General features: G+C 52.7%; 50 protein-coding genes, 3 tRNA genes, 1 other RNA gene and 2 pseudogenes (1 of these 56 running past the window's edge). 27 read left to right on the top strand and 29 right to left on the bottom strand.

Going from position 1 to position 57,671, the window contains the following annotated elements:
* From EB241_RS20805 to nth, 5 genes and pseudogenes are all read left to right on the top strand, one after another.
* A pseudogene (locus EB241_RS20805) lies at positions 1-405 on the top strand (electron transport complex subunit RsxC); the annotation flags it as partial.
* Complete coding sequence (gene rsxD, locus EB241_RS04555) at positions 406-1,467, top strand: electron transport complex subunit RsxD (protein WP_124232045.1); 1,062 nt, start codon at positions 406-408, stop codon at positions 1,465-1,467.
* The gene (gene rsxG / locus EB241_RS04560) at positions 1,467-2,099 is read left to right on the top strand and encodes an electron transport complex subunit RsxG (RefSeq protein ID WP_124232046.1); all 633 of its coding nucleotides are present in this window, start codon (positions 1,467-1,469) and stop codon (positions 2,097-2,099) included. The genes rsxD and rsxG overlap by 1 nt, the downstream gene beginning before the upstream one ends.
* Positions 2,092-2,793: an electron transport complex subunit E gene (locus EB241_RS04565; RefSeq protein ID WP_124232047.1), complete on the top strand. Its 702-nt coding sequence runs from the start codon at positions 2,092-2,094 to the stop codon at positions 2,791-2,793. Before rsxG ends, EB241_RS04565 begins: the two co-directional genes overlap by 8 nt.
* Positions 2,790-3,422, top strand: a complete 633-nt coding sequence (gene nth, locus EB241_RS04570; protein WP_124232048.1) for an endonuclease III — start codon at positions 2,790-2,792, stop codon at positions 3,420-3,422. Before EB241_RS04565 ends, nth begins: the two co-directional genes overlap by 4 nt.
* 208 nt (positions 3,423-3,630) lie before the next feature.
* On the opposite strand, the gene xopQ is transcribed toward nth, so the two are convergent.
* Positions 3,631-5,055: a type III secretion system effector XopQ gene (gene xopQ / locus EB241_RS04575; protein WP_233592537.1), complete on the bottom strand. Its 1,425-nt coding sequence runs from the start codon at positions 5,053-5,055 to the stop codon at positions 3,631-3,633.
* 483 nt (positions 5,056-5,538) lie between these two features.
* On the opposite strand from xopQ, the gene EB241_RS21050 reads away from it, so the two are divergent.
* Positions 5,539-6,345 (top strand): hypothetical protein, encoded by an 807-nt coding sequence (locus tag EB241_RS21050; protein ID WP_199737304.1) that lies wholly within the window; start codon positions 5,539-5,541, stop codon positions 6,343-6,345.
* 83 nt (positions 6,346-6,428) lie between these two features.
* On the opposite strand, the gene betA is transcribed toward EB241_RS21050, so the two are convergent.
* The 3 genes from betA to betI form a co-directional block, all read right to left on the bottom strand.
* Positions 6,429-8,096 carry a choline dehydrogenase gene (betA, locus tag EB241_RS04590; protein ID WP_124232049.1) on the bottom strand — a complete coding sequence of 556 codons (1,668 nt, stop codon included), beginning with the start codon at positions 8,094-8,096 and terminating at the stop codon, positions 6,429-6,431.
* 72 nt (positions 8,097-8,168) lie between these two features.
* Positions 8,169-9,635: a betaine-aldehyde dehydrogenase gene (gene betB / locus EB241_RS04595; RefSeq protein WP_124232050.1), complete on the bottom strand. Its 1,467-nt coding sequence runs from the start codon at positions 9,633-9,635 to the stop codon at positions 8,169-8,171.
* 9 nt (positions 9,636-9,644) lie between these two features.
* Positions 9,645-10,247, bottom strand: coding sequence for a transcriptional regulator BetI (gene betI / locus EB241_RS04600; RefSeq protein WP_124232051.1), 603 nt, complete (start codon positions 10,245-10,247; stop codon positions 9,645-9,647).
* A 545-nt stretch (positions 10,248-10,792) separates the two neighbouring features.
* Between betI and dtpA the strand changes: the two genes are divergently transcribed.
* A complete protein-coding gene (dtpA, locus tag EB241_RS04605) occupies positions 10,793-12,271 on the top strand; it encodes a dipeptide/tripeptide permease DtpA (protein WP_124232052.1) in 1,479 nt (492 codons plus the stop codon).
* A gap of 156 nt (positions 12,272-12,427) precedes the next feature.
* A complete protein-coding gene (gstA, locus tag EB241_RS04610) occupies positions 12,428-13,030 on the top strand; it encodes a glutathione transferase GstA (protein WP_199737305.1) in 603 nt (200 codons plus the stop codon).
* 129 nt (positions 13,031-13,159) lie between these two features.
* Here the strand turns inward: gstA and EB241_RS04620 are convergent, their stop codons facing one another.
* The 5 genes from EB241_RS04620 to anmK form a co-directional block, all read right to left on the bottom strand.
* Positions 13,160-13,903 (bottom strand): hypothetical protein, encoded by a 744-nt coding sequence (locus tag EB241_RS04620; RefSeq protein WP_199737306.1) that lies wholly within the window; start codon positions 13,901-13,903, stop codon positions 13,160-13,162.
* Positions 13,904-14,063: 160 nt separating this feature from the next.
* On the bottom strand, positions 14,064-14,933 hold the full coding sequence (gene pdxY, locus EB241_RS04625; protein ID WP_124232054.1) for a pyridoxal kinase PdxY: 870 nt from the start codon (positions 14,931-14,933) through the stop codon (positions 14,064-14,066).
* A gap of 48 nt (positions 14,934-14,981) precedes the next feature.
* Positions 14,982-16,256, bottom strand: coding sequence for a tyrosine--tRNA ligase (gene tyrS / locus EB241_RS04630; RefSeq protein ID WP_124232055.1), 1,275 nt, complete (start codon positions 16,254-16,256; stop codon positions 14,982-14,984).
* Positions 16,257-16,391: 135 nt separating this feature from the next.
* Entirely contained in the window at positions 16,392-17,048 is a 657-nt protein-coding gene (gene pdxH / locus EB241_RS04635) for a pyridoxamine 5'-phosphate oxidase (RefSeq protein ID WP_124232056.1), read from the bottom strand.
* Positions 17,049-17,312: 264 nt separating this feature from the next.
* A complete protein-coding gene (gene anmK / locus EB241_RS04640) occupies positions 17,313-18,467 on the bottom strand; it encodes an anhydro-N-acetylmuramic acid kinase (RefSeq protein WP_124232057.1) in 1,155 nt (384 codons plus the stop codon).
* Positions 18,468-18,751: 284 nt separating this feature from the next.
* On the opposite strand from anmK, the gene slyB reads away from it, so the two are divergent.
* Entirely contained in the window at positions 18,752-19,219 is a 468-nt protein-coding gene (slyB, locus tag EB241_RS04645) for an outer membrane lipoprotein SlyB (protein WP_124232058.1), read from the top strand.
* Positions 19,220-19,340: 121 nt separating this feature from the next.
* On the opposite strand, the gene slyA is transcribed toward slyB, so the two are convergent.
* Positions 19,341-19,784: a transcriptional regulator SlyA gene (gene slyA / locus EB241_RS04650; protein ID WP_158612371.1), complete on the bottom strand. Its 444-nt coding sequence runs from the start codon at positions 19,782-19,784 to the stop codon at positions 19,341-19,343.
* 597 nt (positions 19,785-20,381) lie between these two features.
* The gene (locus EB241_RS04655; protein ID WP_199737307.1) at positions 20,382-20,624 is read right to left on the bottom strand and encodes a DUF1289 domain-containing protein; all 243 of its coding nucleotides are present in this window, start codon (positions 20,622-20,624) and stop codon (positions 20,382-20,384) included.
* 312 nt (positions 20,625-20,936) lie between these two features.
* On the opposite strand from EB241_RS04655, the gene gloA reads away from it, so the two are divergent.
* Complete coding sequence (gene gloA / locus EB241_RS04660) at positions 20,937-21,344, top strand: lactoylglutathione lyase (protein ID WP_124232061.1); 408 nt, start codon at positions 20,937-20,939, stop codon at positions 21,342-21,344.
* 102 nt (positions 21,345-21,446) lie between these two features.
* Positions 21,447-22,103 (top strand): ribonuclease T, encoded by a 657-nt coding sequence (rnt, locus tag EB241_RS04665; RefSeq protein WP_124232062.1) that lies wholly within the window; start codon positions 21,447-21,449, stop codon positions 22,101-22,103.
* Between the two features lie 175 nt (positions 22,104-22,278).
* Here rnt and EB241_RS04670 read toward each other — a convergent pair whose 3' ends face one another.
* Positions 22,279-22,617 (bottom strand): Grx4 family monothiol glutaredoxin, encoded by a 339-nt coding sequence (locus tag EB241_RS04670; RefSeq protein WP_124232063.1) that lies wholly within the window; start codon positions 22,615-22,617, stop codon positions 22,279-22,281.
* A 362-nt stretch (positions 22,618-22,979) separates the two neighbouring features.
* On the opposite strand from EB241_RS04670, the gene EB241_RS04675 reads away from it, so the two are divergent.
* Positions 22,980-23,777, top strand: a complete 798-nt coding sequence (locus tag EB241_RS04675) for a C40 family peptidase (protein ID WP_124232064.1) — start codon at positions 22,980-22,982, stop codon at positions 23,775-23,777.
* 47 nt (positions 23,778-23,824) lie between these two features.
* On the opposite strand, the gene cydH is transcribed toward EB241_RS04675, so the two are convergent.
* Positions 23,825-23,914 carry a cytochrome bd-I oxidase subunit CydH gene (gene cydH / locus EB241_RS21930; RefSeq protein WP_124232065.1) on the bottom strand — a complete coding sequence of 30 codons (90 nt, stop codon included), beginning with the start codon at positions 23,912-23,914 and terminating at the stop codon, positions 23,825-23,827.
* Positions 23,915-24,206: 292 nt separating this feature from the next.
* Between cydH and purR the strand changes: the two genes are divergently transcribed.
* Positions 24,207-25,232, top strand: a complete 1,026-nt coding sequence (purR, locus tag EB241_RS04685) for an HTH-type transcriptional repressor PurR (protein WP_124232066.1) — start codon at positions 24,207-24,209, stop codon at positions 25,230-25,232.
* Between the two features lie 82 nt (positions 25,233-25,314).
* Here the strand turns inward: purR and punR are convergent, their stop codons facing one another.
* Positions 25,315-26,226: a DNA-binding transcriptional activator PunR gene (gene punR / locus EB241_RS04690; protein ID WP_124232067.1), complete on the bottom strand. Its 912-nt coding sequence runs from the start codon at positions 26,224-26,226 to the stop codon at positions 25,315-25,317.
* Positions 26,227-26,338: 112 nt separating this feature from the next.
* Here punR and punC point away from each other — a divergent pair, with 112 nt between their 5' ends.
* A complete protein-coding gene (gene punC, locus EB241_RS04695) occupies positions 26,339-27,526 on the top strand; it encodes a purine nucleoside transporter PunC (RefSeq protein ID WP_124232068.1) in 1,188 nt (395 codons plus the stop codon).
* A 114-nt stretch (positions 27,527-27,640) separates the two neighbouring features.
* Here the strand turns inward: punC and EB241_RS04700 are convergent, their stop codons facing one another.
* The gene (locus EB241_RS04700; RefSeq protein ID WP_124232069.1) at positions 27,641-28,291 is read right to left on the bottom strand and encodes a riboflavin synthase subunit alpha; all 651 of its coding nucleotides are present in this window, start codon (positions 28,289-28,291) and stop codon (positions 27,641-27,643) included.
* A 292-nt stretch (positions 28,292-28,583) separates the two neighbouring features.
* Between EB241_RS04700 and EB241_RS04705 the strand changes: the two genes are divergently transcribed.
* The 6 genes from EB241_RS04705 (at position 28,584) to EB241_RS04730 (ending at position 32,674) form a co-directional block, all read left to right on the top strand.
* Positions 28,584-29,957 carry an MATE family efflux transporter gene (locus tag EB241_RS04705; protein WP_124232070.1) on the top strand — a complete coding sequence of 458 codons (1,374 nt, stop codon included), beginning with the start codon at positions 28,584-28,586 and terminating at the stop codon, positions 29,955-29,957.
* 148 nt (positions 29,958-30,105) lie between these two features.
* Positions 30,106-30,182: transfer RNA gene (locus EB241_RS04710), tRNA-Val, on the top strand.
* 4 nt (positions 30,183-30,186) lie between these two features.
* Positions 30,187-30,263: transfer RNA gene (locus tag EB241_RS04715), tRNA-Val, on the top strand.
* Positions 30,264-30,273: 10 nt separating this feature from the next.
* Positions 30,274-30,350 (top strand) — tRNA-Val (locus EB241_RS04720).
* 375 nt (positions 30,351-30,725) lie between these two features.
* Positions 30,726-32,138, top strand: coding sequence for a pyruvate kinase PykF (gene pykF, locus EB241_RS04725; protein WP_124232071.1), 1,413 nt, complete (start codon positions 30,726-30,728; stop codon positions 32,136-32,138).
* Between the two features lie 299 nt (positions 32,139-32,437).
* Positions 32,438-32,674, top strand: a complete 237-nt coding sequence (locus tag EB241_RS04730) for a major outer membrane lipoprotein (protein WP_013201929.1) — start codon at positions 32,438-32,440, stop codon at positions 32,672-32,674.
* 55 nt (positions 32,675-32,729) lie between these two features.
* On the opposite strand, the gene EB241_RS04735 is transcribed toward EB241_RS04730, so the two are convergent.
* Entirely contained in the window at positions 32,730-32,972 is a 243-nt protein-coding gene (locus tag EB241_RS04735) for a hypothetical protein (RefSeq protein ID WP_124232072.1), read from the bottom strand.
* 173 nt (positions 32,973-33,145) lie between these two features.
* On the opposite strand from EB241_RS04735, the gene EB241_RS20810 reads away from it, so the two are divergent.
* Positions 33,146-33,310 carry a hypothetical protein gene (locus tag EB241_RS20810; RefSeq protein ID WP_158612372.1) on the top strand — a complete coding sequence of 55 codons (165 nt, stop codon included), beginning with the start codon at positions 33,146-33,148 and terminating at the stop codon, positions 33,308-33,310.
* A 313-nt stretch (positions 33,311-33,623) separates the two neighbouring features.
* Here EB241_RS20810 and sufE read toward each other — a convergent pair whose 3' ends face one another.
* From sufE to sufA, 6 genes are read right to left on the bottom strand one after another with little or no spacing between them, the layout of a single operon-like run.
* A complete protein-coding gene (gene sufE, locus EB241_RS04740) occupies positions 33,624-34,046 on the bottom strand; it encodes a cysteine desulfuration protein SufE (RefSeq protein ID WP_124232073.1) in 423 nt (140 codons plus the stop codon).
* 22 nt (positions 34,047-34,068) lie between these two features.
* A complete protein-coding gene (gene sufS, locus EB241_RS04745) occupies positions 34,069-35,289 on the bottom strand; it encodes a cysteine desulfurase SufS (RefSeq protein WP_124232074.1) in 1,221 nt (406 codons plus the stop codon).
* Entirely contained in the window at positions 35,286-36,569 is a 1,284-nt protein-coding gene (gene sufD, locus EB241_RS04750; RefSeq protein WP_124232075.1) for a Fe-S cluster assembly protein SufD, read from the bottom strand. The genes sufS and sufD overlap by 4 nt, the downstream gene beginning before the upstream one ends.
* A complete protein-coding gene (sufC, locus tag EB241_RS04755) occupies positions 36,544-37,290 on the bottom strand; it encodes a Fe-S cluster assembly ATPase SufC (protein WP_124232076.1) in 747 nt (248 codons plus the stop codon). The genes sufD and sufC overlap by 26 nt, the downstream gene beginning before the upstream one ends.
* A 56-nt stretch (positions 37,291-37,346) precedes the next feature.
* Positions 37,347-38,840 carry a Fe-S cluster assembly protein SufB gene (sufB, locus tag EB241_RS04760; protein WP_124232077.1) on the bottom strand — a complete coding sequence of 498 codons (1,494 nt, stop codon included), beginning with the start codon at positions 38,838-38,840 and terminating at the stop codon, positions 37,347-37,349.
* A gap of 5 nt (positions 38,841-38,845) precedes the next feature.
* Positions 38,846-39,220 (bottom strand): Fe-S cluster assembly scaffold SufA, encoded by a 375-nt coding sequence (gene sufA / locus EB241_RS04765; RefSeq protein ID WP_124232078.1) that lies wholly within the window; start codon positions 39,218-39,220, stop codon positions 38,846-38,848.
* 392 nt (positions 39,221-39,612) lie between these two features.
* On the opposite strand from sufA, the gene EB241_RS04770 reads away from it, so the two are divergent.
* Complete coding sequence (locus EB241_RS04770) at positions 39,613-40,017, top strand: hypothetical protein (protein WP_124232079.1); 405 nt, start codon at positions 39,613-39,615, stop codon at positions 40,015-40,017.
* A 20-nt stretch (positions 40,018-40,037) separates the two neighbouring features.
* Here the strand turns inward: EB241_RS04770 and EB241_RS04775 are convergent, their stop codons facing one another.
* Complete coding sequence (locus tag EB241_RS04775; RefSeq protein WP_124232080.1) at positions 40,038-40,460, bottom strand: hotdog fold thioesterase; 423 nt, start codon at positions 40,458-40,460, stop codon at positions 40,038-40,040.
* Entirely contained in the window at positions 40,460-43,519 is a 3,060-nt protein-coding gene (gene ydiJ / locus EB241_RS04780) for a D-2-hydroxyglutarate dehydrogenase YdiJ (RefSeq protein ID WP_124232324.1), read from the bottom strand. The genes EB241_RS04775 and ydiJ overlap by 1 nt, the downstream gene beginning before the upstream one ends.
* Positions 43,520-43,743: 224 nt before the next feature.
* Between ydiJ and ydiK the strand changes: the two genes are divergently transcribed.
* Positions 43,744-44,859: an AI-2E family transporter YdiK gene (gene ydiK / locus EB241_RS04785; RefSeq protein WP_124232081.1), complete on the top strand. Its 1,116-nt coding sequence runs from the start codon at positions 43,744-43,746 to the stop codon at positions 44,857-44,859.
* 233 nt (positions 44,860-45,092) lie between these two features.
* Positions 45,093-45,203, top strand: an RNA gene (gene rprA / locus EB241_RS04790) — antisense sRNA RprA.
* Positions 45,204-45,271: 68 nt separating this feature from the next.
* On the opposite strand, the gene ppsA is transcribed toward rprA, so the two are convergent.
* Positions 45,272-47,656 (bottom strand): phosphoenolpyruvate synthase, encoded by a 2,385-nt coding sequence (gene ppsA / locus EB241_RS04795; protein ID WP_124232082.1) that lies wholly within the window; start codon positions 47,654-47,656, stop codon positions 45,272-45,274.
* A 453-nt stretch (positions 47,657-48,109) separates the two neighbouring features.
* On the opposite strand from ppsA, the gene ppsR reads away from it, so the two are divergent.
* Positions 48,110-48,937 (top strand): posphoenolpyruvate synthetase regulatory kinase/phosphorylase PpsR, encoded by an 828-nt coding sequence (gene ppsR, locus EB241_RS04800; RefSeq protein ID WP_124232083.1) that lies wholly within the window; start codon positions 48,110-48,112, stop codon positions 48,935-48,937.
* Positions 48,938-49,246: 309 nt separating this feature from the next.
* Here the strand turns inward: ppsR and EB241_RS04805 are convergent, their stop codons facing one another.
* From EB241_RS04805 to EB241_RS04815, 3 genes and pseudogenes are all read right to left on the bottom strand, one after another.
* Positions 49,247-50,791, bottom strand: coding sequence for a methyl-accepting chemotaxis protein (locus EB241_RS04805; RefSeq protein WP_124232084.1), 1,545 nt, complete (start codon positions 50,789-50,791; stop codon positions 49,247-49,249).
* Between the two features lie 255 nt (positions 50,792-51,046).
* Positions 51,047-52,257 (bottom strand): annotated as a pseudogene (locus EB241_RS04810) (MFS transporter).
* Between the two features lie 44 nt (positions 52,258-52,301).
* Positions 52,302-54,410, bottom strand: a complete 2,109-nt coding sequence (locus EB241_RS04815; protein ID WP_124232085.1) for a sensor domain-containing phosphodiesterase — start codon at positions 54,408-54,410, stop codon at positions 52,302-52,304.
* 573 nt (positions 54,411-54,983) lie between these two features.
* On the opposite strand from EB241_RS04815, the gene EB241_RS04820 reads away from it, so the two are divergent.
* Positions 54,984-55,196: a hypothetical protein gene (locus tag EB241_RS04820; protein ID WP_124232086.1), complete on the top strand. Its 213-nt coding sequence runs from the start codon at positions 54,984-54,986 to the stop codon at positions 55,194-55,196.
* Between the two features lie 202 nt (positions 55,197-55,398).
* Here the strand turns inward: EB241_RS04820 and EB241_RS04825 are convergent, their stop codons facing one another.
* Positions 55,399-56,796, bottom strand: a complete 1,398-nt coding sequence (locus tag EB241_RS04825) for a methyl-accepting chemotaxis protein (protein ID WP_124232087.1) — start codon at positions 56,794-56,796, stop codon at positions 55,399-55,401.
* A gap of 339 nt (positions 56,797-57,135) precedes the next feature.
* On the opposite strand from EB241_RS04825, the gene EB241_RS04830 reads away from it, so the two are divergent.
* Positions 57,136-57,671 carry the 5' portion of a putative bifunctional diguanylate cyclase/phosphodiesterase gene (locus EB241_RS04830; RefSeq protein ID WP_124232088.1) on the top strand. The gene runs 1,246 nt beyond the window's last position, so the window shows 536 of its 1,782 coding nt (coding positions 1-536); the start codon lies at positions 57,136-57,138; its stop codon lies beyond the right edge, outside the window.

Genomic DNA, 57,671 nt, shown 5'->3' on the forward strand with positions numbered 1-57,671 from the left:
CGCGCACGGGCAAAAAAAGCCGCTCAGGCCACCCCTGACGCACCGGCGAAAACGGATACCAACGCGACCACACCGGCCACCGACGACCCGCGCAAGGCCGCGGTGGCAGCCGCCATCGAACGCGCACGGGCAAAAAAAGCCGCTCAGGCCACCCCTGACGCACCGGCGAAAACGGATACCAACGCGACCACACCGGCCACCGACGATCCGCGCAAGGCCGCGGTGGCAGCCGCCATCGAACGCGCACGGGCAAAAAAAACCGCTCAGGCCACCCCTGACGCACCGGCGAAAACGGATACCGACGCGACCAAACCGGCCACCGACGACCCGCGCAAGGCCGCGGTGGCAGCCGCCATCGCCCGTGTTAAAGCGCGTAACGCGCAGCACCCCACACAAGAGGATTAAATGGCTTTTCGTATCGCGAGTTCGCCCTATACCCACAATCATCGCAGCACCAGTACCATCATGTTGCTGGTGCTGCTCGCGGCCATCCCCGGTATGGCCGCCCAGTGGTATTTTTTCGGCTGGGGCAACCTGATTCAGGTGATGATCGCCGCCGCCGTCGGCATCGGCGCTGAAGCGTTGATCCTGAAATTGCGCAAGCTGCCGCTGGCAAAAACGCTGGGGGATAATTCAGCCCTGCTTACCGCTCTGCTGCTCGGCGTCAGCATTCCGCCACTGGCACCCTGGTGGCTGATTGTTATCGGTACGCTTTTTGCGGTGGTGATCGCCAAGCATCTTTATGGTGGACTGGGCCAGAACCCATTTAACCCGGCGATGGTAGGTTACGTGGTGTTGCTGATCTCTTTCCCGGTGCAAATGACCAGCTGGCTGCCACCGGAGGCACTGCAAACCATCACACCCGGTTTTACTGATTCACTCAGCGTGATTTTTCACGGCCGCACTTTTGCAGGGCAGACCATGCAACAGCTGCAAATGGGCGTTGACGGCATCAGCCAGGCCACGCCGCTGGATACCTTTAAAACCGGTTTACGTGCCGGTCACAGTGCCGGACAGCTTCTTGCCCAGCCCATCTATTCCGGGGCGATAGCCGGTGCCGGCTGGCAGTGGATCAATCTTGGCTATCTGGCAGGCGGGCTGTTTCTGCTGTTTACCCGCACCATTCGCTGGCACATTCCGGTCAGCTTCCTGTTGTCGCTGGCGCTTTTCTCTGCGCTTGGCTGGTTGATTTCGCCCGGTTCGCTGCTGTCACCGCTGCTGCATCTGTTCTCCGGTGCCACCATGCTCGGCGCATTTTTTATCGCCACCGACCCGGTCACGGCTTCAACCACCAATAAGGGCCGACTGGTTTATGGCGTACTGATTGGGCTGCTGGTTTGGTTGATCCGCAGCTACGGCGGCTATCCTGATGGTGTCGCCTTCGCCGTACTGCTGGCCAACATTACCGTGCCGCTCATTGATTACTACACGCAGCCGCGCGTTTACGGCCACCATAAGGAGAAGTGATGCTGGATGCGATTCGTAAAAACGGCGTAACGCTGGCAATTTTTGCCGCCGTCACCACCGGTCTGACCGCCGTAATCAATGCGGTGACTAAACCCACCATTGCGCACCAGACCGCGCTACAGCAAAAAGTGCTGCTGGATCAGGTGGTGCCACCGGAACGCTACAATAACGCCATTCAGAAGGAATGTTACAGCGTCACCGATCCGGCACTCGGCAATGCCAGTCCGCATCGCCTCTATCTGGCACGCAAAAATGACCAGCCGGTAGCGGTAGCCATTGAGACTACTGCACCGGACGGTTATTCTGGCGCAATACAGATGATCGTCGGCGCAGATTTTAGCGGTAAGGTGCTGGGTGTTCGCGTGGTTGAACACCACGAGACGCCGGGCCTGGGAGATAAAATTGAACTGCGTATTTCAGAGTGGATCAATTCGTTTAATGGTGTTCAGATTAAAGGTAAAAACGACACGCAATTCGCGGTGAAGAAAGACGGTGGCAGTTTTGATCAGTTTACCGGTGCCACCATCACCCCAAGGGCGGTGGTAAATGCGGCAAAGCGCACCACCCTGTTCGTCGAAACCCTGCCGCAGCGACTTGACTCGCTGCCTGCCTGTGGAGAAAAAAATGAGTGAAGCCAAAACGCTACTGATCGGCGGATTGTGGAAAAATAACTCAGCACTGGTACAGCTGCTGGGCCTTTGTCCGCTGCTTGCGGTCACCTCGACCGCCACCAACGCGCTGGGACTGGGCCTTGCCACCACCATGGTGTTGACCTGCACCAACAGCGCGATTTCCGCTTCACGTCGCTGGGTGCCCGCCGATATTCGTATTCCGATTTACGTGATGATTATCGCCGCGGTGGTCAGCTGCGTGGAGATGCTGATCAACGCTTACGCACATGGCCTGTATCAGTCGCTGGGCATTTTTATCCCACTGATCGTCACCAACTGTATCGTGGTAGGCCGCGCCGAAGCGGTCGCTTCACGCAGCAGCATACCGCTGTCTGCGCTGGACGGTATGGCGATTGGACTGGGAGCCACCAGCGTGATGGTAGTACTGGGGTCGCTTCGTGAAATCATCGGTAACGGCACGGTATTTAATGGAGCCGATCAGCTGCTGGGACCGTGGGCAAAAATACTACGCATCCAGGTGGTGCATTTCGACTCGCCGATGCTGCTGGCCATGTTGCCGCCGGGGGCGTTTATTGGTCTTGGGATGCTACTCGCAGCAAAATATCTGATTGATAACAAAATGAAAGCCCGTGCCGCCCGCAAGGCTGATCAGGCGGCGCAACAGCAACTGGACGGGAAAGCAGGTGCGCTGTGAATAAGGACAAACGCGAGCAAATTCTGATCCGCCTGAGGAATAACAATCCTCATCCCACCACGGAACTGCATTTCACCACGCCATTTGAACTGCTAATTGCCGTGCTGCTCTCCGCCCAGGCAACCGACGTCAGCGTCAACAAAGCCACGGCAAAGCTCTATCCGGTGGCCAATACGCCAGCGGCAATGTTGGCGCTGGGTGTGGACGGAGTGAAGGAGTACATCAAGACCATTGGGCTGTTTAACAGTAAGGCAGAGAACGTCATCAAGACCTGCCGTATCCTGCTGGAGCAACATCAGGGCGAGGTCCCGGAAAGCCGTGAAGCGCTGGAGGCCCTTCCCGGCGTTGGACGCAAAACGGCAAATGTGGTGCTGAATACCGCCTTTGGCTGGCCAACCATCGCCGTCGATACGCATATTTTTCGTGTCAGCAACCGTACCGGATTTGCCCCCGGTAAAAACGTTGAACAGGTAGAAGAAAAACTGCTTAAGGTGGTGCCAAAGGCGTTTAAAGTTGACTGCCACCACTGGTTAATCCTGCATGGACGCTACACCTGCATCGCCCGTAAGCCGCGCTGCGGCTCCTGCCTGATTGAAGACTTATGTGAATACCGCGACAAGGCAGAGTGAACCCTCATCGCAATGTTTATGCGAGCCCCCACCGTTGATAGCTGAATGCACAGCCGGAATACCGCATTTTGCGGCAATATCCGTGGGCTTTGCCCTTGAGTATTATCATCAACCCCAAAAATGTTATTACTTTTTAATATCATAAAGCAGCCTGCCGCTACAGTTGCGGCAATCCCGCCCAAATGGGCTTTCCCTGGTGAAACACAGTTTATTTTACAGAAGTTGCGAGAGCAGATTTCGCCAGTGCAGACATCAACAATCTGGCCTTTTCAGGATTTTTCACATCGTCCTGGCCAATCAGTTCAACCACGCCTGCCCCTTCGGTATGTATTGCCGTTGGTTCAAACAAAATTCGCGCCGCCGCAGGTAACGAAGCGAGTAAAGCCAGCGGATCATAAAGGTTAAGTCTGGTGACCTCTGGCCAGATTTTATCAAAAGAGAGCGCTTTATTTTCTTCGCTTTCTGGAGCGGTCTTTGCACCAGGCATGAACGTCCTGGCAAACCACGCACCATTCAGTTCAGGAAGTAGTCCCGCCTGTATTCCCTCCCACAGCGCTTTTAATGCACTTTTGCGTAACCCGTGCTGGCAATAATTCGTAGGGTTGTCACTTTTGGCAACACCTTCATAAAATGCCGATGATACCGCCGTGCGCCAGGCCGCTGCCCTGGTGACAATACGCAGGGGGATCCCCTGCTTCTGCACACGCCGGTAAAAACTTCTTGCCGTATCCAGATCGTCCTTGTTGTCATAAGATCGTGCATCAGGCTGTACCACTCCCTCCTTATCTTTGACCGGTTCGCCCTCACAAACAACGGTGATGCTTTCCACCCGTTGACGCATCAGATCCGGGTTGGCAGTAATCAGCTCATTGACACCGCTCATCCCTGCAATGACGACCATATTAAGGCCATTAGGGGCATGCTCCAGCCTTCTCTGCATCTCCTGCAAACCGTCACGCTGAATGCCGTCAGATCCGGGACGTAAAGCATGTTGTTCAGCGATGAATTCAGTATGATCTTTTGCCTGCTCCCGGTTCATACTGAACTCATGTCCTGCCAGCATCTGCATATCCGGTACTTCAGGGGAGTCAAATCCCCCCTTTGCTATCTCCACACATTGAGCATAGACAGGGGTTGTAACAACATCCTTAATGTACAGAAAACCCTCATACTGAAGCTGTTTGCCCAATGCATACACCGCAATATTATCAGGTTCATTTTTCGGATCGGTGAAAAGCCACGTATCCGCTGGTACCGCTGATTTATGAAATTTGAGTTCCCTTAAAACCGCCTCTTCCTCAGCCGTGAGATCTTCACTCAATTCTGCACCTAGTTGTGCAAACAGCGTACGCTGAGCGGGGGTGAGCGAAGGTAATGTACTATGTGAACGCTCAAACACGGCACCATCTGTATGCGCATGACCATGTATCGCGTATGGCACATGCTCCGCAACGGGCAGTTGGGTATGTGAGATGACACGCGTTGTATGGCTCCCGGTTAATTCCCCTTCCTGCGGGGCGCCGGTACGGGTATGCGCTACACCTGACGTTTCAGTTTGTGCCACGGCGGAAATACTGCTCCACCGATGGGAGACTACCGGAAGTGCCGATTTTGGATAAATTTTTTTCATCATTTGCTTCCATACTATTCGGGATTTTTATGTGAACATGTTAAACAAACCGGCGTGCTAATCCGTAACAATATCATTGTAAGAGGCCTTCCATGCTCCAGAAGCAACCTGTTTACAGAAACCGGAAATTATCACAAAAAGAAACCATCACGCTGATTAAGTTTAACACTGCTTAAGTGTCATGGAAGTCATTCTGGTTCCGCAGGTGACTATATCCAGCGTGAGAACACATTAACGATGACCGAACAATAAAAAGTATTTATACCGTTTCCCAGCCTGTCAGACCGACTCGCTTTTTACCGCTGAAAGCACATGTGCCAAGGGATTCGCAAATGCAGAAGAACGCTTTTCCATGCGCCTGACCCGGTGAATTACTGTCATGTTATTCATTGCGTTTTTAGGAAGAACCTGAATGATTGCCCCTGTCACTTAAACGCGGACAACATTAAAATAGCGTTTCCTGACTGTTAAGGAGAATGAGGCACAATGATTTTTCGTTTTACACTTGCTGCCATAACGGCGGCGCTGACACTGACGGGCTGTACCAAACACACCACCTCGCAAGTGCAGGATTACGCCACCGGGCCTTCGCTGGTGACCGTCTCTCATGTGGCCAGCCTCACCGATGATGGTTCGTTGATTATGGTGACTGTCGATGGTAAAGATGCGGAGCCGTTGGTACGGGGAGAAACTGCGGAGTTACATATGGCGCCCGGAAAACACAAGGTGGGTGGCTATGTTTCCACATTGTTGGGCTATGGTCGCGTGACCATCCAACCCATTGACGTTGCCGCCGTACCGGGTCAGATCAAACACGTTAACTATGCGGTATTAAAGAATAAGCCGACTTTTACTGAAATCGCGCCAACACAGGTTCCACAACCCGCCAAAAAACCGGCAGAGCCGGCGCCAGCCGAGAGCAGCCAGGCACAGGCCACGACGCCTGCGGTTAACCCAACGGCGGTTTCCACTGCAACGACCTCCGGCACCTCAACCGCTGCCAGCAACGCCACCGCCGCAACCGGCACCTCAGCCACTGCCAGCAACGCCACCGCCGCAACCGGCACCTCAGCCACTGCCAGCAACGCCACCGCCGCAACCGGCACCTCAACCACTGCCAGCAACGCCGCCGCCGCAACCGGCACCTCAACCACTGCCAGCAACGCCGCCGCCGCAACCGGTACCTCAACCACTGCCAGCAACGCCGCCGCCGCAACCGGTACCTCAACCACTGCCAGCAACGCCGCTGCGTCGGTCGTGACACCAGCCACCAGCGCTGCCACAGGCAGTTAACCTCAAATTCTGACATGCGACAGGATGCGCCACAGCGCAGGAGATAATTGCTGTCCGGCAAACCTTTGCCGGACAAAAAAGACTCAGAGGGTGTCGGCCGCGTTCTCCCGTTCAAGCCGGTAGTAGTCCGCCGTTGAAGCGGCCAGCGGGGTAAGGCCACGGATCAAATCCGCCATTTTCTCTGCAATCATTACCGTAGGTGCATTCAGGTTACCCGTGACAATCTGCGGCATAATTGAAGCATCCACCACTCGCAGCCGCTCCATACCGTGGACACGTCCTTCTGCATCCACAACCGCCATATCATCATACCCCATCGCACAGCTGCCACAGGGGTGATAGGCCGTCTCCGCATGTTCGCGAATAAAGGCATCGATCTGTTCATCGCTCTGCACCGACGCACCTGGCTGGATCTCTTCTCCGCAATATTCTGCCAGCGCGGGCTGCTTCATGATGTCCCGCGTCAGCCGTACTGCACTGCGGAACTCCTCCCAGTCTCGCTCCTTTGACATATAGTTGAAGAAGATTGACGGTGCGGCATAGGGGTGCTTCGAGGTGAGCTTTACCCGTCCGCGGCTGCGTGAACGCATCGGCCCGACGTGTGCCTGGAAGCCATGCTCTTTTACCGGACTGCTGCCATTATAGTTAATGGCAACCGGCAGAAAATGATATTGCAGATCCGGCCAGTCCGGCTGGTCATCGCTGCGGATAAATCCCCCCGCTTCAAACTGGTTGCTTGCCCCGATGCCCGTACCTTTAAACAGCCATTCCGCCCCGATGGCCGGCTGATTCCACCAGTGCAGCGAAGGATAGAGGCTAACCGGCTTTTTGCAGCGGAACTGCATGTAGACTTCGAGATGATCCTGAAGATTACGTCCCACGCCCGGCAGGGGATGTACCACGTTGATGTCCAACTCCCGCAGCCACTCTTCCGGCCCCACACCTGAACGCTGCAGGATTTGCGGCGAGGCGATCGCACCGGCACAGAGCAGCACTTCCCGGGAGGCTTCCGCCTGCTGTTCTTTGCCATTACGTAACCAGCATACGCCGGTGGCGGTTTTGCCACTGAACAGAATCCGGTCGGTTTGCGCGTGGGTGATAATCGTCAGATTTGGACGCTGCTTCGCCACGTCCAGGTAGCCTCTTGCGGTGCTCGACCGGCGTCCCTGAGCGGTAACCGTACGGTCCATCGGGCCAAAACCATCCTGACGGTAACCATTCAAATCGTCTGTTTCATGGTGCCCGGCCTGTTTGGCCGCGTCGATAAAGGCACGAAACAGCGGATTGTTACCTGCTTTGGGCGTGGTAACGCTCAGGTAGCCTTGATCACCATGCCAGTCGTTGCCGCCAGTGTCGCGCTTTTCTGCCTTACAGAAATAAGGCAGGCAGTTAAGATAAGACCAGTTCTCCAGGCCCTCTTTTTTTGCCCAGCTGTCGTAATCCATCGCATTGCCACGGATGTAGCACATGCCGTTAATCAGTGAAGAACCGCCCAGGCCTTTGCCACGCCCGCACTCCATGCGGCGATTGTTCATTTTTGGCTCGGGATCGGTTTCAAAAGCCCAGTTGTAACGTTTGCCCTGTAAGGGATAAGCCAAAGCGGCTGGCATCTGGGTACGGAAGTCCAGACGGTGATCTTTGCCGCCCGCTTCCAGTAACAGTACCGATACGTCAGCATCCTCAGTCAGTCGCGTAGCCAGCACATTGCCTGCAGAACCGGCTCCGATAATGATGTAGTCAAATTTTTGCATTACGCCTCCGTCATGCCGCGAGAGACCTCGCGGCAACAGATTGAATAAATGTGGGGTATCCGCAACCAGAAATCAGAATACTGATGGATAGTCGCCCATTTCGATCAAAATCGATTTGGTACGGGTGTAGTGATGCAGGGTCTCAGTACCATTTTCCCGACCGAGACCAGACTGTTTGTAGCCACCAACCGGCATTGCGGCGGGCGATTCTCCCCAGCTGTTTACCCAGCAGATACCGGCTTCAAGCTGATGGATAACCCGGTGTGCCCGATTCAGCGAGGTAGTGAACACCCCGGCAGCCAGGCCATATTCAGTGTTGTTGGCACGTTCAATCACCTCCTGCTCATCGTCGAAGACCAGCACGCTCATTACCGGGCCGAAAATTTCTTCTTTGACGATGCGCATATCATCCGTGCAGTCCATAAACACTGTCGGAGCGACGTAGCAACCTTTTGCCAGCGGGCCATCGCTGATGCGTGCACCGCCAGTCAGCAGACGTGCGCCTTCCTCTTTACCGATGTTCAGGTATGAAACCACTTTCTGACACTGTTCCTCACTGACCAGCGGTCCGAAATTGACCGCGGGATCGCGCGGATCGCCGCAGTTAATCCCGGCCATTTTTTCCTGCAAACGCTGTTCAAACGCCCCCAACAGCGAGCGATGGACAAAGACACGGGTACCATTGGTACAGACCTGACCACTGCTGTAGAAGTTTGCCATCATGGCACCATCCACCGCGCGCTCAAGATCGGCATCCTCAAAGACGATCAGGGGTGATTTACCACCCAGTTCCATGGTGACGGATTTAAGATTAGCCAGCGCGGCATCGGCCATCACACGCTTGCCAGTGTTCACTTCACCGGTAAAAGAAACTTTGGCGATGGCCGGATGTTGACTCAATCCCTGGCCTACGCTCCCAGCACCCTGCACCACATTGAACACGCCATCCGGCAGGCCCGCTTCGGTAAAGATTTTTGCCAGTTCCAGCGCGCTGAGCGGCGTCACTTCACTGGGCTTGAAAATCATCGCATTGCCCGTCGCCAGCGCCGGTGCGCTTTTCCATAAGGCGATCTGGATGGGATAGTTCCATGCGCCAATACCGGCGCACACGCCCAACGGCTCACGACGGGTATAGACCAGCGCACTGTCGCGCAGTGGCACCGTATCGCCCTGCACCGCAACCGCCAGTCCGGCATAATATTCCAGCACGTCAGCGCCGGTCACAATGTCCACCGTCGAGGTTTCACTGACAGGTTTTCCGGTGTCGGCGGTTTCAAGTTCCGCCAGCGCCTGATTACGTTCACGCAGGATGGCCACCGCTTTCATCAGCACGCGGCTACGCTCAACCGGCGTATAACGTTGCCAGATGCGTTGTCCGTCCAGCGCGGAGGCGACTGCACGGTCGATATCCTGCTGGCTGGCGGCGGTAATTTCGGCCAGCACCTTGCCATTGGCAGGGTTAATGGAAGTGAATGTTTCACCATGACCGGCTTCTTCCCGACCATTGATATAAAGTCCACGGCGTTGTATAGCTGCCATGTTTTCTCCTCAGGTTTCAGGCGTTGCGGCGGAAAGCCACAGCGCGAGATGTTGATAACAAAGCCTGCGGGCTGCCTCCAGCCCTTGTTCCATCGCCTGGGGTGCCAGCGTCATACGCAACCACAAGCCATCGATCAAAGCGGCCATTGCTGCACCAGCCTCCCGAGCCTGCTGACGGGGTAATTCCCGGGCAAACTGCACCACCAGATTGGAGAACAGACGCCTGTCGTTAATGCGCTGCAATCGTTGTAGCGCCGGTTGATGCAAGCTGCTGTTCCAGAACGCCAGCCAGGTTCTGAGTACCGGCCTGGCAATCTGCGAAGCGTCAAAGTTGCCATCTATAATCGCCCGAAGGCGAGCCGCAGGCTGGTCTGATGTCTCCTGACGGCAGCGCAATACCGCATGGTACAAATCGGACAGGATCTGTCTCATGCAGGCATCCAGCAGGCCGTTTTTGTCACCGAAATAATGGCTGACGATCCCGGTGGACACGCCAGCTTCTTTAGCGATAAGCACCAGGCTGGCATCTGCCAGTCCTACCCGGTCAATCACGGACAGAGTGGCGTTGATCAACTGCGTCTGGCGGATAGCTTTCATTCCAACTTTAGGCATCACACTATCGTTTTTAACTATTGGGTAACAAAAGCATAGTCTTTTTATATTGAACGTTCAATCAATAATAAACAAAAACAGCGGTAAAGGTTAATTTTTGTAGCGTAATATGTTGGTTTTATTAGTGATAATGTTCGGCTGGTAATTTTACATCCGTTGCCATGCCACTATCTCATGCGATGATCTTAGACTTAATTACCAAATTGTCAGTTTTTATACCCTTTTTATCCTGCTGTTTTTTTTAAATCAGCATTATTTGCCATCAAAGTAACGAATTTTGCTTTACCTTGATTTTTTTGTCTTCTGGCACTTTTTGTCTGCAATTAAGCGATTCTATAAGATTTAATTCTTGTTAATTATTGGAAAGGCAAATAATTAATGCTTTTTTTTCTGCCGATCACAAATAAAAAAAACACTTGCCTCAACGGGTTTGATCGGAGAAATTAGACGCCTTTTTTATATCAGGAAAACATGGCAAAGCCCCTTCCTGTAGGGCGCAATCTTAATTTCCCTGTAAAAAAAACAGGTCAACCGCAGAGGTATCAGTGTCTACTGCAAACAAACAAACCGAGGCCGTTAGCCTCAATGCTTTCAAACAACCGAAGTCGTTCTATCTTATTTTTTCAATCGAACTGTGGGAAAGGTTCGGCTACTACGGTCTTCAGGGCATTATGGCGGTCTACCTCGTCAAGATGCTGGGCATGTCAGAGGCTGAATCCATTACGCTGTTTTCCTCTTTCAGTGCACTGGTTTATGGTCTGGTGGCCGTAGGTGGCTGGCTGGGTGATAAAGTGCTGGGCACCCGACGGGTGATCGTGCTGGGTACGCTGGTGCTGGCCCTCGGCTACGCACTGGTGGCATTCTCAGGTCATGACGTTGCCGTGGTTTATATCGGTATGGCGACGATTGCAGTGGGCAATGGTCTGTTTAAAGCAAATCCCTCGGCACTGCTCTCCACCTGCTATGAAAAAGACGATCCGCGTCTCGATGGTGCATTTACCATGTACTATATGGCGATTAATATCGGTTCGTTCTTTTCGATGCTGGCAACGCCCTGGCTGGCGGCACATTATGGCTGGAGCGTGGCGTTCTCACTGTCCGTGCTCGGCATGGTGATTACGTTAATCAACTTTATGCTGTGCCGAAAATGGGTGAAAAATTACGGTTCCGGTCCTGATTTTGCACCGTTACATAGGGGTAAACTGCTGGCAACCCTGGCCGGCGTGGTGATGATGATTATTCTCGCCACCTGGTTGCTGCATAATCAACATATTGCCAGGCTGGTGCTGGCAATGATTGTGGCCGGCATCGTGGTGATTTTTTTCAAAGAAACCTTCAGATTACACGGCGCTGCCCGCCGTAAGATGATTGTTGCCCTTCTGCTGATGCTGGAAGCCGTGGTGTTTTTTGTGCTTTATATGCAGATGCCCACCTCACTCAACTTTTTCGCCATCCGCAATGTTGCGCATTCTCTTTTCGGTATTGTTTTTGAACCTGAACAGTTTCAGGCGTTTAATCCGTTCTGGATTATGGTTTTCAGTCCACTCCTTGCCGCGCTCTATAACAAAATGGGCGACCGACTGCCGATGCCACATAAGTTTTCCCTTGGGATGGTGCTCTGCTCTGCCGCCTTTCTGGTGCTGCCACTGGGGGCCAGATTTGCCAGCCAGTCAGGGATTGTTTCCATTGACTGGTTAATCCTCAGCTATGCGCTGCAAAGCGTCGGTGAGTTGATGATCTCCGGGCTTGGGCTGGCAATGGTGGCACAGCTGGTGCCTCAGCGTCTGATGGGTTTCATTATGGGCGCGTGGTTCCTGACCACCGCCGGTGCCGCGGTGATTGCCGGACAGATCGCCAATCTGATGGCCGTCCCGGAAAATATTACCGATCCGTTACAGTCGTTACATATTTACAGTGAGGTTTTCCTGCACATTGGTGTGGTCACTGCGGTCATTGCGCTGATTATGCTGCTAACGGCAGCGAAACTGAATCGCATGACCCTGGATGAACCGGCCCGGAGCTGAAAGTCTGAATGCCATGCTTACAGGGTGGCAAAGGTGCTGCCCTGCCCACCAAAACGTGATTGCGTGAAAGATCAATCGCACAACCGGTAGCTGACTTTTTCACCTGGCGGCACTAAGCTTCACCGGACATATGCCACTCTGTTGAAGGAGAACCTGATGAAACTTTACTTTAAACCGGGAGCCTGTTCGCTTTCCCCGCATATTGTTCTGCGGGAAACAGGCGTTGATTTCACGCTGATTAAAGTGGATTTGCAAAGCAAAATGACCGAGCAGAATGAGAATTTTCTGCTGATAAACCCGAAAGGTCAGGTGCCAACATTGCAGTTTGATGACGGGCGTATTCTGACGGAAGGTGTGGCAATAGTGCAGTATCTGGCAGATTGTAAGCCAGACCGTCAGTTGCTGGCACCCGTGGGCAGTCCCACACGCTACCAGACGCTGGAATGGCTAAGTTTTATTGCCACTGAGTTACACAAAACCTTCACGCCCCTGTTTCGCCCCGGCACCCCCGATGAATTCAGGGCGATGCTACGCGGCCAGCTGGAGCAGAAATTTGGCTGGGTGGAACAACAGATGCAGGATAAACAATGGCTGACGGGCATGCATTTCACCGTGGCAGACGCTTATCTTTTCACTGTAATGCGCTGGGCAAAAGCGCTGGAACTGGATTTGTCAGCCATGAAAAAACTTGAGGTGTGGTTTAATCATGTTGCCGCACGGCCTGCGGTGGCAGAGGCGTTGAAGGCGGAAGGGGTGTAACGAGGAAAAAGCAGCCACGGGGCGGATTTCAACGCTTTGTGGCTGGCAACAGGTGGTGGACTCTGTTGCAGATCCTGCCTGAATCGCACGCCGCCGACGAAGTTTGCTGCATCGTGGATTTCCCGCCGCTCAGTCGATAACATAATTCTTACCATGTCTGTCGATCCATTCATGCATGTTGTGATTAACTGACAGATTCTTTTCTTTATGCAAAAAAATCAGCTTATTTTTCAGTGTTAATTCGAACACACCATGTCCGCTCCATGAATCCACTATCGCGCCCCGATGGTAGAGTTCCCCCGGTTTTATCACCACATAGTTGTGACTCAGCGCCTTATTGCTGTAAATCGTGAAGTCGTTAATGCCAAGACAGTGTTTTATATGCAACCCCATCTCAAGGGCCTGCATGTCACAATTCGCAAATCCCGTCTGACGACATTTTTCAAGCGACTCACTGAGTTCCTGCACATTCATTTCGATGCAGCCTTTAAGCTTACCATCCGATGTCCGGTAAATGCTGTCATGCTGAAGGAACGCCAGGCTTGCTAATGTGTTTTGCGGAAAGTGTTTTTTTGCACTCTGCGTATATTGCAGGGCACGGCGCATTGTTATACCCGCGTCAGCGTCAAGTCTTTGCGGATTATTTATTCTTGTCATAGCAAACTGATAACCCGTTGTGGTTAACGTTGTCCGGCGCTCAATCCTTCTGGATAAATCATTTAGCCTTTCATGCATTCCCCAGCCGTTGCTGTTTCTGGCGACCTCAGAAACTGAGGCCAACTCAGAAGACGTGCCTGATGATTCCCCCTCCACAGGCTCATGCCCGCAGTGGTAACAGGCAGAAACTGAAGGGTAATGGCTGTTTACGTTCACGCAGAATCCTTAACAATGATTAATGTATAAATGCTGCTGAGTGGCACTTTTAAAGACGCAGTTCCTGTGTGGGATTAAATATATCAATAACCGGAAAGCCGCCTGCACTTCAGGGAAAGTCAGGCGGCGGGAAAAAATGCTATCTGGGGAGGCGTTGGGATCAGGCGGAGGACAGCTTTACCGCGGCAAATGTGTGAAAAGGTTCCGCAATCTGCTGCTGGGCGGCAACCAGTTGCAGTTCATATTCACCCATTGCGTGAGTTTTCAGCATGACTTCATACACCGCTGCCGTAACGTGCTCCAGCGCGCGAGCTGCTGACAAACCGTGCAACAAATCGACCAGCAATAATCCACTGGTAAGATCGCCAACGCCGACCGGCTGGCGCACACCAAAATCCACCAGCGGACGGCTGATGTGCCAGGCCTCATCCACGGTCACCAACAGCATTTCAAAGCGATCGCTGCGCTGACCTGCCCGTGACAGATGCTTCACCAATACGATTCCTGGTCCACGGGCAATCAGCTCCCGGGCCGTGGTAACTGCCTGATCCAGGCTGTTGACGCTGTGACCACTGAGGATCTCCAGTTCCAGCAGATTTGGTGCAATGATGTCGCTGGCGGGCAGTGCAGATTGGCTGTGAAATTCCGCCACGCCCGGTGCAACGATGCAGCCTTTTTCAGGATGCCCCATCACTGGATCGCAAAAATACCAGGCAGCAGGATTCGCCCGCTTGACCTGGCGGACAATATCCAGGATCTGTTCACCCTGCTCCGCTGAGCCGAGATAACCACTCAACACCGCGTCGCAACTTTTCAGGCGGTCAATATTCGCAATCCCTTGCGCAATGTCACTCCGATGGCTGGCGGGCATTACCATCCCGGTCCAGTGACCGTACTGCGTGTGGTTGGAAAACTGCACCGTATTCAGCGGCCAGACGTCAGCCCCCATCCGCTGCATAGGGAACACCGATGCGCTGTTTCCCGCATGGCCATATACGGTATGCGACTGCACGGAAAGAATATTTTTCATGATGTTCTGCCAGAAAAGAGGCCGGTCAGACCGGCCGGTAGCTGTGGGTTATTTCCAGACGATAAGGCAGTAATTTTTCTTGCCACGGCGTAGCAGGGTGTAGCGGTCATAGAGGCGATCCGCCGCTTCAAAGCCGTATTCGGTGTTTAACTGCACCACGCCGTTGATACTGACCGCTTTGGAGTCAATCAACTTGCGCGCCTGTCCACGGGAGGGCGCCAAATCGCCATCCACCATTGCCTGTTGCAAATCCTGCCCCCGCGCCACTTCAATAAACGGCATGCCGTCCTGCGCGAGCTGCTGGAAATCAGCCTCGGTCATCTCGTTCAGGCTGCCGGAGAAAAGGCTGGCGGTGATGCGCTCTGCGGCCGCCAGACCTTCATTACCATGCACCAGCCGGGTCACCTTTTGCGCCAGCACATACTGCGCACGTGGCGCTTTACCGCTATTTTTATCTTCTTCTTCCAGCGCATCGATCTCATCAATGCTCATAAAGGTGAAGAATTTGAGGAAACGATAAACGTCCGCGTCCGCCGTGTTAATCCAGAACTGATAAAATTTGTACGGGCTGGTTTTCTTCGCGTCGAGCCACACGGCACCCCCTTCCGTTTTACCAAATTTGGTACCGTCAGATTTGGTAATCAGCGGAACGGTCAGGCCAAACACCTGGTTCTGATGCAGGCGGCGGGTCAGATCGATACCGGAGGTGATGTTACCCCACTGATCGGAACCCCCAATCTGCAATGCCACGCCGTAGCGCTCATTCAGACAGGCAAAATCATAGCCCTGCAACAGGTTGTAGGAGAATTCGGTATAGGAGATCCCCTGGTCTTCACGGTTCAGACGCTGTTTGACAGCCTCTTTGTTGATCATCTGATTAACGGAAAAATGTTTGCCGATATCACGCAAAAAGGTCAGCACATTCATCGAACCAAACCAGTCGTAGTTATTCGCGGCTATCGCGCTGTTTTCACCACAGTCAAAGTCAAGAAAAGGCGCAACCTGGTGACGAATTTTCCCCACCCACTCGCTGACGGTTTCAGCGGTGTTGAGCTTGCGTTCGGCCGCTTTAAAACTGGGGTCGCCAATCAGTCCTGTCGCTCCACCCACCAACGCCACCGGGCGGTGTCCCGCATCCTGAAAGCGTTTGAGGCACAGCAATGGCACCAGATGTCCCAAATGCAGGCTGTCGGCCGTCGGATCGAAACCGCAATAGAGTGCGATTGGCCCCTGCGCCAGTCGTTCTGCTAACGCGTTTTCATCCGTAACCTGGGCTACAAGGCCCCGCTCCTGCAATTGTTTGATCAGATTACTGCTGGCCATCTGTGACTCCATAAGAAAAAAGTCTGCACCTCAGCGGGTGCATCGCTTTCCGCTGACACGCGGACAAAAATGAGGCGTACAGGATAAAGCGCCGGAGCACGTGGCACCAGCGCTTAAGCGGATTATTTCGCGGGATCAGGGAGCAAGGCGATCAATTTTCCAGCTATCGCCTTCGCGTTGGTAGAAAAAACGGTCATGCAGACGATGCTCCCCCCCCTGCCAGAATTCCATGGATTCCGGTTTGATACGAAATCCTCCCCAGAAGCTGGGCAACGGTATCTCGCCTTTCTGGAACTTTTGCTTCAGTTCAAGAAATTTACCTTCCAGTACGCCCCTGGCGGAGATACGGCTGGACTGTTGAGACACCCATGCGCCAATCTGGCTGTCACGCGGACGACTGTGAAAATACTTCATTACGTCAACAACAGACAGCTTTTCAACCGTCCCCAGCACCATCACCTGTCGCTCAAGCATGTGCCACGGAAACAACAGGCTGACACGGGGATTACCTTCAAGATGTTGCGCCTTACGGCTGCCAAGATTGGTGTAAAACACCAGGCCACGTTGGTCATAATGTTTGAGTAAAACGATGCGCTGATATGGTTGGCCATGCTGATCTACCGTCGCCACACTCATCGCCGTCGGGTCCGGCAGTTGCGCGGCAACCGACTGATTCAGCCAGTGCTCAAACAGAATGAGGGGATCGGCGGGAAGATCCTTACGACGCAGGCCGCCCCGTGTGTATTCACGCCGCAGATGGGCAATCTGATGCAGGCTATCGGTTTGGTTCATTTTTCCGGCTTCTGCTGAGAGAGAAAAGAACATTGTGCGCTCTGCCCCAATGAATTTCAACGGGTTACCCGCATTCAGACGCCAGTCATGTTGTTATTGCGCTCAATGATTGCATCATCTCCTTTGCCCGGAGAACGTAATTAGTCTCGCGGTGTCGCACACCGGGTGCGCGACCTGCTGCTGCTTCAGGCTCAGTGGATCATCTTCCGCTATCAGGCCCGAAGCGATAAACCTGTTCCACGCCGTCTGCTCACTCGCCCAAAATCAGCACGTCCCCTGCGGACTGAATATGATTGTTTCGCGGTTACAGTGGTGATTGGCGGGATAAATCGCGCCAAGTACCGATGCCTCACGGGCACCGGTTACCAAAGGCAGGTTTCCTGTTTCGCCGGATAATGTACGGTAAGCCAGCCACGCAAAAGCCAGCCCTTCCATATCGTCACCGCTAATCCCTACGCTGTCGGTAGTGCTGACTTCAATACCGGTTAACAGGCTGCCGATCCTGGCCATCAGCAACAGGTTTCGGCTACCGCCACCGCATACCAGCAGGCGTTCACAGCCACCATTGCGCATGATTTGATGCACAATGGTGGTCGCGGTTAGCTCAGCCAGCGTGGCCTGAACATCCTGTGCCGACAGGCCCGGAAAGGGTGCCAGCTGCCGATCGATCCAGCCAGAGTTGAAATATTCCCTGCCAGTAGATTTAGGCGCGGGAAGCGCAAACCAGGGGTCAACCAGCATATGTTGTAACAACGGATAAATCACCGTTCCGCCGCTACCCCAACGGCCATCCTGGTCATAGCGTGTGCCCTGATGACGCCAAATCCATGCGTCCAGTAACATATTGCCGGGCCCTGTGTCATAACCGCCAACGGGTTGACCGGGAAGTAACAATGACAGATTAGCGATACCGCCAATGTTTAACACCATCCGTCGCTCCAGCGGATGCATCAGAATGGCATGATGGAAGGCCGGAACCAGCGGGGCACCCTGTCCACCAAGTGCCATATCGCGACGACGGAAATCGCCCACGACAGTAATTCCTGTTGCTGCAACAATCTGATTATTATCGCCTATCTGGAGAGTGTTGGGCGCTTCGCCCTGTGGCTCATGCCAGACCGTCTGTCCGTGGCAGCCTATCGCGGTAATCTCCTCTTTTACCAGCCGCTGCTGCAAAAGCAAGGTATTCACAGCATCGGCAAACAGTCGCCCCAGTCGGGTATCCAGCTGGCCAAGTTGCGACAGCGTTAGTGGCTGTCCCTGACTGACAGCAAGAATATCCTGCCGCAACGCCGCCGGAATGGGATGACAGTAGCTTGCCTGTTGCACCACCCTTTCCCGGTCTATTGCTGCCAGTACCACATCAACACCGTCAAGACTGGTGCCTGACATCACCCCGATATAGCGTCCTGATTTCATCTTTTTCTGCCCCTGTCACCAGAATTAATCACCATTTTTCTGAAGCGTCGAAAAATTGGTAACGCAATTCTATGATTAATCATGTTTTTTCAAACACCATTACGTTTTTGCTCTTTTCCGGTTATCTTATTACTGATCGATGGCAGGATTACCCCTGCCAGTTTATCCTGAACTTCACATTTTTTTACCTTAAGCGAAAGACAGACATTGCCTGTGCCATATAATTACGTTATTGATCGCTGCGCAACTGAATGCAGCATGTGAATAATAAAGGAGTTCTGAACATGTTTAAGCGTATAGCCATCGTGGCCCTGACCGGTGTGACCTTAGCAGGCTGTGCCAATAACAACACGCTTTCTGGGGATGTTTACAGCGCTTCCGAAGCCCGCCAGGTGCAGAGTGTTACCTACGGTACGCTGGTATCTGTTCGCCCGGTGCAAATCCAGGGTGGTGATAACAATAATGTTATTGGTGCAATTGGTGGTGCGGTGCTGGGCGGTTTACTGGGCAACACCGTTGGTGGTGGTTCCGGTCGTACTCTGGCAACCGCCGCTGGCGCGGTCGCCGGGGGGGTCGCCGGACAGGGCGTACAGGGTGCAATGAACAAATCTGAGGGTGTTGAACTGGAAATCCGCAAGGACGATGGCAACACCATTATGGTGGTACAGAAACAGGCCGCCAGCCGCTTCTCCGCTGGAATGCGAGTGGCAATTGCCTCCAATGGCAGCCAGGTAACAGTGTCACCACGTTAACTCCTCTTCGACCGGCAAATGCCGGTCGAATCTTTTGATCGGGTTTGGACGCTCAGGATAAACATTCTGTTTATGCCAGTCACAAAGTGAGATGTAATCAGTCGTGACCCAACACTGACATTTACGCTTCCCGGGCATGTAAATGCAGAATGTTTTTTTCCAGCTGCGAAATCAGCCTCACCATTTCATCAATCTCCTCCCGTGAGATCCCGGCAAGAATGTCATATCGGGTAGCACTAATGACGTGCTCGACCTGAGAGATTATCGGAGCGGCTTCCTCAGTCAGACTGATGCGTTTGGCACGACGGTCACTGGCACAGGTGGTACGGGTAATCAGGCCCTTCTCTTCCAGCTGATCGAGCGTACGCACTAATGAAGGCTGTTCGATACCAATGGCCTTTGCCAGCTGGATCTGTGACTGCTCAGGCGGCAACTGATGAATGTTATGTAGGGTCACCCAGTGTGTCTGGGTCAATTCCAGCGGCTTCAGACGATGGTCGATTAAAGAGCGCCAGATACGCACTAATCTTGCGAGATCCGTTCCTAATGATGTGTCCAATTTCATCTCCTTATAATTAGCTTGCTATCTGTCATATCTCAACACGAAATATTCTGCGAGTTTACAGGATAAAATACAAATCCGGTGCAGCTTTGTCGCCAGGCTACCGGAGGTCAGGCGGGAAGGCAGCCGGATGAATTATATCCACACTACCGCTAACCGCCCCTTATTTCGCCCGTCTCTCTGGCTTTCATTGCGATACTTTCGGGATTTCCTGTCTGTTTTGTGACTGATTATGTATCAGTAAGACGGATATATTTCGGACACTTCTGAAACTTATGCAGGCTGCCAGTTCTTTCTGATTTTGTTCTCAGCCTCAGTCTCCTGGCGTAATCCGCCTTGAGAGGGTGGTATGAAAAAATTCAGCATGCCCGATACGCTTCTGTTGTGATATTTTTTGCGGTTAGATTTTGTACCGGTCGATGATTGCGTTATCACCATATGTTGTCGTGATGACGTCACGGTGGCAACGCTACGAAACCCCGCTCAGCATTACCACAGGAGTCCCTGACCGGAAGGCCCAGGCCAGCAAAGCTACCACGCTGATATTACAGGATAATGACTCTCTGCATGCGCGGTGTGCGGTATAGCCAGCACCGGGGGTCAGAACAGTGACGGTTGATCCGGTGCGTCGGAAGGCTCGCTTTTTGCGCTCTGCTGCCGACGCAGAAAACGCTGGCGACAAAGTCTCAATACATCACGTTTCTCTGCCTCGCTGTATTTCATCCAGTTAAAACGCTCATCACGGCTACGCAGACAGCCGCGGCAATAGCCACGTGGATCGGTCTGGCAGATCCCACGGCACGGACTTGGAACCGGAAAAAATTCAAGTTGCTCAGCCACCATCACTCCCGGTGCATTAATGACACGTCAACTGACCAAACGTTGCCAGAAATGTTTACCTGGCTGTTACCTGACTTTAAATAAAGCACAAAGTTTATAATACAGCACATGGTCGGAGAATGTTAAGGCTGATAATCCAGAGCCTGTTGCAAGCCCCGCCCGTCCTGCGTTGTTCTGCGTCGGGACGTGAAAGGCCAGACTGACAACTAAAGATCAGATCGGAAATAAACTGTCCTGTATCGGTTAGCTGACCAGTTCACCGCTATACTGTTTTTCCCCGTCATCGCATAATGACGCTTTTATCAGGAGGATGTTATGCGCCTACTTCATACCATGTTGCGCGTTGGTGACTTACAGCGTTCCATTGATTTCTATACTAAAGTTCTGGGTATGCGCCTGTTGCGCACCAGCGAAAACAAGGAATATAAATACAATCTTGCTTTTGTTGGCTACACCGAAGAAAGCGAAGGCGCAGTGATTGAGTTGACCTATAACTGGGGCGTTGACAGCTACGATCCAGGCACCGCATTCGGTCATATTGCGCTGGGGGTTGATGATGTGGCCACAACCTGCGATCGCATCCGTAAGGAGGGGGGCAATGTCACCCGCGAGGCAGGTCCGGTTAAAGGGGGCACCACCATTATCGCCTTTGTTGAGGACCCTGATGGTTATAAAATTGAACTGATTGAGAATAAACACGCAGGCCACGGCCTCAGCGCATAACCTTTTGGGGTACCTGTGGTACCCCTTGTCCTCTTCCTCTGCTGCATCCGGTAATAAAATTTGCCATAATACGCGCTGCCTTTTTTCGCCTGTGAGATCCTGATGTCTGAATCGAACGAACTGAATGCCCTCAGCAACCGCTTCCGCGGTTTTTATCCGGTAGTGATTGATGTGGAAACCGCCGGGTTCGATGCCAGAACCAATGCATTACTTGAAGTGGCTGCCGTCACATTGAAAATGGATCAACATGGCTGGCTGGAGAAAGACCAGACGCTGCACTTTCACGTTGAGCCATTCGAAGGATCGATTCTCCAGCCGGAAGCGCTGGCATTTAACGGTATCGATCCAGGCAACCCCTTACGCGGTGCGGTAAGCGAATACCAGGCGCTGCACGCTATCTTCAAACTGGTACGTAAAGGCATAAAAGATGCTGGTTGCAGCCGCGCCATTATGGTTGCCCATAATGCCACTTTTGATCTGACTTTTATCAATGCCGCCGCAGAAAGGGTCAGCCTCAAACGTAATCCGTTCCATCCTTTTGTCACGTTCGACACCGCTGCACTAAGCGGTCTGGTGTTGGGGCAAACGGTTCTGGCTAAAGCCTGTACGGCTGCCGGAATGCCCTTTGACAGCAGCCAGGCACATTCTGCGCTGTATGATACCGTGCAAACGGCAGATCTGTTCTGCGAACTGGTTAACCGATGGAAGCGACTGGGTGGGTGGCCGCTACCGGAGATGTCAACCGGTGATGAGATGTGACAATGTCACTTTAATCTTCGGCAAGGTGCTGTTGAGTCTGCCAGTGCCCCTCCAGGCGGCTTATCCGCACGGGCTGACGGTATTTGCCATTCTTCACCAGACAGTCAGTCTGGCATATTAAAGCAAAAAGGGCAGGAAACCATGGTTACCTGCCCTTGCAACCTGACGTTATGACTTATTCAGCGCTTTCCGACGGATATTTCTGTGCGGTCTCTTTAATCAGCTGTTGCAGCTCACCACGCTGATACATTTCGATAATGATATCGCAGCCACCAACCAGTTCACCGTCCACCCATAGCTGGGGGAACGTTGGCCAGTTCGCATATTTTGGCAGCTCGGCGCGAATGTCCGGGTTCTGCAAAATATCAACATAAGCAAAACGCTCACCGCAGGCGGAAAGTGCCTGCACGGCCTGTGCAGAGAAACCACAGCTTGGCAATTTCGGGGAGCCTTTCATGTACAGCAGAATGGGATTTTCTGCTATCTGGCGCTCAATCTTCTCAACAGTACTCATTAATAGTTTCCTTAAGCGGATACGTCGTGTCTCATTATTGTAACGATTATGAACCTCTGGTAAAACGACATTTTCAGCAGAGTCATCTGATGATGAAGTAAGCTGCCAGAGTTCACTATTAAGCAAATAACCGTTCGGCGGTTTTTTTAGCGCCGGTTTGTGCAAAATCAATACTGTAGCCGATCGGTAATCCCTCTGATTAGGCTCATTTTTTACAGCTTTTACCGGTTATGTATCATTGAAACAAAAAAGGCCTTAACTTTGGTTGAAGAGTTCGATTAGAATCGGACATCAAGTTTCACAGACATTTTAATTCAACCATGCTCTGGCCCTGGCGGGAGCACAAACATTTAACGGTAACGATGCGTTTACTTATTACGCTTATCATCCTGGCTATGACACAGCTGTTGCTGAATATGGCGCACGCATCGCCACATACGCCTGTTAATGCTAATCATCACAAAGTGGACAGCAATACCACTGCCCGTGAAGATGAACGTCGTAAGCGTCGGCCAGTGAAAACCAGCTCAGGTAAAGCCAAAGAAGCCAGCAATAAAAAATCACGTCAGACCACCGTTAATAAATTCAAAATTAAAAAGCGCCAGCCGGTTAACGAGACGGCAAAAAAGGCGTCGCCCAAACGTTCACTGACGGTCTATAAAAGACGCTATCATGGCAATCACATGGATCAGGCTGATGAGCAAATACCCAGCGGTGCGCCGCTAAAGCTAAGCAGGGCACACCGCGCACGCTATCAAAAAGCACGTGAGACAGCGATGACCAAGCTGATTGGACAATTGGGCAAACCGTATCAGTGGGGCGGTACCTCCCCGAAAACCGGTTTTGATTGTAGTGGTCTGGTCTGGTACGCCTATAAAGATCTGGTTAAATTCAAAATCCCGCGCACGGCGAATGAAATGTATCACCTGCGCGATGCAGCCTCGATTAAACGCGATGATCTTGAAAAAGGCGATTTGGTGTTCTTTCGAATTAACGGTCGGGGTACTGCCGATCACGTTGGCGTATATCTTGGTAATGGTAAATTTATTCAGTCGCCGCGCACCGGCAAAGATATTCAGGTCAGCGCGCTGAGTGAGGATTACTGGCAGCGCCATTACATTGGTGCCCGTCGCATGATGACGCCGAAAACCATTCGCTAACGGGGAATATAAAAGGGACGCTCTGTTGAGCGTCCCTTGTACTCAGCTCAGTGCATTACCGCGGTGATACTGAACGCGACTATCATCAGTAAAGCACATGCGGTTGTCAGTAGTGAAAACTTCAAATCCGTATCCATCAGTATTCTTTAATATCCTCACTTTTTACCATTTCATTGATTTTCCCACAGCCTCCCGTAAAAATCTCGTCTTCTCTTCCAAGCCTTGTTAGTATTTGTTTTTTTGACAGCCCGACACGACACGCTGGCAACCTTTTATCCATGTGTAACATCCGGCATAAAATCCTTTTTCTTATTTGATGTCTGCGCACTGCACCACAAATTACGCGCAAACGTCTGATTTTTGCATTTCCAGGCAATCGTTTAACCAAAATATTATCAGTAAGTTACGACAGATTCAGGAGTAGCCAGTATGGCAACAATAAAAGATGTGGCCAGACATGCCGGGGTTTCCACCACCACCGTTTCCCACGTCATCAATAAAACTCGCTTTGTCGCAGAAGAAACGAGCAAGGCCGTTTGGGCGGCGATCAAGGCACTGCATTATTCCCCCAGCGCGGTGGCCAGAAGCCTGAAGGTAAATAACACCAAAACTATTGGCCTGCTGGCCACATCCAGCGAAGCACCCTACTTTGCCGAAATTATTGAGGCGGTAGAAAATTGCTGCTTTGAGCAAGGCTATACCCTGATTCTGGGCAATGCGCACAACGATCTGAAAAAACAGCACGCCTATCTGTCAATGATGGCGCAAAAACGCGTCGATGGGCTGCTGGTAATGTGTTCCGAATACCCTGATCAACTTATCACCATGTTAGAGGATAATCGTAATATCCCGATGGTGGTGATGGACTGGGGTGAATCGCGAGGTGATTTCACCGATACCGTACTGGATAACGCCTTTGAGGGGGGCTACCTTGCCGGCCGCTATCTGATCGATCGCGGCCACCGGGATATTGGCGTGATCCCCGGTCAGATGGAGCGCAATACCGGTGGTGGACGCCATGCCGGATTTCTGAAAGCCCTTTGCGAAGCAGACATTTCCCTGCGCGAGGAGTGGCTGGTTCAGGGAGATTTCGAGCCGGAATCAGGCTACCGCGCCATGCGGCAAATTCTCGCACAGGAGCAGCGCCCCAGTGCCGTATTCTGTGGCGGCGACGTAATGGCAATGGGGGCCATCTGCGCGGCAGATGAAATGGGATTGCGTGTACCGCAGGATATTTCGGTGATCGGCTACGATAACGTGCGCAATGCCCGCTACTTTACGCCTTCACTGACCACCATCCATCAACCGAAACAGCAGCTTGGGCAAACCGCCTTCACCATGCTGCTGGATCGTATTACCAGTAAACGTGAAGAACCACAGACCATCGAGGTTTACCCCAGACTGATTGAGCGCCGCTCGGTAGCCGATGGCCCTTTTATTGATAGTCGTCGCTGATTTCATCCGGCAGCAACAAGACCGCAGGAACAGGTGAATACCGGGAGATGACCGTCATCGTAAGCGGCATTTCAGCACGCCATCACACCTCTTCCCGTAGCCACTCACTGTTCAGAGTGGCTGTGTCTCCCAGATATTCAAGCAACCACGCCAGCGCCGGTGAAGCCGGTTGTTCTGCCCAGCTGACGCAGCACGGGCTTTCCGGGAAAGCGGCCGCAAGCCGCAGCGCCTTTAACGCTCCATCCTGTAAAAACGGTTTTGCCCGGTGTACCGGCACCATTGCCACGCAGAGTCCGGCTAACAGGCAATTCATGCCGCTTTCCCAGTCGGGCACCACCATTCGCCGCTGGTTGTCCAGTGTCCAGGTGGTTCTTTTGGGCAGAGCACGGGAGGTGTCTTCAAGCACGAGCGACGGCCATGCCCTGATGGCGTCGTCGTCAACCTCCCCCTCAAGCGCCACCAACGGATGTCCGGCACTCACCACACAACACCAGCTGAGCATCCCCATATCACGAAAGGCAAAACGACCGCCCACCGGGATCGCCTGCGTCGCGCCAATGGCAACATCTACCCGGCCATCAGCCAGCGCGTCCCAGACCCCGTTAAACACCTCCGCAGACAGATGCAGTTCCATATCGGGAAAATGCCGGTAGAAATCGACCACCAGCTGGCGCGTTCTGGCAGGTTTTACAATACAGTCGACGGCGACATTCATTTGCCCACGCCAACCATTGGCCAGCTGCTGGCACTGTCGCCTGGTGACCAGCATTTTTTTGATAACAATACGGCCTTCCTGAACAAAATGCCGCCCGGCATCCGTTAACTCCACATCGCGGTGGCGTCTGATAAACAGCGGCACTGCCAGCCACTCCTCCAGCTGGCGCACGGTATAACTGATGGCTGAAGGCACCCGGTGAAGTTCTGCCGCCGCAGCGGTGAAACTGCCGGTTCGGGCTACCGCATCAATCACTTCAAGAGAATGCTCCGACCACATAATCAGCCTGCAATTTTTTTGAATGCAATTCACAAATATTACCGTTTCACAGGTATTTTGCCAGTCCGGTAGACTCTGCAGCGTTTTATTTCAATGATGAAAGAGCCTTAGCATGCCATCGAAAAGATTTACTGTTTATCTTGCCCTACTCAGCGTTGCCGGCTTTCTTGCCACCGATATGTACCTGCCCGCCTTTGGTGCCATGCAACAGGATTTACAAACCGAAGCCGGAATAATCGGTGCCAGCCTGAGCATTTTCCTCGCGGGATTTGCTGTTGCACAGCTGTTCTGGGGGCCACTCTCTGACCAAATTGGTCGCAAGCCGGTGCTGCTGATGGGGCTGGGATTATTTGCTGTCAGCTGTGCTGCCATGTGGTGGGTGGACTCAGCGCCGGCACTGCTGGTGTGGCGTTTTTTGCAGGCGGTCGGGATCTGTGCGGCAGCGGTCACCTGGCAGACTCTGGTGATTGACCGCTATCCTGCAGATCGCGCCAATCGTATTTTTGCCACTGTCATGCCACTGGTTGCATTGTCTCCGGCCCTTGCACCACTGCTTGGAGCATGGCTGCTCAACCACTTCAGCTGGAGAGCGATCTTTATCGCGCTGCTGCTGATTGCACTGTGCCTGCTGGTATGTTCGCTTTGCCTGAGCAACACACCCCGCAACACTGGCGCCGTGGGTAAGCAAATCCGCTTCAGCACCTTACTGAAATCACCGCATTACAGTGGCAACGTGTTGATTTACGCGGCCTGCTCCGCCAGCTTTTTTACCTGGCTTACGGCATCGCCCTTTATCCTGACTGAACTGGGCATGACGCCCGGTGACATTGGCCTGAGTTATATTCCTCAAACGCTGGCGTTTCTGCTGGGGGGATATGGCTGTCGCACGTTGCTGAAATATGCCCGGAGTACCACTCTTCTGCCCTGGCTGCTGGCGCTGTATGTGCTCAGTATTGTCTCTTTCTTCATAGCTGCCCGAATGGAGACACCATCAGTGACGGGATTGCTGTCACCCTTTTGTCTGATGGCTTTGGCAAACGGGGCTATCTATCCACTGGTGGTGGCAAATGCTCTGTTGCCTTTTCCTCAGGCCAGTGGCAAAGCCGCAGCGTTGCAAAATACGCTGCAACTGGGGTTGTGTTGCGCGACCAGTCTGATTGCCTCAACCTTTATCAGTACCCCGCTTCTGACTACCGCCCTGGTGATGTTAGCCACGGCCTTTATGGTTATTCCTGGTTATATTTTACAACAGGCAGGTTCGCAGGAGATTCGCTTGTCACCGGCGGAAAACCGTCATTAACCCGCGGCAAGTCAATTGATTGCTTTGCGAACCACAAGCCACTAAATCCGACACAAACTGTGCCCGATGTAGATTATTGCAACGGGGTCGACCATATAGTCGGCCCCGTTATTATTATTGTTGCGGCGTCCATTCCGCTGCGGCAATCGCGGCTGCCTCACGCTGTGCAAGTACCCGCTCAACGGTTTCCACAATCGCCTGAGTATGTGGATCGATTTCAATATTAACCCTGTCACCCAGTCGCTTTCCGCCCAGCGTGGTTCTGGCCAGCGTCTCTGGAATAAGATGAACGCAGAATTTAGTACTGGTCACTTCACCAACGGTCAGGCTGATGCCATCAATACCAATAAATCCTTTGTGCAGAATATATTTCATCTGCTGCGCGTCCTGCGGTTTGAACCAGATTTCACGGTTATTTTCCGAGGTCAGAATTTTACTGATGACGGCAGTGGTCATAATATGGCCAGACATCAGATGTCCACCAATTTCATCACTGAATTTTGCCGCACGTTCAACATTAATTTTATCGCCGGGTTTCAGATCGCCAAGGTTGGTAATACGTAACGTCTCTTTGACCAAATCAAAACTCACCTGGTCGCCATTCACTTCGGTTACCGTCAGACAACAGCCATTGTGAGAAACAGAGGCACCCAGTTCCAGCCCCGGCAGCATTTCTGCGGGAAAGCGAACAAGGTGGGTACGGAAATTGGCTTTCTCTTCAATTGCCAGCACTTCTGCGGTGCCCTGCACAATACCGGTAAACATAGTTATGGCCTCAGTGATATTATCCTGTCGGTAAGTGTGCCCTGGCCGTTGAATAAAACCAAATGCTGCGGTGTGAGTTCTGCACCGGTTGGCTATTTATACTTCTGACATTACACTGTGTCGCCCGCCGGGCGGTTTATTTCATCAATGCGGTTTATATCCCAAACAATTCGGGGCATAAGGCAGGCAGTAAATTCCTGTGCACTGACTCAGACAGGGAATCTGATTAAGTGAGCGAGAGCTATCGCATCAACCTTCTGCCTCCTCTTTCCGGTAAAAATAAGGTGTATTCGTGCAGAAGTATGTGACAGAAGCGCGTCAACTGTTAATGCTGGCAACCCCAGTGATCCTGGCGCAAATTGCCCAGACGGCAATGGGATTTGTCGATACCATTATGGCCGGTGCTGTCAGCGCCACTGACATGGCCGCCGTCGCTGTTGGCACCTCCATCTGGCTGCCATCCATTTTATTTGGTCATGGTCTGCTGATTGCCCTCACCCCGGTCATTGCACAGTATAACGGCTCTGGCCGCCGGGATCGCGTGGCTTATCAGGTCCGCCAGGCATACTGGCTGGCTCTGTTCAGTGCGCTGCTGATTATGGCCGTGCTCTACAATGCCGGGTTTTTGATCCGTGCTATGCATAACATTGATCCGCTGCTTGCGGATAAAGCCACCGGCTATTTGCATGCAATGCTATGGGGTGCACCGGGTTACCTTTTTTTTCAGGTGAGCAGAGGCCAGTGCGAGGGATTGTCAAAAACCAGGCCGGGCATGGTGATGGGCTTTATTGGTCTGCTGGTCAATATTCCGCTCAACTACATTTTTATCTATGGTCATTTTGGTATGCCCGCGCTTGGCGGTGTCGGCTGTGGTGTCGCCACGGCATCTGTCTATTGGATAATGTTTATCGCCATGAAATATTGGGTCAGTGGTACACCCTCTATGCAGGATATTCGCCTGCCTGACCGCTTCAGCCCGCCAGACAGAAAAGTATTGTGGCGGCTTTTCCAGCTTGGTCTCCCGGTTGCGCTGGCGCTGTTTTTTGAGGTCACGCTGTTCGCGGTGGTTGCTTTACTGGTTTCCCCGCTGGGAATTGTTAATATTGCCGGTCACCAGATAGCCCTGAACTTCAGCTCACTGGTGTTTGTTCTGCCGCTGTCGTTGGGGGTTGCCACCACAATACGGGTAGGCTTCAGGCTCGGAGAGGGGTCAGTTGAGGGTGCGCGGATAGCAGCATGGGCTGCTCAGGGCGTTGGCGTCACCTTTGCGTTGATGACTGCTATGCTGACGGTGATTTTTCGTGAGCACATTGCACAACTCTACAGCGACGACCCTGAGGTGGTGACGCTGGCAGCACATCTGATGCTGCTGGCAGCTCTTTATCAGTTCTCGGATGCGGTACAGGTAATTGGCAGCGGCATCATGCGGGGATATAAAGAAACCCGCTCGATTTTCTTTATCACCTTTGTCGCCTACTGGCTGCTTGGCTTGCCCAGCGGGTATATCCTCGCACTCACCAACTGGATTGTTCCTGCAATGGGGCCGGCCGGCTTCTGGGTAGGCTTTATCTTCGGACTGACTTCGTCCGCCGTGATGATGGTATGGCGAATAAAGCATATACAACGATCGCCCGCTGAACACATTCTGGCCCGCGCAGCGCACTAATTTTAGTGTGGTTTACCACGATGATGTTTAAAATTGCCGCGCTTCGCACAGTTGAGCAGCAGTCACCGCCAAAAAAGCGTATTTCTGCTTGCCAGTCGACGAGGCTGTCGTTAATATTCGTCCCCGCTGTCATCAGGACAGTCGGGATGCGTTCTTAGCTCAGTTGGTTAGAGCACCACCTTGACATGGTGGGGGTCGGAGGTTCGAGTCCTCTAGAACGCACCACAGTGCGTCCGTAGCTCAGTTGGTTAGAGCACCACCTTGACATGGTGGGGGTCGGTGGTTCGAGTCCACTCGGACGCACCATATTTACTTTGCGTCCGTAGCTCAGTTGGTTAGAGCACCACCTTGACATGGTGGGGGTCGGTGGTTCGAGTCCACTCGGACGCACCACGAAGGCTTCTCCCCTGTACCTTCCATACTGGTGTTAATTTTTCTGCAATAGTCTGATTTAAAACAACCGTTATACTTTCGCCAGCTAACCTTTTTAATTGGTTTTACCATGCCGAACGACTATAATGCGGAACGTTGTTTCACATGAATGGTTTCAGCGGATGATTTATCCTTTCAGAAAATTGATAGCGGGTTGTGCGAGACCATATTGCGTTCACGTTGAAAGCACGTTAAAACTTCTTCTACCACACTTATCGACTGTCACCTGTTCCTGTTTTGTATCGCAGTTCGCCGCTCAGGCAAAAAATCTCTCCCGGTGCACCAGGCCCGGAATCCCATTTTTCCAATTCATCACAACTTAACAGATAACTCGTCATGAAAAAGACCAAGATCGTTTGTACTATCGGACCAAAAACCGAATCTGAAGAGATGCTAACCAACCTGCTTGATGCAGGCATGAATGTTATGCGTCTGAATTTCTCACACGGTGATTACGAAGAGCACGGTAAACGTATTGCCAACCTGCGTGCGGTGATGGACAAAACCAGCCATCAGGCCGCCATTCTGCTGGATACCAAAGGCCCGGAAATCCGCACTATGAAGCTGGAAGGTGGTGCTGATGTTGCGCTTAAAGCAGGTCAGACCTTTACCTTCACTACCGATCAGTCAGTGACGGGTAACCATGAGCGCGTAGCGGTGACCTATCCGGGCTTTGCTTCCGATCTGAAAATTGGTAATACCGTGCTGGTGGATGACGGCCTGATCGGTATGGAAGTGACCGAAGTCACTGAAACCACCGTTGTCTGCAAGGTGCTGAACAACGGCGACCTGGGCGAGAACAAAGGGGTAAATCTTCCGGGCGTTTCTATCCAGTTACCGGCACTGGCAGAGAAAGACAAGCGCGATCTGATTTTTGGTTGTGAACAGGGTGTCGACTTTGTTGCGGCTTCCTTTATCCGCAAACGTTCTGACGTGCTGGAAATTCGTGAGCACCTCAAGCAGAACGGCGGCGAGCATATTCAGATCATTTCCAAAATAGAAAACCAGGAAGGCCTGAATAACTTTGATGAAATTCTTGATGCCTCTGACGGCATAATGGTTGCCCGTGGTGACCTCGGCGTCGAAATTCCGGTCGAAGAAGTGATCTTCGCTCAGAAGATGATGATCAAAAAATGTAACCGCGCCCGCAAAGTGGTTATCACCGCTACGCAGATGCTCGATTCCATGATTAAGAACCCGCGCCCTACCCGTGCAGAGGCCGGAGATGTTGCCAACGCGATCCTTGACGGCACCGATGCTGTGATGCTTTCAGGTGAAAGCGCCAAGGGAAAATATCCGCTAGAGTCTGTGACCATTATGGCCACCATCTGTGAACGTACTGACCGGGTGATGAAAAGTCGGATCGATGCCCAGCACGACAATCGCAAAATGCGCATTACCGAGGCGGTTTGCCGTGGCGCGGTAGAAACGGCAGAGAATCTGGAAGCTCCGTTGATCGTCGTGGCAACCGAAGGCGGAAAATCCGCCAAGTCGGTACGTAAATATTTCCCTAATGCCACTATTCTGGCACTGACCACCAATAAACTGACGGCACGTCAGCTGATCCTCAGCAAAGGCATCATCGCCACCGTAGTGAAAGAAATTGCCTCTACTGACGATTTCTACCGCCTTGGCAAAGAAGCAGCGGTTGCCAGCGGCTATGCTCAGAAAGGTGATGTGGTGGTGATGGTCTCTGGCGCACTGGTACCGAGCGGGACGACTAACACGGCGTCGGTTCACCTGTTGTAGTTAACATTATCGTCCGGTCATCGTTAAGCGCCCTGAGTGGCGCTTTTTTTATAACTGATAAAAAAAGACAACGTTAGCAATAAAAAGTAACGGTGCAAACCACCGGTGAGTAGATTCAGACACCATTAAAATGACCTGTTTTCGCTAAAAATTTTGCCAAAATCGGCAAAGGCGGTGCTTCTTTGAGCGAACGAACAAATTTAACGACCTTCTTACTAAAATTTATTCTCTTTAGAAAAAACTTTGTGTAATACTTGTAACGCTACATGGAGATTAACTCAATCTAGAGGGTATTAATAATGAATCGTACTAAACTGGTACTGGGCGCGGTAATTCTGGGTTCAACTCTGCTGGCCGGTTGCTCAAGCAACGCTAAAATCGACCAGCTGTCTACCGACGTTCAGACTCTGAACGCGAAAGTTGACCAGCTGAGCAACGACGTGAACGCAATGCGTTCTGACGTTCAGGCTGCTAAAGATGACGCAGCTCGTGCTAACCAGCGTCTGGACAACCAGGCTCACTCTTACCGCAAGTAAGAGTACCGGTACCGAAAATGGCGCACAATGTGCGCCATTTTTTTCTGCTTCTCCCCTAACCCCTGCTGTACGATACGATTTTACCCTTCAGTCTGAGCACTCCCAACATATTACTCCCGCCGGTTGCAGGGACCTCGCTGATAACCGCTACAAAAAAATTCGCCAGCGTTACGTTTTCCCCACTCCCCGACATAGCCTGGATAACGTTAATCACCGTCTGCTCGCTCCAGGCACGGCTGACAGGCTGTTTCGCGCCAGCGGTTGATCCGCCAGCGAGGATATGCGGAAAATCATTCACACTGTGATAACAGCTAATGCGCTTAATACCAGATCACGCCTGAATCCCGGTTCCCTGCGGTACAGACTGTTGCATAACGGGTCAATCTCATCACACACAGCCACCACTGACCCGCATACCGGCGTCAGTGCCCCCCACAGGATTGCGTCCTTGCCACACGCCAGATGACGCGTGTGACGCCCCGCCTCATTCAGCGGCTGCGTTTTACCCTGGGCCGCCTGCCGCTGGAGGATGTTTGGGATTGTTATCCGGCTGAACCGGGAAACTTCTGGCTGACGCCGGTGGCGTGTTCATCCCGGCAGGACCGTGCCAGTCAGATTTCACCGTCTTCAGGGTAGCGCACCAACATAGCACCGCGACATTCACCACGATCCCTCTTTTTTTGGTGGGAACAATCAGCTCCGGCCTGACTACAGACATTCCCAGCGGCCCCGGCCGGTTTTATGGCGCTAGCCTCTCCAGTGCCCCCCATCGGCAGACCGGGTGCAGGGGGTTTCTACCAATGAAGCCATGACCCTCTGGCGTTGAAGGACAGGTTGTTGCCACATGGCGGGTGAAAATGAGGGCAATGAAAAGGATTAACGCAACGGGAGCGGGTTTCCCGTGCAAGAGCAGGAACACGTCCCACCGGGTGGTGGGAAGTGCAGAGAGTCAGTTGCTGCTAAGGTTCTGTGCTTTATGACGAACAGCGCGGATCATTGCTTCCAGTCCCTGCGAACGTGATGGCGTCAGATGCTGAGTCAGATCAAGTTGATCAAACCACGGGCGAACATCAAATGAGAGGATCTCTGCCGCCGTCATCTGCTTAAACAAAATAAAAACGACCGCGATTAATCCTTTCACTATCGCTGCATCGCTATCCCCCTGAAGCACCACCTGATGATTATCGTCAACGTTCATCAGGATCCATACCTGGCTCTGGCAGCCTGAAATGATGTTTTCCGGGGTGTGGGCTGATTCAGGCAGTTCAGGTAACAATGCCCCCAGTTCAATCACATACAGATACTTCTCTTCCCAGTCGGCGCAACGGCCAAAGTTGCGCACCAGTTTTTCTTTATCTGGCAGGGTTGCCATACTTCCTCCCGTGCCGCCAGGTTTAACCCAGCAGACGATGTATACGTATAAGACCGGCAACAAGACGATCGGCCTCTTCCTCGCTGTTGTACAGAACAAAGGAGGCACGACACATTGCCGGTACGCCGTAATGGTTCATCAACGGCATGGCGCAATGATGGCCGGTGCGAACCGCAATACCATAACGATCCAGAAAACTCCCCACATCGTAAGCATGATGCTGGCCCAGATTGAACGCAATCACCCCGGCACGCTCGCGCGGACCGTAAATGTGCAAATCCGGCACCGCAGAGAGCTTGTCCATGGCATAACGCATCAGTACCTGCTCACGCTGCTGTATGGCATCAAGACTCAGTTCGCTGACCCAGCGCAGAGCCGCGCCCAAGCCAATAATACCGCCGGTATTTGGCGAGCCAGCCTCAAAGCGCCATGGCGCTGCGGCATAGGTGGTACCTTCCGTCAGACTGACCGTGGCAATCATCGAGCCTCCCCCTTCCCACGGAGGCATCTGATCCAGCATGGCTTTACGGCCATACAGGATACCAATCCCGGAGGGGCCATAAATTTTATGTCCTGAGAAAACATAAAAATCACAGCCCAAATCCTGCACGTCAACGGGCGCATGCATTACCGCCTGAGCACCATCAATCAGGGTCGCGATGCCAGCGGCTTTTGCACGGGCCACTAACTCTCTGACCGGGTTGACCGTACCAAGAACGTTAGAAACCTGTGTCACCGCCAGCATACGCGTGCGGTTGTCCATCAGGGACGGCAGTGAAGCGAGATCCAGTTCACCCGCTTCCGTCAGCGGAATAAAGCGCACTTCAGCACCGGTACGCTGTGCAATCATTTGCCACGGAACGATATTGGCATGATGCTCCATTGCGGTGATCAGGATGTTATCACCCGGTTTTAACTGGCTGCCACCCCAGCTGGACGCGACCAGATTAATTGCTTCGGTCGTTCCTTTAACAAACACAATCTCTTCAGACGAGGCTGCGTTAAGGAAAGCCGCCGCCTGTGCGCGAACGTCTTCCATCGCGGTAGTGGCTTCGGCACTCAGGGTGTGAATACCACGGTGAACGGCGGCATAGCCATATTGATAGAAGTGGCTTTCCGCATCAATCACCACCTGTGGTTTCTGGGCACTGGCTGCACTGTCCAGATAGGCCAGTGGCTGTCCATTGACTTCCCGCATCAGAACAGGAAAATCAGCCCTGACGCGTGCCAGGTCAAAACTCATTTAATGCCTCCGGGAAAGCGCTGTGCGATACGCTGCATCACCGCTTCCTTCAGCACGTCATCCGTAATCGCTTCGGTTAATTCTGCGGCAAAAGCATAAATGATCATCCGTTGCGCCGACGTTTCGCTGATGCCACGGGCGCGAAGGTAGAACATCTGTTCGTCGTCGATACGGCCAATCGTCGCTCCATGGCTACACTTCACGTCATCAGCGTAGATTTCCAGCTGAGGCTTGGTGTCCACTTCAGCCAGGCGGCCTAACAACAGATTGTTGTTGGTCATTTGTCCGTCTGTTTTCAGTGCGTGTTTAGCCACTTTGATGTGGCCGTTAAACACGGCACGTGCCTTGTCCCGCACGATGGTTTTATGCATCTGTCGGCTCAGACAGTGACCTTTATTGTGTTCCAGATAAGTGCGGCTGTCACAGATCTCTTTTTCCACCGGCAACATCAGGCTGTTGATCCCAAGCTCACTGCCTTCACCGTTGAGCTGTGCGCTGGTGTTATGGCGGGTCAGCCCACTGCCGAGCAGGAAGCTGTCGCTCTGTACCCGCGCATCACGTCCGATAACCAGATCGTTATGTGAAAAGTGGTAGCTGCTGGTGTGCTCAAAAGCCAGCTTGTAATGGCTCAGGCTGGCATTGTCACCCACGGTGGCGGTGAAGCGTGCACCGGTGAAATGGGCAGACTCGTTGAGGCTGACATAGTGTTCAATCACTGTCGCCCGCGCACCATCATCCAGTTGCAGATGATGGCGATAATGCGAGGTGTGCATCTCTGCCTGGGCGCTGCCGCTGCTGATGTGCAGCATATACAGTGCACGACCGGCAACCTTACCCCGTGGCAGATGAACAGTGACCGCCTCTTCCGCAAGGCTTTCCGTCAGGTGCAGAAAGAGTTCAGGTTGCACTGGCGCGCTCAACTCACGACGTTCCCCCGCCTGGGAAACCTGAATATCGAACAGATCGAAAGTTTTATCGCTCAGTTCGGCACTGAAGCGACCATCGATGAACACCATTTTTACCGCGTCAATATCCAGTGACAGACCGGCAACTTCTTCAGCGCTCAGGCGGTATGATGCTGGCAGAACGAAATGATGCGCCAGCAGGCCTTCCAGCGGCGTATATTTCCAGTTTTCATGCTTACGCGTCGGCAGGCCTAAGCGCAGTACCTGCTGCCAGTGCTGCTGAGCCTGTAATGAGCGATGCTCTCCGTTACTTTCAAACAGATGATGCCACTGTCGCAGGGCGCTTTCATCACGAATGGTCGGTAAGCCAGCCATAGCCTTGCTCCTCCAGTTGTTTCACCAGCGTAAAGTCGCCCGACTTTACGATTTTGCCCTGATATAACACATGAACGAAGTCAGGCTTAATATAATCCAGGATACGCTGATAGTGCGTCACAATGATAAATGCGCGTTTTCCGTCGCGCAGGGTATTCACACCCCCTGCCACAATTTTCAGCGCATCAATATCAAGACCGGAGTCGGTTTCATCAAGAATACAGAGTTCAGGCTCCAGCACTGCCATCTGTAAAATGTCGTTGCGTTTTTTTTCACCGCCGGAGAAGCCAACGTTAACGGAACGGGTCAACAAATCTTCAGGCATCTTCAGCAGGTGGATTTTGTCTTCAATGAAGTCCTGGAAATCAAAACGATCCAGCTCTTCCTGAGAGCGGTATTTACGCACCGCGTTCACTGCCGTTTGCAGGAAGAACTGATTGCTGACGCCAGGAATTTCAACCGGGTACTGAAAAGCCATAAAAATGCCTTCGCCCGCGCGATCTTCGGGAGAAAGTTCCAGCAGATCTTTGCCCTTAAAATCGACCGAACCACCGGTAATTTCATACTCTTCACGGCCCGCTAACGTTGCTGACAGGGTACTTTTACCGGAGCCATTCGGTCCCATAATGGCATGGACTTCGCCCGGCTTAACCTCAAGATTCAGTCCACGCAGGATCGCTTTATCTTCAATACTTACCTGTAAATCTTTAATACTTAACATAGTGTTTCCTGGGCAATACCTGGTAGCATTGCACTGAATGATCATAGGCGTGGCGGTTAACCCACGCTGTGTTCGAGACTGATTGCCAACAGTTTTTGTGCTTCAACCGCAAACTCCAGCGGCAGTTCGGAGAAAACGTCTTTACAGAAACCGTTTACAATCATCGAAATGGCATCGTCTTCGCTGATACCGCGTTGCAGGCAGTAAAACAGTTGATCCTCACCGATACGCGAGGTGGTGGCTTCATGTTCCAGTTGCGCGGTGTTATTGCGCACTTCCACATAAGGGAATGTATGTGCACCACATTCAGCCCCGATCAACATTGAGTCGCACTGCGTAAAATTACGGGCATTGGTGGCCGTCGGCATAATCTTCACCAGGCCACGATAGGTATTCTGACTTTTCCCGGCGGAGATGCCTTTGGAGATGATGGTGGATTTGGTGTTTTTACCAATATGGATCATCTTGGTACCGGTATCAGCCTGCTGATGGCCGCTGGTCAGCGCCACCGAGAAGAATTCACCAATGGAGTTGTCGCCGCGCAGAATAACACTGGGGTACTTCCAGGTGATCGCAGAGCCAGTTTCAGACTGCGTCCAGGACATCTTGCTGTTTTCACCTTCACACAGCGCACGCTTGGTAACGAAATTGAGGATGCCACCTTCAGATTCCCCGCCGGAAAACCAGTTCTGCACGGTAGAATATTTCACTTCGGCATCTTTATGGATAATGACTTCCACCACCGCCGCATGCAGCTGATAGCTGTCGCGCACCGGTGCAGAGCAGCCTTCAATATAGCTGACGTAGCTGCCCTCATCGGCAATCAGAATGGTACGTTCGAACTGACCGGTTTTGGCGGCGTTGATACGGAAATAGGTGGACAGCTCCATCGGACAACGCACGCCTTTCGGGATATAGACAAAGGTGCCATCAGAAGCCACCGCCGAGTTCAGGGCGGCAAAGAAGTTGTCGTTAGCGGGCACCACGGTACCGAGATACTGTTTTACCAGTTCAGGATGGTCATGAATGGCTTCACCGAATGAGCAGAAGATAATCCCCTGCTCCGCCAGCTTACTGCGGTAGGTGGTTGAAACAGAGACAGAATCGAAGATAGCATCAACCGCTATTTCCTGACCTTCACGAACCGGGACTCCCAATTGCTTAAAGGCATTTTCCACTTCTTCAGTCAGATAGTCAGGAGTCTGAGCACCGGAGGTTTGCCTGGCACCGGGTTCGGAAGCACAACTGTCATCGCAGTTTCCACAGGACGGCGCCGAGTAGTAGCTGTAGTCCTGATAATTCAATGACTTGTAGTTGGCTTTTAACCAGTGTGGTTCTTCCATTTCCAGCCAGGCCGCATAGGCTTTCAGACGGAAATCGAGCATCCACTCAGGTTCGTTACGCTTGGCGGAAATCGCACGCACGACGTCTTCGCTGATGCCATGTTCAAACTCTTCGGTCTGCAACTGGGTGAAGAAACCTTCTTTGTACTTCTGCAGGTTTCCTTCCCAGACTTGCACATCGTCTGATGTTTCAGTGTTTCGGGACATAAATTTTACTCAACGCCAAAGCTCTCACCACAGCCACAGGCGTGTTGAGCTTTAGGATTATTAAATTTGAAAATCTGATTCAGACCTTCACGGACGAAATCCACTTCAGTTCCGTCAATGAACGGCATTGCCTGCAAAGGCACATACAGCGACGCGCCCTGGTGAATAAACACCAGATCATCGTCAGCCGGTTGTTTAATTAAATCCATGGTATAACCAAAACCGGCGCAGCCAGAGGTTTTCACTCCCAGCTTAAGTCCCTTAATTTCCGGGTCATTGGCAGCCAGAGAAATAATTTGCCTTGCGGCGCTGTCAGTAAGCGTCAGACCTTTCCAGATAAAGTCATCCGGGGAAAAAGAAGTCGTCGTTGCTGATGGCATAACATTACCTCGCGAGTCGATAGCCCAGTAGGCTAATACCCCTATGTTAGTGATATTGATTGTCTCTTCAACCTCTTGTTTTGCAGGGATTAACGTCTACAGGTGGTTTCAGGACCTTTTTATGCCACTCAGAGCCGCTGAAGAGGGCTACGTTCTGTCTGGTGCAGAAAATTAACTAAATTATAACGCACTGAAAAGCCAGCAGTAAATATCAGGAAGGCTGCACCGATTGGGCATAATACTTATTTTAACTTATCAGGCAGTATCTCGTATCGTTATTACCAATTTATCTGAGAGGAAGCATAAATCGGTAAATTTTCTTTCCGGTGAGATTGAATATCGCCGCAGCTAATATATGATAATGATTATCATTAACGCGTATGGGTCCCCTGATGAATCTGTCCATGAGTGCCTGGCTGCAACATAAGATTGATGAATATAAATTTTCCATCCGTGATATCACCGTAGATTATTATATGGCTCAGGCAAAGCTGAACAGGCCCGACTGCTCACCGGAACAACTGCGCAATTTTAACAGTACCTGTCTGGATATGGCAGAGCTGTGTCAGCTCAATGGTGACGATCAAAGCTATCTGCACGCGCTGGGTAAACTGCATCATCGCCTGATTCAGGAACTGGGTAACCGTGAACGCGACCGTCTTTTCCGCATGCAGGCATGGCAGCTCGCCCGTCATTCACTCACCCGCCTGTGCCACCAACTGGCGTTAAACGGTGAGTGGGACAAAGCCACCGCGCTGCAAAGCGATTTTGTTAAACACGCATCCTGGATCATCTGACCCGGCGCATGACCGCACTCTTACCTTGCGGTCATTATTGCCGTGGTTAAACGTACCGAGCAGCATAATCGCCGCTGTGCATCGAATATGTCGGTGTGCCAGACCTGATGCGTGCGCCCCAGATGCAGGGCGCGACATTCCCCCCATACCAGCCCCTCCCTGACGGCTCTCATGTGGCTGGCACTCACCTCCAGTCCCGCGATGTAGTCATCGCCTGCGGTACAAAGGTATCCCGCCATCGACCCCAGCGTTTCCGCCAGCACCACAGAAGCACCGCCATGAAGCAGACCGAACGGCTGACGGGTGCGGCTGTCCACCGGCATGGTCGCCTGCAGGCTTTCCCCGTTGATGGCGACAAACACAATCCCTAGATGGGATACCAGCGTCCCCTGGCTTTGCTGATTGAGCTGTTGCAGAGAGAGCGAGCGCTGCCAGATAGCCATCAGAGCAGTTCCAGCAAGGCCTGCAGAGGATGCCGCATCCCATTCCCCTCAATGCGTTTCACCTGACTGCGGCAGGAATAGCCGGTAGCGAGACAACGACGACGCGGCAGTTTCTGTAGTGCCTGATGCCATGACAGCTCATAGATGCCAAGAGAATCAGCCAGATTTTTCGCTTCATGGCCATAGGTCCCGGCCATGCCACAGCATCCCACGCTGATATTTTCCAGTTTTGCACCAAACCGGGCAAATATCCCCTGCCACTGACTGGCGGACACAGGCAAAGCCGTCGACTCGGTACAGTGTCCGAACAGATACCAGGCTTCTCCGGTCTGAGGATTATCCGGCGTTTTTATTTCCGGCAGCACCTGCTGCAACCATTCATGTACCAGCTGAACGTGGAAATCCCCTCTCCTGTTGGTAAGGATCTCCCTGTATTCATCGCGATAACAAAGCACCAGCGCCGGATCGACGCCAACCATAGGCAGACCCAGCGCGGCGACACGGTTAAGAAAATCAGCCGTCTTCTGCGCGGTACGGGCGAAACGTTGCAGAAATCCTTTAATATGCTGCGCCTTGCCATTGGGTGAGAAAGGCAGGACCACAGGCTGGTAACCCAGTTTCTCAATCAGTGAGACAAAATCGGCCACCAGCTGTGCTTCGTAGTAGCTGGTAAAGGGGTCCTGGACTACCAGCACATAGCGTGCGCGTTGGCTGCCACTCAGCCTTTCCAGCTGTTCAAGGGTGGTTGTCATCGCTGGTTGTCCGGCCAGGCGCTGGCGAAGGTTAGGCGAAGACAGCAGTGGCAAATCAACCATACCGATGTGCTGTTTACTTAATTTATGCACCAGCGGCTGGCGCATGAAAAAGTTGAAAAACTTAGGCGCTCTGGCCATCAACGGTGCATAACTCTCTACCGAGGCAACCAGGTGATCCCTCGCCGGACGAAGATAGCGTGTGTGATATAGCTGCAGAAAACGTGAGCGGAAACCGGGCACATCGATTTTGATTGGGCATTGCGTTGAGCAGGCCTTACAGGCCAGACAGCCGGACATCGCCTCTTTAACCTCGTGGGAAAAATCATACTCTCCGCGACGGGCATACCAACTGTTACGGGTACGCTCAACCAGGGTTCGCAGGCTGAGTTTTTCCTCCGGCAGGCGCTTTTCCAGCTCCAGCGGGTCAACGCCCTGTTCTGCCAGCAGTCGCAGCCACTCACGGGTCAGCGTGGCGCGCCCTTTCGGGGAATGAATACGGTTACCGCTGATCTTCATTGACGGGCACATCGGACTGCGTACATCAAAATTGAAGCACAATCCATTGCCATTGCACTCCATCGCACCACGCCAGTCGGTTCTGACGTTAACCGGAATCTGGCGGTCCCAGCCGCCGCGTTTGGTTGCGTCGACGCGCATCACTGGCTGTTCAGTGCCAAAGGGGGCACAGATTTTCCCCGAATTGAGGCGATTAGCCGGATCGAAAGCCGCCTTAATCCGGCGTAAATCGTTATACAACTCTTCACCAAAAAAGGACGGGCTGTATTCTGCCCGAAAGCCTTTACCATGTTCACCCCATAACAGCCCACCATAACGTGCGGTAAGGGAGACCACCTCATCAGAGATCTGCTTCATCAGCATCTCCTGCCGGGGATCGCACATGTCCAGCGCCGGACGTACATGCAATACCCCGGCATCCACATGGCCAAACATACCGTAGCTCAGATGGTGGCTGTCCAGCAACGCCCGAAACTCAACGATATAGTCGGCAAGCTGTTCAGGCGGCACGCAGGTATCCTCAACAAAGGGGATTGGCTTGGCGCGTCCTTTGGCATTGCCGAGCAACCCAACGGCTTTTTTACGCATCGCGTAAATACGCTCAATACCCTGCAGATCATCACAAAGCTGATACCCCATCACACCCGATTCATGAGCCGCCATCAGCCCGTCAAGCTGTCCACACAGCGACGCCACCAGCGCGTCAATCTGCACCCTGTCATCACCGGCAAACTCCACAATGTTCAGGCCCTGCATATCGCGCCCCGGCACATCGGCGATCAGCTCACTGACCGAATGCCAGACGATATCTTCCCGCGCGAGATTCAGCACTTTAGAATCCACTGTCTCTACCGACAGCGCCCTGGCTGCCACCAGAAACGGCGCGCTGCGTAGCGCTGAATCAAAGGAGTCGTATTTGATGTTGACCAGACGACGCACTTTAGGAATGGGCGTGATATTCAGCTTCGCTTCAGTAATGAACGCCAGCGTACCCTCGGCACCGCAGAGTAGCCGTGTCAGATCCACCTGTTGCAAATCATCACTAATCACATGCCGCAGATCGTAGCCGGTCAGAAACCGGTTAAGTTTAGGGAACTTATCGACAATAAGTTGGCGGCGGTCACGGCAGCGTTCAAGGACCGTACGGTAGATATCGCCTTCTTTATTCTGCTCTGCGGCCAGTTGTTCAGCCAGCCGTACCGGAACCGGCCGTGTATCAAGGATATCGCCGCCGGGAAGGACCGCACGCAGTCCAAGCACATGGTCAGAGGTTTTGCCATAGACCAGCGATCCCTGTCCTGACGCATCGGTATTGATCATCCCTCCCAGGGTGGCACGGTTACTGGTGGACAATTCCGGCGAGAAAAAGAAGCCATAAGGTTTGAGAAAAGCGTTAAGTTGATCCTTAATCACGCCCGCTTCAACCTTCACCCAGCCCTGTTCAATATTGATATCAATAATACGGTTCATATGGCGCGACATATCGACCACAATACCCTGATTCAACGCCTGTCCGTTGGTGCCGGTGCCGCCACCGCGCGGGGTAAACACCAGGCTGCTAAATCGTGCTTCCGCTCCCAGACGGGCAATCATTGTTACATCGGCGGTGGAGCGGGGAAAGACAACGGCATCGGGAAGCAGCTGATAAATACTGTTGTCGGTTGACATGGTGAGGCGGTCAGCATAACTGGTCGCGGTATCGCCGGTGAAACCTTGCTGATGGAGCGCCTGCAAAAAATCCAGCACCAGCTGAACGAGGCCGGGTGCCTGAGAAATCTGTGGGATCATTATCGGGTGACCAAAATGTTGTGTATAACGATTGCTCTCTGGCAAAAGTTTTATCACATTTTTTTATGACCTGTCGCGATTTCAGAAAATCGGGCCAAAAGAATCGCGTGCCGTTTATATCGAAAATGCGTCTAATAGACAATGCTCAATGAGTCGGGTACTGAATTCCCTCTTCCGGGCATAGCCACCGCTTTATGCTTTTTATCTGAGGTAAAAGTTGATACATGAAAAATGTTCATAATGGATGGGACCTGCTACAGATTGTCTTTTCCTTGCTGTTTATTACGCTATTGATTGTCGCCAGTTTTTGGGTGGTACAACCATTTGTGCTGGGCTTTGCCTGGGCCAGCATGGTGGTCATCGCCACCTGGCCACTGATGATAAAAATTCAGGGATGGCTGTGGGGACGCCGTTCACTGGCGGTGGTAGCCATGACGCTGATCCTGCTGCTGCTGTTTATTATTCCCGTTTCATTACTGGTCAACAGCCTGATTGAAAACAGTGGACCAGTGGTCGCATGGTTGACCTCCAAACATCTGCAACTGCCGGAGCTGGAATGGCTGAGAAGTATTCCACTGGTCGGTAAAAAGTTATCTTCCGGTTATCATAAACTGGTTCAGGGCGGAGGAGGCGCACTGCTTACCAGCGTGCAGCCTTATCTTGGCAGAACCAGCGGTTTTCTGTTTGCCCAGGCTGGCCATTTCGGCCGCTTTATGATGCATCTGGCGCTGATGTTACTGTTCAGCGTTCTGCTTTTCTGGCGAGGCGAACAGGTCGGACAGGGCATTCGTCACTTTGCCTATCGTCTGGCTTCCTGCCGGGGAGATGCCGCCGTGCTGCTGGCCGGACAGGCCATTCGTGCGGTAGCGCTGGGCGTGGTGGTGACAGCCCTGGTACAGGGGGTACTGGGCGGCATTGGCCTGGCAATTTGCGGCATCCCTTACGCTGCGGTGCTGACGGTCGTGATGATTTTTTCCTGTCTGGTACAGCTTGGGCCACTGGTGGTGCTGATCCCGGCGATTATCTGGCTTTACTGGAGCGGAGACACCACCTGGGGCACGGTACTGGTGATATGGAGTTGCGTGGTGGGGACGCTGGATAACGTGCTGCGTCCGATGCTGATCCGCATGGGAGCCGACCTGCCATTGATTCTGATCCTGTCCGGCGTTATCGGTGGCCTGGTCGCTTTCGGCATGATTGGCCTGTTTATCGGCCCGGTGGTGCTTGCCGTGTCTTACCGGCTGATTTTTGTCTGGATACACGAGACGCCCCCTCCTGAAGAAAATCCGCAGGGGGTGGTGGAAGAGCTGGCAGAATTTGAACATCAGCAGCGGCACTAGCAGGCGGGTTTACTGCGGCCAGCGCGTCTGGCCGCCTTACCTTTGTGAGGTTTTTCTGATTTTGTTAAGGGGTTTTTATAAGAAAAACCGTTAAATGCGGTTTTAAGGGCAAAAGTGACGCTTTTATGAACAAATCCCTTCTTCCAACAGCGATATTTGCACCACAAAATATTATCATACCTGAACTAATAAGAGGATTCTTAAAGACTCACCCCTGCTCGCTGCATACTATGAAGCCACTGTTTACAATCGGGTTGTTGATAAACAACGCCCGGTCTCCTGAACAAAGTAAAGAATTGCTGTGTGTAGTCTTTGCCCATCCCATGTGATGGGCTTTTTTTTGCCTGCCAGCTAAGCAGATGACGAAAAGGCCAGCTATGCCGCTGACCTTTTGCTTTACTGAGGATCTGACTTATGAATGGTCCGGCATGTCTGCCAGACTCAGCCAGGTTTGCACAACCGTATCCGGGTTGAGCGAAAGACTGTCAATGCCCTCTGCCATCAACCATGCGGCAAAATCCTGATGATCTGACGGCCCCTGCCCGCAAATGCCAACGTATTTACCCTGTTTTTTCGCTGCCCGGATTGCCATCGACAGCAGGGCTTTAACCGAGTCATTGCGTTCGTCAAACAATTCAGAAACCACGCCAGAATCACGATCGAGTCCCAGCGTCAGCTGAGTCATATCATTTGACCCGATCGAGAAGCCATCAAAGTATTGCAGGAACCGATCCGCCAGTAGCGCATTGGAGGGAATTTCACACATCATAATCAGCTTCAGGCCATTTTCACCACGCTTCAGTCCCTGACGCGCCAGCTCATCCACTACCGCTTCAGCCTGAGCCACCGTGCGGACAAATGGCACCATGACTTCAACGTTGGTCAGCCCCATATCATTTCTGACGCGCTTCACTGCGGCACACTCCAGCGCAAAGCAATCACGGAAGCTGTCGGCCACATAACGCCCGGCACCACGAAAACCCAGCATCGGATTCTCTTCTTCAGGCTCGTAGCGCTCGCCCCCAACCAGGTTGGCATATTCATTGGTTTTGAAATCGGAGAGGCGTACGATCACCCGCTTCGGCGCAAAAGCGGCACCCAGCGTGGCAATCCCTTCGGTCAGTCGTGCGATGTAAAATTCGACAGGATCATCAAAGCCCTTCATCATGGCGCGAATTTCCTGTTGCAGCTCAGGCGTTTGCTGGTCAAACTCCAGCAGGGCTTTTGGGTGAACACCGATCATCCGGTTAATAATAAATTCCAGACGTGCCAGCCCGACCCCCTCATTCGGCAGGCAGGCAAAATCAAATGCCCGGTCGGGATTACCGACGTTCATCATGATTTTCAGTGGCAACGCCGGCATTTCGTCCACCTGCGAGCTTTTCACCTCGAAGTCGAGCAAGTCGTCGTAAACATAACCGGTATCACCTTCAGCACAGGAGACGGTGACCTTGTGTCCTTCCTCGATCCTTGTGGTGGCGTCACCACAACCCACCACCGCCGGGATCCCCAGTTCGCGGGCGATAATTGCCGCATGGCAGGTGCGCCCGCCGCGATTGGTCACGATGGCAGCCGCTTTCTTCATAATCGGCTCCCAGTCGGGATCGGTCATATCGGTGACCAGCACGTCCCCTTTTTCGATGCGGTTCATTTCGCTGATGTCATGAATAACCTTTACCGTTCCGGCACCGATACGATGACCAATAGCACGGCCTTCCACCACTGTCCTGCCCTGCCCCAGTAAGGTGTAACGCTCCATCACCTGGCCATTTGAGCGCACCGTTTCCGGGCGCGCCTGCACAATAAACAGTTTGCCGGTATGACCGTCTTTTGCCCACTCTATGTCCATCGGGCGCTGGTAATGTTGTTCAATCAGCATTGCCTGCGCTGCCAGCGCCTCAACCTCTTTATCGGTAAGGCAGAAACGATCGCGCTGCACTTCCGGCACCTCTTCAGTGGTGACCTGCTCACCGTGCTGTTGCGAACCGGCGTACACCATACGGATTTTTTTCGATCCCATCGTACGGCGAACGATAGCCGGTCGTCCCGCCGACAGCGTAGGCTTGTGCACGTAGAATTCATCAGGGTTTACCGCGCCCTGCACCACCATTTCGCCCAGACCCCACGCCGCGGTGATAAATACCACCTGGTCGAAGCCGGATTCCGTATCAATGGTGAACATCACTCCCGCTGCACCGACATCTGAGCGCACCATACGCTGAATACCGGCAGACAACGCTACGCCACGGTGGTCATAGCCCTGATGCACACGGTAGGAGATGGCACGGTCATTAAACAGCGAGGCAAAAACGTGCTTAACCGCGACCAACACGGCATCGAAGCCCTGAACATTAAGAAAGGTTTCCTGTTGACCGGCAAAGGACGCATCCGGCATGTCTTCTGCGGTGGCAGATGACCGCACGGCAAAAGAGGCGTCAGCATCGTCGGCAGAGAGCTGCTGGTATGCCTCAAGGATGGCCTGTTCGAGCTGCGGCTGAAATGGCGTCTCCACAATCCACTGACGGATCTGTTTACCGGCTTTCGCCAGCTGGTCAAGATCATCAATATTGGTGTTATCTAGCAAGTCATGAATGCGCTGACTGACGCCGCTTTGGTCGAGAAACTGATTAAATGCCGCTGAAGTGGTGGCGAAGCCGTTGGGAACGGAAACGCCCAACGAGGACAGATTAGTGATCATTTCTCCAAGAGAAGCATTTTTGCCGCCCACCCGATCAACATCATTCATACCAAGCTGGTTATACCAGAGCACAAGCGGCAGGTCGCCTTTACTGGACATTGATTCAATCCTTTTAAGTTGTAATGAACAAAATGAGCAAAGATTGATGCTTAATGAGCCTGGCACATCCGGGCTAATGAAAGAAACTGTTGAATCGTTAAGGCAGCGCAAAAATGCCATTTTAAGAAAACTCCGTCTGCGGCGGCATGATAAAAAATTAATCAACATATTGTTTTAAAGATAAAATAACCTGTTCAGCCATTATTCTTTTGCCGGAACAGCGATAATCCAGGCGATGGAGGTTACTGTAATTCAGAGGGGGCTTATCAACAGATTACGAAAAAGTCTCTCCTGTTTCGCGCTTGAGTGAATACATCAGCGCACCAAAAGCAATGGTTCAGCATCTCCAGACATTGATGTAAAACGTCTTCAGTGCTGTCAGACTCACTATTTGCTTTATCAGCGTAACGTCATCTACGCTGCAAAAACACTTTGCCCGGAGAAAACCACGCCGTGAACAGCGAAAGAAGCGTTTTTTATATCTCGGACGGCACCGCGATCACCGCAGAAGTACTTGGACATGCGGTGCTGTCGCAGTTTCCCGTTACCATTAACAGTTTCACCTTGCCCTTTGTGGAAAATGTGCCTCGTGCTCAGGCAGTCAGGGCACAGATCAATGCCCTTTACCAGCAAAGCGGGGTCCGGCCGCTGGTGTTTTTTTCTATTGTCGTGCCAGAGATCCGCGAAATCATTCTGCAAAGCGATGGTTTTTGCCAGGACATTGTGCAGTCGCTGGTGGCTCCTCTACAGCAGGAACTGGGCCTGGAACCGGCCCCGGTAGCCAACCGCACTCACGGACTTACCGCCGGTAATCTGGGAAAATATGACGCACGTATTGCGGCCATCGATTACACACTGGCGCATGACGATGGTATTTCTTTACGGGGACTGGAGGATGCACAGATCATCTTACTGGGCGTATCACGCTGCGGAAAAACGCCCACCAGCCTCTACCTGGCAATGCAGTTTGGCATCCGGGCGGCAAACTATCCCTTTATCGCTGACGATATGGACAACCTCAAACTGCCCCCTGCCCTGAAGCCCTTTCAGCATAAGCTGTTTGGTCTGACTATCGACCCGGAGCGGCTGGCGGCAATCCGCCAGGAGCGGGCGGAAAATACCCGCTACGCCTCATTGCGTCAGTGCCGCCTTGAGGTGGGTGAGGTGGAAGCGCTGTTCCGAACCCATCAGATCCGCTATCTGAACAGCACCAATTATTCGGTGGAAGAGATCGCCACCAAAATTCTCGACATTATGAATCTGAGCCGCCGAATGTACTGACCTGTTGCCCGGCGGCACGGCTTGCAGGCTGAGTGCGAGAGGATAATAACGGGTGACGGAGATACGCACGGAACGTCTGAAGCGGCATCCATCACAAAAAGAGATTTGCAGGCCGGCGCGGGGCGTGATGACGGAAAGGTTTATGCCGCCAGACGGGCGCAGACAGCCGCTCTGTCAGCAAGCGTTGGGACAGACTCTTTCGCCATTGACAAAAGGTGTTTCCGCTGCTGGTTGCCAATGTCGTGTCACAGGCTGATAACGGCTTAATGCTCACAAACCGGCCTGATAATGTCCCCAGGCCGCTCCCTTTCAGACCCTGAACGTTGCCACCACGCCACGCAGGGCATGAGCCTGTTCCGACAGCGACTGTGACGCAGAGGACGATTCCTCAACCAGTGCGGCATTGTTCTGTGTGACACCATCCATCTGACTGACCGCAATGCTGACCTGAGAAATGCCCTGCATCTGTTCAGATGAAGCCAGGGAAATTTCATCCATCGCATCAGCCAGTTCCCCCACCATACTTACCACGGAGAGGATACTCTGACAGGTACCATTGGCAACCGTCACGCCATTGCCAACCTGGCCAACCGTCTGTTCAATCAGAGCCTTAATTTCTTTCGCGGCCGTGGCACTGCGTTGTGCCAGCGTTCTGACCTCACCGGCCACCACCGCAAAACCACGTCCACCTTCACCCGCGCGGGCCGCTTCAACGGCCGCGTTGAGCGCCAGGATATTGGTCTGAAAAGCGATGCTTTCAATAACCCCGGTGATATCACGGATTTTTTTAGCGCTGTGCGAAATATCATGCATGGTTTCTGACATCCGCTGTACATCGGCCTCACCGGCGCGGGCCAGGGTTGCGGTTTCACGGGCGGTGCCGGCTGTCTGATGCGCACCCGCCGTATTACTTTTTACCGTGGCGGTCAGCTGTTCCATGCTGGCGGCTGTTTCCTGCAAAGCAGCCGCCTGCTGCTCCGTACGCGAAGAAAGTTCAGTATTGCCCTGAGCTATTTCGTCCGCAGCCAGCGCCACATTAGAAGAGGTCTCTTTGATTTGCAAAACCAGCTCACGCAACCGGGCCTGCATACCGGCCAGTGACGCCAGCAGGCTACCCCGATCGTTTTTTCGCAGCATCAGGGAGACGGTGAGATCGCCTTCTGCAATGGCCGCGGCCAGCCCCTGGGCTTCGGCAGGCTCACCACCCAACTGGCGCATCAACAGCCGCGAGATCAGGTATCCGGTGGCCACGGAAAGTACAACTGAGATGACGGCCAAAATAATCAGGATCACAGATGCCCGACCGATTAACTGGCTGTTGTTTTCCAACGCTTCACGACTGTTCTGCATCTGAATGTTGGTCATTGCATCAATCTCGTCCAGCAACACACGTTGCACAGGCCGGACCGTATTCATCAGATAACTCATCGCCTCTTTCTGACGATTTTGCAGACCAAGCTGTGCCGCCTGATCCATGACGGCCAGCACCTGATGTTCGTTTTCCAGCACCCTTGAAAAAGCAGTTCGACCCGCGTCATTCTGTTCAGACTGCATCATCCCGGCAAGGGCTTCACGGTTATGAATATACTGTTCTTTCATTGACGTGAGGCGTTGCGATTCCTGCTGCATCCCTTTCTCATCAGACAGCAGAGCGATGTTTCTGACCACCACCGACATATCCCTCAGCCCGCCGCGCATATTGAGCACCAGCTGGTATTTTTTCATTTTAACGTTTAACGCATCATCCATTCCATTACGGGCGTCAGAGAATGCTTTGAGTGAAACCGCCGTGCAGATGATAAACAACATAATAAGCATGCCAAAACCGATGGCCAGACGCGTTGATATTTTCATTGGTGATCCCTGTGAAAGTGTATGCAGGATCAGTATCGGCAGCAGATGAAAACAGATAAGGGACAATTGACGCCGGATGATTTATTTTCCAAAAGCCGCAAGTTACTTCATTGGCTGGAAGTAAGCTTTATTCAGTTCAGAGGGAAATTGTACTGCGCCGCCCGGCAACAGCCGGACTGAAATCGGTGATGCTGGCAGACGGCCCTGATCCGACCACCCGCAGGCTGAAGTGCGCCGTCATCCAGTCAGTACGTCTTAGCCGGAGGTATCGGCATTGCAGCGTGAAGGCAACAGATGCTGTCTGCCAGACTGCCACCATACAGCCAGTGCAACCAGCGCTATTCCCACCATCACAGCAAACGCCATGCTCCAGCTGTAATGGGTGGTTATCATTCCGGCCAGCGTCGGGCTGAACGCCGCCCCCGCCCCCTGTAATAACATGATCAACCCCAGCCCGGAATTGGTATGGCCACTGCCACTCAATAATTGCACGATGTAGCCGGGAATGGTCACCCCCAGTATTCCGGCTGCCACGCCATCCAGCACCTGCACCGGGAGCAGGATAAGTGGTGCCGCTGAGGCTGAGGCTATCGCAGCACGGACGGGGAACACCAGCAGCGCCAGCATAATTAACCGACGGTAACCATATTTATCGGCACGCGCCGATGTCAGCAACGCAACGGGGATCATCACGCATTGTGAGATAACGACAGTGGCGGCAGCATAAACGCCTGGCGGAATACCCTGGTGCAGAGCCAGCGTGGCAGCCCGCATACTGAGCAGCGGCAGCAGCGCTGCATTCGCCAAATGAAACAGCAGCAGAGTGACCCCCACCACCATCAATGCAGAATGTCGGCGTAATTCCCTGAACGAAAGCGCTGGCACAGAGGCAGTAGCGCGGTCCAACCCCCTGGCTGCATGGTTGTCGATATCACCATCACGCTCAACGCGGTGAGAAGCGCCATACCGGTCATTAGCACAAAGACTGAACCCGTGCCCCAGAACCAGGTGGTAAAACCGGCAATCACCGCAGCAACAAGATTTCCGGCGTGATTAAAAGCTTCATTTTTACCCATTTGTCGGTTAAAGCCGGACTTCCCGGTAAGGCCCAAAGTTATCCCTGCCACCACTGGCGCAATACAGGCCGCAGCGATACCGGTTACCACCTGTGACAGCGTAGCGGGGATGGTTTGCGGATAAAACCAGAGCAACAGTGTCGCACCGGTTATCAGGACACATCCGATAAACAGCAACAGACGCTTACGTGTAGTGGCATCGGTGAGCAGTCCGGCAGGCAAGGTTGCAGCCAGCCCGGCAACGCCACCCGCCGTCATAACGAAACCAATATCATCTGGTTTCCAGTGAGGTGCGGTAAGAAAGATACCCAGAAATAGCCCAAGACCATCGCGGACATCGGCCAGAAAAAAGTTCACCAGACACAGCGCCTGAAGTGAGCTTAACGGCATGTTGCCTCCTTTAGTTATGAAAAATGGTCATGGGCTGTGACCAGTCAGTTATTTTCGATGCAACGTGTGGTATACCCGGCCCTGAGATTAAGCTCAAAGTCAGTCGTGCTCAGCGGCTGACACAATCCGTTACCTTGTACAAGGTCGCACTGCAACGTATTGAGAAAAGCATGCTGTGCCTTCTCTTCCACCCCCGCCACCGCGACGCTCATCCCCAGGCGTTTACTAAACCCGGCAATCGCTCTGATCATCATTCGGGTCCGGGTACTGGCGTTCAACTGACAGGTCAGTGATTTATCAATTTTCAGGCCGGATACAATGCCATTGCACAACAGATTCATCGATCCCAGCGTGCGTCCATAGTGGTCGATGATAAAATTTGCGCCGGTAATCTTGACAGCCTCCAGACTTTCAGGATTCTCCCGCGCAATCATCGTCAGCAGAGGTTCATCGACCTCAAGATCGACAAAGCCTGCATCCCCACCGGCGCTGTCATGCAACACCCTCTCCAGACCTGCCCCGACAAGCTGCCGTGGAAACAGGTTAATACTGACGCGGAGCGAGGGATAAAACAGCTGCCATTGACGAATTTGCGTCACCGCGGTACGGACGATCCATTCACCCAGCATGACAGACAGCGGACTTTTCACCAGCATGCCAATAAACTCAGAGGGCATCAGTAACCCGCGAGCCGGGTGCTTCCAGCGCAGCAGGGCCTCACAACCTGTCAGCCGGTTATCTGTCACGCTGTACTGTGGCTGATAAAACAGCACAAATTGCTGCTGCCTGACCGCAGTTTCCAGTTCACGCTCAAAGCGACGGCGATGCAATGCCGCCTCGCGGAATGTATGCTCGAACAGAACGCTTCTTCCCTTTCCATCCGCCTTGGCGCGATAAAGCGCGAGGTCCGCAGCGGACATCACCGACGAAGCATCCTGACCATGTTCAGGAAACCCGGCAATTCCCGCACTTGCTCCAACGCGAACCGGAGTATCGTGATAGTGGAAAGGCGTTTGTACCGCGGCGATCAGATTTTCTGCCGTTTCCACAGCATGGTGACTGCTGTAGGGAAGAAGAATAATAAATTCATCGCCGCCAAGACGGGCCGCAGCGATCGCGTGTGAACATTCGGTGCGGATCTGCGAGGCGACATGGCACAGCAACGCATCCCCCGCAGCATGGCCCAGCGTGTCGTTGACCTCCTTGAAACCATCAAGATCGGTCATCAACAGCGTGTAAGGAACTCCCGCTTCAGTGAGCTGACCGAGCTGAAGCATAAAGGCAGACCGGCTGGCCAGCCGGGTTAGCATATCGATCGATGCCAGTTCACAAAGACGCGTTTCGCTTTCATAGCGGGCGGTAGCGTCACGGATAATCATACCAACCAGTCGACTTTCCCCCTCGAACCATCCTGAAAACGAGACTTCAGCCGGGAATTCCTCACCACTGCGTCGTACACCCCAGATTTGTATGGTACGCGGTAGCGAAATGGCATCATCATTGTGCATCAGACGATCGCGCTCATTGCAATAGTCAGCTTTGCACTGTTCGGGGATCAGGGCTGCGACATATTTTCCGAGCATCTCAGGCGCGCTGTAGCCAAACATGGCAGACGCGGCAGGATTCCAGAAGGTGATACCTCGCTGCAAATCGGTACAGATGATGGCATCGGGAGAGGTGGATGATATTGCCGCCAGCCGCTGCTGGCTGGCGCGCCGCTGGAACTCATGACGATGCACCTCCATGCGATCCATCACCAGCGCAGCGATATCGATTAGGTGCTGGCGATCGGCCTCGGTCAGCGCCGGACGGGGTTGGCTGTCAGTCAGGCACACCGTGCCAATAGGGTAGCCGTCCGGTGTTTTAAGCGGCACGCCCGCATAGAAGCGAATATACGGATAGCCCAGCACCAGCGGGCTGTCACAGAAACGCGGATCGCTAAGCGCATCAGGGACACAGAACAGCTCTTCCTGTTCCAGCGTATGATGGCAGAAAGCCACGCTGCGGGATGTTGCGGTAATGTCCAGTCCGTAACGGGATTTAAAAAACTGCCGCTCATCATCTATCAATGAAATAAAAGCGACCGGCACGCGAAAAAGGCGCGCCGCCAGCGTGGTCAGCCGGTCCAAAGCGTCAGCTGACGGGGTATCCATCAGCTGATACTCCGCAAGTGCCTGCAACCTCGCTGCTTCTGCGGTGTCGTGAATTATTTTTTTCAGAGTCTGTCCCCTCTGTTTTCTGGATTTACTGCGGCCAGGTACGACAAAACAAACAGGAAACTCATTCGATCAGAAGGGACCTGGTAGTATTTCACACCGGCCCGCTGCCAGTAATTCTGGCCCGTCCCCAGGTCAGTATGCGACAGGTTGTCACTTATAAGTGCATGAAGCCTGGCACCGTCTGGCGCCTGATGCCAGTCAAATAAAAAACATCGGGTCAGACGATGGCCACGGATGGCAATTTCCAGAGCATTCTTAGCCGACAAATCCTGCTGCAAGCGGGGGTGTGACAACGGACCGATGTTCTCAGGCTGAGTACGTATTGACGCAGTTCGTGGATTAATACCCTTAACGTACATGGCGTTACCCGGCAACAAGCCCCCCTGATGAACCCGTTCAGCTAAATTATGCGTTGCAAATGTTACGGCAAAGCTCAATGGCAGAAATGGTGCTCAATATAATGAAGTGCTTTCCGGTGGCGATAAAAAACGCCGATGAACAACGCCGATGAACAACGCCGGCGCAGCAGGCCAACTTCAGGTGATGTGCGGTGGTTATTTTTATGCAGAATGTCTGCTTTCGGGTCATTACGGAATTGTTTTCACCACATTGGTTATTTGTCTTAAACCCGATTTTGACTATATTCAGTTTTTATTTTACCGCCATGAAAAATATTCCAGCTTTTTATTGCCAGCAATTTTAATTCAGTTGAAACCCTGAATAATAATGTTATAAGCCTGGAAAATAACATTTAATGCGGTGTTTAAGATAATATTTAGGTTATATGGCGACATACGGTTATTTCCCGAATGTCGTTATCTCATATAATTAGCAGTGCAAAAATGCGCAGACTGGCTGCCTGAAGAGATTGCCTGCCAGCCTGCATTGCCATTTTTAATGGCACGTTTTCAGGAAGCTGGCGTTACAAGGCGATACCGGGATTGTGCGTCAGCAAATGGTTGTCCGGCAATGTAAAACGGCGGATAACGCTGCCAAGCGTTTCGGTTTGCCCGGTCAGGCTTCCTGCTGAAACCGCTACTTCCTGAACCAGAGTCGCATTCTGCTGTGTCACCCGGTCAAGTTCTGCCACCGCAAGGGTAACCATTGATATCCCTTTGCTTTGCTCATCAGAGGCCAGCGCAATCTGGCCAATCAGTTCATTCACGCTGCCCACGCCACGCAACACGTCATCCATGATAGTACCGGCGCTGTTGGCAGCACTGCGTCCGTGGTCAACACGGGACACCGTGTCAGCAATCAGCTGCTCTATCTCTTTGGCGGCAGCCGCACTACGTTGCGCCAGAGAACGCACTTCACTGGCGACAACCGCAAAACCACGGCCCTGATCGCCAGCACGGGCCGCTTCTACCGCGGCGTTCAAGGCGAGGATATTGGTTTGAAACGCAATACTGTTGATAGTGGTGGTAAACTGGCGAATTTTTTCAGACCCTGCGGCAATGCCGTTCATCGCCGTCGCCACGGTTCTGACCAGTTCTTCGCCTTTATGCGTATTGTCTGTGGTGCGTTCAGCCAGTTCCCTTGCCTCACGGGCGTTAACGGCATTGTGGCTGACGGTGGCGGTAAGCTGCTCCATGCTGGCTGCTGTCTGTTCCAGCGCGGCGGCCTGCGTGGCCGTCCTGTCGGACAGATCGGCGTTGCCGGCGGCAATATCTCCGGCCTCGCGGCTCAGTAACGCGGCGTTATCACGAATGGCCTGGACGGTGTCAAGGAGGCTGTGCTGCATCTCTTTTACCAGCGGCACCAGTTGTCCCACACAGTTGCGTCCAAGATCCTCAGGTTCATGGGTTAAATCACCACTGGCGATAACCCGGAAATGAGCGCGGATCTTGCCAACCGGTCTGACAAGGTGTACCACCAGATAACGATCGCAGAAGATAAGCAGCGCCGCAGCCGCAAGCAGTCCTGCGATGAAAATAAAATCAAGATGCCGACTGTTGGTTGACACACCAGCGTTATCATCGGCTATCTGTGCCTGCAACGCCGCCAGCCGTTCGTTTACCGCCTGTTTGTAGACTGGCTCAGCCGCTGTCAGGGCCGCCCGGTAGTTATTCCAGTCAGTTCCGGCCGGGACCTGTGCCTGCAATGCGGTTATTTCAGCCTGTGTTCCGCTGTCTTTGACCATTTCGGCTCTGGCAATAAAAGACAACTGCTGCGCCAGTTGTTCGGTCCGAATGATATGCAGGCTAAAATTGCGCAGCACCAAAGAACTGTAGCCTTCAGTCAGCGCGACGATACAAAAAGAAATGATCATTATCCACAGCACAACACGGCGGATAGTAAAATGTCGAAGTAATTGCATTAGATGATCCTGGTGGTAGTAATTATAAAAATAATAAACCGGATTATCATTTCCCTATTTATAGAAATCTGATGGCATCCGATATTTTTTGTACCGGCTATTTTGGCAGGCAATTAAAAAAAAGAAACCGTAACACGATTAAATAAATATATCGTCAGAACGTAAGGAATTCGTTGAAGTAAATAAATATGACAACGGGGTCAGAAAAGCATACTGTATCAGGTACACATTACATTAATCGTTTTTACCTGTTGCAGATATCGCGCTTTACGGTGGCTTAACACTGTATATTGTTTTTTTTCAGTTTCGCTCCTGAGCAGTCCGGCGCGGAGGACACATATGCTTACTCATCTCCGCGGCGATATTGCTCGCCGCATCCTGGCCCTTCAGATGCTCCGTAGTTCCGACGAAAGCCGGGATGACGTACTCAGGAAGTTTGTCCTGCTGGCAAGCCATGCACTGGGCATTCCCGGCAGTTTTATTTCTGTGCTGGATGACGAACACCAGTATGTTCGCGCCGCCTGTAATTTCACGCTTGAGACATCCTCACGTTCGGACTCTCTCTGCCACTATGTGGTGGACAGTGAAAATGCGATGGTGGTTTCTGATACCCTGGAAGACCTCCGTTTTGCTAATCATCCTTTTATCACAGGTCCACCGTACATTCGTTTTTACGCCGGCGTCCCACTGAAAAACAGTGAAGACGTCGTTCTCGGCACGCTTTGTGTGACAGACACCCTGCCACATTTTTTTAACGATGACCAGCTTGCCACGCTGCAACTGTTGGCCTCCCTGGCAATGTCGTTCCTCCAGGCATGGTATTCGGCAGGTTTTGCCGATCCGGTGACCGGTTTGCCCAATCGCCAGCGACTTAT

The organism is Erwinia psidii (assembly GCF_003846135.1).
Classification (GTDB): Bacteria; Pseudomonadota; Gammaproteobacteria; order Enterobacterales; family Enterobacteriaceae; genus Erwinia; species Erwinia psidii.

Coding starts and splice junctions, on each gene's coding strand:
- rsxD (WP_124232045.1), top strand. CDS start 406: ATGGCTTTTCGTATCGCGAGTTCGCCCTATACCCACAATCATCGCAGC.
- rsxG (WP_124232046.1), top strand. CDS start 1,467: ATGCTGGATGCGATTCGTAAAAACGGCGTAACGCTGGCAATTTTTGCC.
- EB241_RS04565 (WP_124232047.1), top strand. CDS start 2,092: ATGAGTGAAGCCAAAACGCTACTGATCGGCGGATTGTGGAAAAATAAC.
- xopQ (WP_233592537.1), bottom strand. CDS start 5,055: ATGATGAAAAAAATTTATCCAAAATCGGCACTTCCGGTAGTCTCCCAT.
- EB241_RS21050 (WP_199737304.1), top strand. CDS start 5,539: ATGATTTTTCGTTTTACACTTGCTGCCATAACGGCGGCGCTGACACTG.
- betA (WP_124232049.1), bottom strand. CDS start 8,096: ATGCAAAAATTTGACTACATCATTATCGGAGCCGGTTCTGCAGGCAAT.
- betB (WP_124232050.1), bottom strand. CDS start 9,635: ATGGCAGCTATACAACGCCGTGGACTTTATATCAATGGTCGGGAAGAA.
- betI (WP_124232051.1), bottom strand. CDS start 10,247: ATGCCTAAAGTTGGAATGAAAGCTATCCGCCAGACGCAGTTGATCAAC.
- gstA (WP_199737305.1), top strand. CDS start 12,428: ATGAAACTTTACTTTAAACCGGGAGCCTGTTCGCTTTCCCCGCATATT.
- pdxY (WP_124232054.1), bottom strand. CDS start 14,933: ATGAAAAATATTCTTTCCGTGCAGTCGCATACCGTATATGGCCATGCG.
- tyrS (WP_124232055.1), bottom strand. CDS start 16,256: ATGGCCAGCAGTAATCTGATCAAACAATTGCAGGAGCGGGGCCTTGTA.
- pdxH (WP_124232056.1), bottom strand. CDS start 17,048: ATGAACCAAACCGATAGCCTGCATCAGATTGCCCATCTGCGGCGTGAA.
- anmK (WP_124232057.1), bottom strand. CDS start 18,467: ATGAAATCAGGACGCTATATCGGGGTGATGTCAGGCACCAGTCTTGAC.
- slyB (WP_124232058.1), top strand. CDS start 18,752: ATGTTTAAGCGTATAGCCATCGTGGCCCTGACCGGTGTGACCTTAGCA.
- slyA (WP_158612371.1), bottom strand. CDS start 19,784: ATGAAATTGGACACATCATTAGGAACGGATCTCGCAAGATTAGTGCGT.
- EB241_RS04655 (WP_199737307.1), bottom strand. CDS start 20,624: ATGGTGGCTGAGCAACTTGAATTTTTTCCGGTTCCAAGTCCGTGCCGT.
- gloA (WP_124232061.1), top strand. CDS start 20,937: ATGCGCCTACTTCATACCATGTTGCGCGTTGGTGACTTACAGCGTTCC.
- rnt (WP_124232062.1), top strand. CDS start 21,447: ATGTCTGAATCGAACGAACTGAATGCCCTCAGCAACCGCTTCCGCGGT.
- EB241_RS04670 (WP_124232063.1), bottom strand. CDS start 22,617: ATGAGTACTGTTGAGAAGATTGAGCGCCAGATAGCAGAAAATCCCATT.
- EB241_RS04675 (WP_124232064.1), top strand. CDS start 22,980: ATGCGTTTACTTATTACGCTTATCATCCTGGCTATGACACAGCTGTTG.
- cydH (WP_124232065.1), bottom strand. CDS start 23,914: ATGGATACGGATTTGAAGTTTTCACTACTGACAACCGCATGTGCTTTA.
- purR (WP_124232066.1), top strand. CDS start 24,207: ATGGCAACAATAAAAGATGTGGCCAGACATGCCGGGGTTTCCACCACC.
- punR (WP_124232067.1), bottom strand. CDS start 26,226: ATGTGGTCGGAGCATTCTCTTGAAGTGATTGATGCGGTAGCCCGAACC.
- punC (WP_124232068.1), top strand. CDS start 26,339: ATGCCATCGAAAAGATTTACTGTTTATCTTGCCCTACTCAGCGTTGCC.
- EB241_RS04700 (WP_124232069.1), bottom strand. CDS start 28,291: ATGTTTACCGGTATTGTGCAGGGCACCGCAGAAGTGCTGGCAATTGAA.
- pykF (WP_124232071.1), top strand. CDS start 30,726: ATGAAAAAGACCAAGATCGTTTGTACTATCGGACCAAAAACCGAATCT.
- EB241_RS04730 (WP_013201929.1), top strand. CDS start 32,438: ATGAATCGTACTAAACTGGTACTGGGCGCGGTAATTCTGGGTTCAACT.
- sufE (WP_124232073.1), bottom strand. CDS start 34,046: ATGGCAACCCTGCCAGATAAAGAAAAACTGGTGCGCAACTTTGGCCGT.
- sufS (WP_124232074.1), bottom strand. CDS start 35,289: ATGAGTTTTGACCTGGCACGCGTCAGGGCTGATTTTCCTGTTCTGATG.
- sufD (WP_124232075.1), bottom strand. CDS start 36,569: ATGGCTGGCTTACCGACCATTCGTGATGAAAGCGCCCTGCGACAGTGG.
- sufC (WP_124232076.1), bottom strand. CDS start 37,290: ATGTTAAGTATTAAAGATTTACAGGTAAGTATTGAAGATAAAGCGATC.
- sufB (WP_124232077.1), bottom strand. CDS start 38,840: ATGTCCCGAAACACTGAAACATCAGACGATGTGCAAGTCTGGGAAGGA.
- sufA (WP_124232078.1), bottom strand. CDS start 39,220: ATGCCATCAGCAACGACGACTTCTTTTTCCCCGGATGACTTTATCTGG.
- EB241_RS04770 (WP_124232079.1), top strand. CDS start 39,613: ATGAATCTGTCCATGAGTGCCTGGCTGCAACATAAGATTGATGAATAT.
- EB241_RS04775 (WP_124232080.1), bottom strand. CDS start 40,460: ATGGCTATCTGGCAGCGCTCGCTCTCTCTGCAACAGCTCAATCAGCAA.
- ydiJ (WP_124232324.1), bottom strand. CDS start 43,519: ATGATCCCACAGATTTCTCAGGCACCCGGCCTCGTTCAGCTGGTGCTG.
- ydiK (WP_124232081.1), top strand. CDS start 43,744: ATGAAAAATGTTCATAATGGATGGGACCTGCTACAGATTGTCTTTTCC.
- ppsA (WP_124232082.1), bottom strand. CDS start 47,656: ATGTCCAGTAAAGGCGACCTGCCGCTTGTGCTCTGGTATAACCAGCTT.
- EB241_RS04805 (WP_124232084.1), bottom strand. CDS start 50,791: ATGAAAATATCAACGCGTCTGGCCATCGGTTTTGGCATGCTTATTATG.
- EB241_RS04815 (WP_124232085.1), bottom strand. CDS start 54,410: ATGGATACCCCGTCAGCTGACGCTTTGGACCGGCTGACCACGCTGGCG.
- EB241_RS04820 (WP_124232086.1), top strand. CDS start 54,984: ATGAACAACGCCGGCGCAGCAGGCCAACTTCAGGTGATGTGCGGTGGT.
- EB241_RS04825 (WP_124232087.1), bottom strand. CDS start 56,796: ATGCAATTACTTCGACATTTTACTATCCGCCGTGTTGTGCTGTGGATA.